Below are 56060 nucleotides of genomic sequence, written 5' to 3' on the forward strand. Positions count from 1 at the left end.
GTCCGGTGCCGAGATCGGCATGGGCGACATTCCCCTGGGCAGTTTCATCTATGCCTGGTTCGAGATGCCCATCGAGCGCACTCCGCAACCCCATCTGCAAGCCTGGTACGCGCGCCTGAAACAGCGCCCGGCCTATCAGAAAGCGGTCATGACCGCGTTGACTTAATACTGACTATCAATACGCGTGACTGTACTTGTGCGACTTCGCCAAGCACCATAACGCTCATGCGCCGCGGTGGTTTTACTCGCCGCGAGCCGCAACGTATTTCTCACTTCCCTTCTTGGTGCGTAAATCCGATATGAGTTCTGCTCTGTCCATCCGGCAGCTAACCAAAACCTACGGCAACGGTTTCCAGGCCCTGAGTGGTATCGATCTGGATGTCGCTGAAGGTGATTTCTTCGCCTTGCTCGGCCCCAACGGGGCTGGCAAATCCACCACCATCGGCATTCTCTCGACCCTGGTCAACAAGACCAGTGGCAGCGTGAATATCTTCGGTCACGACCTGGACCGCAACCCGGCCGCGCTCAAGCGCAGCATCGGCGTGGTGCCCCAGGAGTTCAACTTCAACCAGTTCGAAAAGACCTTCGACATCGTAGTGACCCAAGCGGGCTACTACGGCATTCCCCCCAAGGTTGCCAAGGAGCGGGCCGAACAGTACCTGACCCAGCTTGGCCTGTGGGACAAGCGCGATGTTCCGTCGCGCTCACTGTCCGGCGGCATGAAGCGCCGCTTGATGATCGCCCGCGCGCTGGTGCACGAGCCGCGCCTGCTGATCCTCGACGAGCCTACTGCCGGCGTCGATATCGAACTGCGGCGCTCGATGTGGAGCTTCCTCACCGAGCTGAACCAGAAGGGCATCACCATCATCCTCACCACCCACTACCTGGAAGAGGCCGAGCAGCTGTGCCGCAACATCGGCATCATCGACCACGGCACCATTGTCGAAAACACCAGCATGCGTAACCTGCTCGGTCAGTTGCATGTCGAGACGTTCCTGCTCGACCTCAAGCACGACATGCAGGTGGCGCCGCAGTTGATCGGCTACCCGAGCCGGCGGATCGACAGCCATACCCTGGAAGTCCAGGTGGATAAAGCGGTGGGCATCACGGCGTTGTTCGCTCAATTGGCGACGCAGAACATCGAAGTGTTGAGCCTGCGCAATAAAACCAATCGCCTCGAGGAGTTGTTCGTGTCCCTGGTGGAGAAAAACCTGGCGAAGGTGGCCATATGAGTTCCGAACTGCAACCCAACCTCGTTGCCCTCAACACCATCGTTTACCGTGAAGTGCGCCGGTTTACCCGGATCTGGCCGCAGACCTTGCTGCCGCCGGCGATCACCATGGTTCTGTACTTCGTGATTTTCGGTAATCTGATCGGCCGGCAGATCGGTGACATGGGTGGCTTCACCTACATGGAGTACATCGTGCCGGGCTTGATCATGATGTCGGTGATCACCAACTCCTACGGCAACGTAGTGTCGAGTTTCTTCGGCAGCAAATTCCAGCGCTCCATCGAAGAGCTGATGGTGTCGCCGGTTTCACCGCACACCATTCTGATCGGCTACACCCTGGGCGGTGTGCTGCGCGGCTTGATGGTTGGGGTGATCGTGACCTTGCTGTCGATGTTCTTCACTGACTTGCAGGTGCATCACCTGGGCGTGACTATCCTGGTGGTGGTGCTGACGGCCACTATCTTCTCGTTGTTGGGGTTCATCAATGCGGTGTTTGCGCGTAACTTCGACGATATCTCGATTATCCCGACCTTTGTGCTGACCCCCCTGACTTACCTGGGCGGGGTGTTCTACTCCATCAGCCTGCTGCCGCCGTTCTGGCAGACGGTGTCGCTGGCCAACCCGGTGCTGCACATGGTCAATGCCTTCCGCTACGGCATTCTTGGCGTGTCGGACATCAAGATCAGCATTGCCATCACCTTCATGCTGGTGGCCACCGTGGTGCTGTACGTCGGCTGTGCACGGTTGCTGGTCAGTGGTCGCGGGATGCGCACCTGATACAGGCACCCTGCGACAATAAAAACGGCACCCTGCGAGGTGCCGTTTTTTATTTGGTTCGCCGAGCTTTTTTGCGTCGCGTCCATTGCCGGCCGACCCACCAGCGCCAGTAGGTCATGGTCATGCAGTAAGCCAGGGCACCGAGCACCAGGCCGGCCACCACCGACCCTAGCAGGAACGGTTGCCACAGCGTCGACAGTTCACCGCTGATCCATTCCCAGGTCAGTTCCTCCGGCAGGCTGCGGGCAGGCACATTCATCAGCCAGGCGCCGGTCTGGTAGGTGCAGAAAAACACCACTGGCATGGTAATCGGGTTGGTCAGCCAGACCAGGCTCACCGCGATCGGAATATTGCCGCGCACCGAAATCGCCAGTGCCGCCGCTACCAGCATCTGCATGGGGATCGGCAAAAAGGCGGCAAACAGGCCCACCGCCATGGCCCGGGCTACCGAGTGGCGGTTGAGGTGCCAAAGGTTCGGGTCATGCAGCAGGGTGCCGAGAAAGCGTAAGGACTTGTGTTCCCTGATGCTGCTCGGGTCTGGCATGTAACGTTTGAATAAGCGCCGGGGCATAGGGCTTCTCGGTCAGTTCAGGCGGCAAGTATGCCCGGATTCAAGGAAACGCCCATTCAGACTTTGTGACAATTAATAAATGCGCGGCGCCGTGACTCGGCTAATCCAAGAGAGGGCACTCTCAAGGACGGGCTTATGCGCACAGGGATGTTGGCGCTCGCACTGGGTCTGTTGACCCTGGTTTTTTTGCCGGCCTTACCACCGGTCGGGATGTTGCTGGCGATGGTCTTGCTGGCGCTGATGCTGCTGCCGTTTCGCACCTACCCGCTGGCGTTGTTTCTATTGGGCCTGGTGTGGGCCTGTAGCAGTGCGCAGTGGGCGCTCGATAATCGCCTGGCGCCGGAGCTCGACGGCCAGACCCGCTGGATCGAAGGCCGGGTCGTGGGCTTGCCGCAGTACACACCCGGCGTGGTGCGCTTTGAGTTGGCCGATGCCCAGGCGCGGCGCACCGAGGTGCCGAAGTTGCTCCGGCTGGCCTGGTATGACGGGCCGCGGGTCAACAGCGGCGAACGCTGGCGGCTGGCCGTGAAGCTCAAGCGTCCCGTGGGCCTGCTCAACCCCCATTCCTTTGATTACGAGGCCTGGCTGTTGGCGCAACGCATCGGTGCCACGGCCACCGTCAAGGACGGACAGCGCCTGCAGCCTGCGCAATGGGCCTGGCGCGACGCGGTTCGCCAGCGTTTGCTGGCCGTCGACGCCCAGGGCCGAGAAGGGGCACTGGCGGCGTTGGTGCTGGGCGACAGCTCTGGGTTGAGCCGTGCCGACTGGCAAGTCCTGCAGGACACCGGCACCGTGCACTTGCTGGTGATTTCCGGACAGCACGTGGGTTTGCTGGCGGGGATGGTCTATCTGCTGATTGCGGGTCTCGCCCGGTATGGCCTGTGGCCGCAGCGCCTGGCGTGGTTGCCCTGGGCCTGTGGCCTGGCGTTCGCCGCGGCACTGGGCTATGGGTTGCTGGCGGGATTCGAGGTGCCCGTGCGCAGGGCCTGCGTGATGATTGGCCTGGTGTTGTTATGGCGCCTGCGCTTTCGTCATCTTGGGGCCTGGTGGTCATGGCTGCTGGCGCTCAATGCAGTGCTGCTGTTGGACCCCATGGCCAGTTTGCGCCCGGGGTTCTGGCTGTCGTTTGCTGCGGTGGCGGTGTTGATTTTCACCTTTGGCGGGCGACTGGGGCCGTGGCGCTGGTGGCAAACCTGGACCCGTGCCCAGTGGCTGATTGCGCTGGGCTTATGTCCGGTGCTGTTGATCCTCAACCTGCCCATCAGCCTCACCGGCCCCTTGGTCAATCTGTTGGCCGTGCCCTGGATCAGCTTGCTGGTCCTGCCCCCAGCCTTATTGGGCACGTTATTGCTGCCGGTGCCCTATATCGGGGAGGGCCTGCTGTGGCTGGCTGGCGGTTTGCTCGAGGGGCTGTTCGGCGCGCTGGCCTGGGTGGCGGGGAAACTGCCGGCCTGGGTGGCGCCGGCAGTACCTCTGTGGGTCTGGGCGATCGCCGTGCTGGGCGCGGTATTGCTGTTGCTGCCCAAGGGCTTGCCGCTGCGGTTGCTCGGCTGGCCGATGTTGCTGCTCCTGGTGTTCGCGCCGCTCCGGGAGCTGCCCGAAGGCCGGGCCGAAGTCTGGCAACTGGATGTCGGCCAGGGCCTGGCGATTGTGGTGCGCACCCGGCAGCACACTCTGCTCTATGACACGGGCCCGGGTTTTCGCGACTCTGACCTCGGAGCGCAGGTGGTCCTGCCGGCGTTGCGCAAGTTCGGTGTCCGCCACCTGGACCTGATGCTGATCAGTCACGCCCATGCCGATCATGCCGGGGGCGCTCGCTCGATCTGGCGTGGCCTACCGGTCACGCAGGTGATCAGCGGCGAACCGCCGGACCTGCCGGATGAATTGCGCGCTTTGCCCTGTGTCAGTGGCAAGCAGTGGGAGTGGGACGGAGTGCGGTTTGCCCTGTGGCATTGGCCTGGGGCGACTGACAGCAATCAGAATTCCTGTGTGTTGCAGATTGAGGCCAATGGTGAGCGCCTGCTGCTGACCGGCGATATTGACGCCCGTGCCGAGCGGGTGTTGCTCGATTCGTCGCTGGCGGTCCATAGCCATTGGTTGCAAGCGCCACACCACGGTAGCCGCAGTTCTTCATCCGAGGCTTTTGTCCGCGCGCTGACGCCCCAGGGGGTACTGATTTCCCGGGGGCATGGCAACAGCTTCGGTCATCCCCATCCGCAGGTGGTCGAGCGTTATCAACGCCTGGGAGTGCAGATCTATGACAGTGCCGAGCACGGCGCGGTGCGCCTGCTTCTGGGGGACTTCGCGGCGCCGCAGGCGATGCGTCGTGGAGCACGTTTCTGGCACAGAGCACCGTCCGTCAGCCCCGCACCCTGAGGCGGCGCGGCCTGGTGCCTTTGCCGGGCACGGTCGTCGGCGGGCCCGGCCTCTATGGCCTGTCGGTATGCTAAAGTGGCGCACTTTTTCGAGGGGACTGTCACTGTGTGGGAATTGGTCAAATCCGGCGGCTGGATGATGTTGCCGATCATTTTGAGTTCGATCGCTGCATTGGGCATTGTTGCCGAGCGCCTGTGGACCCTGCGGGCCAGCCGTGTGACCCCGGAGCACTTGCTCGGGCAGGTCTGGGTGTGGATCAAGGACAAGCAACTCAATAAAGAAAAACTCAAGGAATTGCGCGCCAACTCGCCGCTGGGGGAAATCCTCGCCGCGGGCCTGGCCAACTCCAAGCATGGTCGCGAGATCATGAAGGAGTGCATCGAAGAGGCTGCCGCCCGGGTCATTCATGAGCTGGAGCGCTATATCAATGCACTCGGTACCATTGCGGCCATGGCGCCATTACTGGGGCTGCTGGGTACGGTGCTGGGCATGATCGATATTTTCAGTTCGTTCATGGGCTCGGGCATGACCACCAACGCCGCGGTGCTGGCCGGGGGGATTTCCAAGGCCCTGATCACCACGGCCGCGGGCCTGATGGTGGGGATTCCGTCGGTGTTCTTCCACCGGTTCCTGCAACGCCGCATCGATGAACTGGTGGTCGGCATGGAGCAGGAGGCGATCAAGCTGGTTGAAGTGGTGCAGGGCGACCGTGACGTCGACCTGACCGAGGGCAAAGCGTGAAATTCCGCCGTAAGCCACGGGAGAATGTGGACATCAACCTGGCGTCGCTGATCGACGTGGTGTTTATCCTGCTGCTGTTTTTCGTCGTGACCACTACCTTCACCCGGGAAACCCAGCTGCGTGTCGATTTGCCGGAAGCGGTCAGCGGCTCGCCGGCCGAAGATCAGCAGGCCAAGCAACTGGATGTCGCCATCAGCGCCGACGGGACGTTCTCGGTGAACAACCAGGTGCTGCCCAAGAACGACCTGGCCAGCGTGATCGATGCGTTGAAAAAACAGTCCAATGGCGACACCAACCTGCCGCTGTCCATCAGCGCCGATGGCAAGACCCAGCACCAGGCGGTCATCACCGCCATGGACGCCGCCGGCAAGCTGGGATTCACCCATTTGCGCATGACCACTGTCGAGGCGGCTCCGGCACCCTGATGGCCATGTCCGATCGATTGCTCGCCGCGTGGTACGCCGGTCATCCGGCGCTTAAAGTCTTGTGGCCACTGGAGTGGTTGTACCGGCGCGTGGTCACGGCCAAGCGCCGGCGGTTCCTGGCGGGCGAGGGCGAGATCTACCAGCCCCCGGTGCCGTTGATCGTGGTCGGCAACATCACGGTCGGGGGCACCGGCAAGACGCCGTTGATTCTGTGGATGATCGAACACTGCCAGCGCGCCGGCCTGCGGGTCGGGGTGGTCAGTCGTGGCTACGGGGCGACGCCGCCGCAGTTGCCCTGGCGGGTCGAGGCGCAACAGACAGCCGCGATGGCCGGCGATGAGCCGCTGCTGATCGTCCAGCGCACTGGCGTGCCCTTGATGATCGATCCGGACCGCAGTCGCGCCGTCCGTGCGTTGTTGGCCGCCGAGCCGCTGGACCTGATCCTTTCCGACGACGGCATGCAGCATTACCGCCTGGCGCGCGACCTCGAACTGGTGCTGATCGATGCCGCGCGCGGCCTGGGCAATCGTCGTTGCCTGCCGGCTGGGCCGTTGCGCGAGCCGGTGGAGCGCCTGCAAAGCGTTGATGCGGTGCTGTACAACGGCGCCCTGGCTGATGCCGACGATGGTTTTGCATTCCGCTTGCAACCCACGGCTCTGGTCAACCTGTTGACCGGCGAGCGCCGCGGCCTCGAGCATTTTCCAGCGGGGCAGGCGTTGCACGCAGTGGCCGGGATCGGCAATCCGCAACGTTTCTTCACTACCCTTGAAACGCTACACTGGCAGCCTGTGCCACATGCGTTTGCCGACCACGCGCAATACAGCGCGGCGGCCTTGAATTTCACGCCATCGCTACCGCTGGTCATGACGGAAAAGGATGCGGTGAAATGCCGAGCCTTTGCTGCCCCCGACTGGTGGTACCTGGCGGTCGATGCTGCGCCTTCACCGGCTTTCGTGGCCTGGTTCGATACGCAGCTGATGCGGCTGTTGCCCGCACGTCTTTTGCCTTAAACGCTTTTTTCCAGGGAGTTTTTCATGGACACCAAATTGCTCGACATCCTCGCCTGCCCGATCTGCAAAGGTCCACTCAAGCTCAGCGCCGACAAGACCGAACTGATCAGCAAGGGTGCTGGCCTGGCATTTCCGATTCGTGATGGCATTCCGGTCATGCTGGAAACCGAAGCCCGTACCCTGACCACCGAAGAGCGCCTGGACAAATGAGCAACGCGTTCACCGTGGTGATTCCGGCGCGATTTGCCTCCACGCGCCTGCCGGGCAAGCCCCTGCAGATGATTGCCGGCAAGCCGATGGTCCAGCATGTCTGGGAACAGGCGCGTAAAAGTGCCGCCCAACGAGTGGTAATCGCCACCGACGACGCGCGCATTGTCGAGGCCTGCCAGGCCTTTGGTGGCGAAGTGGTGATGACCCGGGTCGACCACAACTCCGGCACTGACCGCCTGGCCGAGGTGGCCACCCAGTTGGGCCTGGCGCCAGATGCCATCGTGGTCAACGTCCAGGGTGACGAGCCGTTGATTCCGCCGAGCGTGATCGACCAGGTCGCCGCCAACCTGGCAGCTCATGCAGAAGCGGGCATGGCGACCCTGGCCGAACCGATCGAAGACCTTGAAACCCTGTTCAACACCAATGTGGTCAAGGTCGTCAGCGACCTCAATGGCCTGGCGTTGACCTTCAGTCGGGCGACCCTGCCGTGGGCGCGCGACCAGTTCGCCAAGAGCCAGACGCAAATGCCTGAAGGCGTGCCGTACCGCCGTCATATCGGGATCTACGCCTACCGTGCCGGCTTCCTGCATGACTTCGTCAGCTGGGGCCCGTGCTGGCTGGAAGACACCGAGTGCCTGGAGCAGCTGCGCGCGCTCTGGCACGGCGTGCGCATTCATGTCGCCGATGCCCTTATTGCCCCGCCAGCGGGGGTCGACACCCTTGAAGACCTCGAGCGCGTCCGTCGCCTGCTGGAGGCCTGATGCGGGTTCTGTTTGTCTGCCTGGGCAATATCTGCCGGTCGCCGACGGCCGAAGGCGTACTGCGGCATAAGCTGCGTGCAGCCGGGCTGACCGGGCAGGTCGACGTGGCTTCTGCCGGCACCGGCGACTGGCATGTCGGCAATCCGCCCGACAAGCGCAGCCAGGCCGCAGCCCTGCGCCGGGGCTACGACCTGTCGGCGCAACGGGCGCAACAGGTAACGCGTGCCGACTTCTCCAGCTACGACCTGATCCTGGCCATGGACCAGAGCAACCTGCGCCACCTCAAGACCCTGCAGCCCACCCAGGGCAAGGCTGAGCTGGACCTGTTCCTGCGTCGATATGAGTCGAGTGTCGATGACGTACCGGATCCTTACTACGACGGTGAACATGGCTTCGAACAGGTGCTGGACCTGATCGAACAGGCCTGCGATTTGCTGGTGATTGAATTGAAGGGACGCTTATGACTTTGCACCTGCAGTCGCAGGTTTCGCTCAAGCCGTTCAACAGCTTTGGCGTGGATGTGCGCGCGCAACTGTTCGCCGAGGCCCGCAGCGATGCCGACGTGCGCCAGGCGCTGGCGTATGCCGACGAGCACGGGCTGCCAATGCTGGTGATCGGCGCGGGCAGCAATCTGCTGCTGACGGCGGATATCCAGGCGCTGGTGCTGCGCATGGCCACTCGCGGGATTCGCCAGTTGAGCGACGATGGCACGCGTGTAGTGATCGAAGCCGAGGCGGGCGAAGCCTGGCACCCCTTTGTGCTGTGGACGCTGGCGCAGGGCTTGTCGGGTCTTGAGAACCTCAGCCTGATTCCCGGCACGGTAGGTGCGGCGCCGATGCAGAACATCGGGGCCTATGGGGTCGAGATCAAGGACGTGTTCGCCGGGTTGACGGCCCTCGATCGCCAGACCGGCGAGCTGCGGGATTTCACCCTGGCCGAATGTAACTTCGCCTACCGCGACAGCTTGTTCAAGCAACAGGTTGGCCGCTGGTTGATCCTGCGGGTACGTTTTGCCCTGGACCGGGTCGAGCATTTGCACCTGGAATACGGTCCGGTGCGCCAGCGCCTGACCGAGCAGGGCATCGAGCGGCCGAGCGCCAGCGATGTCAGCCGGGCGATTTGCAGTATTCGCAGTGAGAAGCTGCCTGACCCGGCCGTGCTCGGCAACGCCGGCAGCTTTTTCAAGAATCCGCTGGTCGGCGCCCAGTTGGCCGCGCAAATCCGCCTCGCGCACCCGGGCCTGGTCGGATATCCACAAGCCGATGGCCAGGTCAAACTGGCGGCCGGCTGGTTGATCGAGCAGGCGGGCTGGAAAGGTTTTCGCGAAGGCGACGCCGGAGTACACCGGCTGCAATCGCTGGTGCTGGTCAACTATGGCGGTGCCACCGGGCTTGAGTTGCTCGCGCTGGCGCAGCGGATCCAGAAAGACATATTCGAGCGTTTTAATGTCGAGCTGGAAATGGAACCGAACCGCTATTGAGCTACGCTTGAACGCTGAACCCAGAGCCCTGCACACCCTAATGGTTGCAGGGCTTTTTTGTTAATGATCAGTTAACGTGAGCTTCTGACGATGTTTTCATTTTGCTCCACCGAAGGCCCGGTGAAGACCCATCTTCACAAGAGAGCCCATTAGCCTGAGTCGATCTGCGTGTTCCGAACCCTCGCTACAGCGCGGCAGATAACTCGGCCCCATAACCTCATGCATATGCGGGCGTGCCCATGATTACCCTGAAGCTCAATGGTCAAGACCATCAACTGGACGTCACCGAGGACATGCCGCTGCTCTGGGCGATCCGCGACGTTGCCGGTTACAGCGGCACCAAGTTTGGCTGTGGCATGGGCCTGTGCGGTGCGTGCACGATCCATATCGACGGTGCCCCGGCGCGCAGTTGCATCACCCCGATCGGTTCGGTGGTCGGCCAGGATATCGGTACTATCGACAACCTGCACCGCGATCCGCTCGGCCAACTGGTCCAGCAAGCCTGGCTTGATACGGCCGTGGCGCAGTGCGGATTCTGCCAGGGTGGCCAGATCATGTCGGCCACAGCATTGCTCAAGACCCATCCCAACCCCAGCGATGAGCAGATCGAGACCGCGATGGTCGGCAATATCTGCCGCTGTGGCACCTATAACCGGATCAAGACTGCAATCCGCCAGGTGGCGACTCATCTGCAGGAGGCCAAGGCATGAGCCGCTTACCCAGTGATTTTGTCCTGAGCAACCTCAGTCGACGCGGCTTTCTCAAGGGGGCAGGCGCCACCGGTGCGCTGGTGCTGGCAGCCAGTTGGGGGTGGCAGGAGGCGTTCGCCGAGGTCAAAAAGTTCGGTGCCGAGGGCATGCCCAACGGCTGGATCGATGACCCCAAGGTGTACGTCAGCATAGCCGCCGATGGCACGGTGACGGTGCTGTGCAACCGCTCGGAAATGGGCCAGGGCGTGCGCACCAGCTTGAGCATGGTGGTGGCCGATGAACTGGACGCCGACTGGGCCATGGTCAAGGTCCGCCAGGCGCCGGGCGATGAAGTACGTTTCGGCAACCAGGACACCGACGGTTCGCGCAGCATGCGCCACTGGTACGAGCCGATGCGCCGGTGTGGGGCCGCGGCGCGGAGCATGCTGGAGCAGGCGGCGGCCAATCAATGGCAAGTGCCGGTCGACGAATGCCGGGCGCAATTGCATACCGTCCGCCATCAGCCCAGTGGTCGTCAATTAGGCTACGGCGCGCTGGCCGAGGCGGCCGCTGCCTTGCCGGTACCGGCGCGAGAAAGCCTGCGGCTGAAGCAGCCGTCGGAGTTTCGTTACATCGGCAAGGAGTCGGTGCGTGCCATTGACGGCGAAGACATCGTCACCGGGCGGGCGGTCTACGGCGCCGATGTGCACTTCGAAGGTATGCTCTTTGCCACCGTAGCGCGGCCGGCGGTGTATGGCGGCACGGTCAAGTCCTTTGATGCCAGTGCGGCGCTGAAGGTGCCGGGGGTGGTCAAGGTGATGCAGATCGACAGTCGGCCGATTCCCTCCGAGTTCCAGCCGCTGGGCGGTGTGGCAGTGATTGCGAGCAATACCTGGGCGGCGATCAAGGGGCGCGAGGCGCTGAAAATTGTCTGGGCCGACGGCGCCAATGCCGCATATGACTCGCTTGCCTACCGCAAGGAGCTGGAGGCTGCTGCGCTCAAGCCGGGCAAGGTAGTGCGCAGCACCGGCAATATCGACGAGGCGCTGAACAGTGCCGACAGCAGCCTGGAAGCGTCCTATTACTTGCCTCACCTGGCACAGTCGCCAATGGAGCCGATGGTTGCCGTAGCGCGCTTCAAGGATGGCCAGTGCGAAGCCTGGGCGCCGAGCCAGGCCCCCCAGGTCACCCGTGAGCGCATCGCCGAACGCCTGGGCATACCGTTCGACAAGGTCAGGGTGAACGTCACCTTGCTCGGTGGTGGTTTCGGGCGCAAGTCCAAGCCGGACTTCATCCTCGAGGCGGCGATCCTGGCCCAGGCGTTTCCCGGCAAGGCGGTACGGGTGCAGTGGACCCGTGAAGACGATATCCACAACTCCTACTTCCATACGGTTTCGGCCGAATACCTCAAGGCCAGTCTCAATCAGGACGGCATGCCATCCGGCTGGCTGCACCGCACCGTGGCGCCGAGCATCACCGCGTTGTTCGCGCCGGGGATGAATCACGAAGCCGCTTTTGAGCTGGGCATGGGCTTCACCAACATGGCCTATGCGATTCCCAACGTGCGCCTGGAAAATCCCGCAGCCGCTGCCCATACCCGGGTCGGCTGGTATCGTTCGGTGTCGAACATTCCCCATGGTTTCGCCATCCAGAGCTTTGTCGACGAGCTGGCGCACAAGGCCGGCCAGGATCCGCTGAAGTACCAGATCAAGCTATTGGGGCCTGATAGGCAGATCGACCCGCGGACCTTGAGCGAGGAGTGGAACTACGGCGAATCCCCCGAACGTTACCCGATCGACACTGCGCGTCTGCGTGCGGTGCTGGAAACCGCCGCCCAGGCTGCCGGCTGGGGTCGCGAGTTGCCCAAGGGCCGTGGCCTGGGGCTGGCAGTGCACTACAGCTTCGTCACCTATGTGGCGGCAGTCATCGAAGTGGAGGTCGGGGATGACGGGACGCTGGTGGTGCACAAGGCGGATATCGCCGTCGATTGTGGTCCGCAGATCAATCCCGAGCGTATTCGCTCGCAGTTCGAGGGGGCCTGCGTGATGGGCCTGGGCAACGCGGTGCTGGGGGAGATCAGCTTCAAGGACGGCAAGGTCCAGCAAGACAACTTCCATATGTACGAGGTGGCACGCATGTCCCTGGCGCCAAAGGTGCTGGCGGTGCATCTGGTCACGCCACCGGGCAACGTGCCATTGGGTGGGGTCGGCGAGCCGGGCGTGCCACCGATTGCACCGGCCCTGTGCAATGCGATCTTTGCCGCGACTGGCAAGCGTATCCGCAGTTTGCCCGTGCGTTATCAGTTGCAAGGCTGGCAGCAGGAAAAGGCCTGATGGCGCGTGTGCAGCGCAATGTCGGCGCGATCATTCTCGCGGCAGGGCAGGGCAGTCGTTTTCGGCAAGTGGCCGGCGCCGACCAGGACAAGCTGCTGGCGCTGTGCAAAGGCCGCGATGGGGTTGTCCGGCCGGTGCTCGAGCATAGCCTGCGCAACTTGCCGGACAGCGTCCAGCCGCGCTGGTTGGTGACCACGCCGGACCGCGCCGAGGTCGCCCGGCTGGCCCGTGTCTACGGCTGCGAAGTGCTGTGGCTGGCATCGGCGGGCATGGGCGACAGCATCGCCGCGGCGGTGGCGGCCTGCCCAGGGCTGGAGGGCTGGCTGGTGGTGCTGGGAGATATGCCGTTTATCTTGCCGGCGAGTATTGATGAGGTGGTTGCCCAAGTGGCGGCCGATACCATCAGTGTGCCGGTGCAGGCGGGCGAGTTCGGCCACCCCGTGGGGTTTGGCGCATCGTTTGGCCCGGCGTTGATGGCCCTGTCCGGTGATCGTGGGGCCAAGCCGTTGTTTGCCACGGCCAAGGTGGTCGAGGTGGTGGTGAAGGATGGGGGTGTTCTGTGGGATGTGGATGTGCCACAGGCGCTGGTTTTTGGTTAGTCAGCCGGGTGATGCCTTTGTGGCTTGCCAGCGATGGACGTACCAACCTGGGAGCGGGCGCCGGTTCCCACGATAAAAAAAGCCCCGCCTGATTGCTCAGGCGGGGCTTTTTAGTGGCGGATGGAATCAGGCGAGGGGTTTAGGCTCGTGCTCTTTTTCCAGGGCCTCTGGGTGTTGCTCTACCACTTCTTCAACGGAACGCAGGTTTTCGTCGATGGCAGGGGCAGCAGGCTCGGCAGCAACTTCAGCGACCGGTGCAGCAGTGGCAGCCAGTTCGGCTTCCTTCTGCAGGCGCTCGGCTTCGCGCTTGCGGCGACGCACTTCACGTGGGTCGTTCGGCGCACGACCGTTTTCGGTCAGGACCGCAGCTGGCGCAGCTTCGACCACCGGGGCGGCAGCTTCAGCCACTACCGGGGCTTCAACTGGCGCTGGTTCGGCAGCCACGGGGGCTGGCTCGGCAACCACTTCGGCAACCGGTGCCACAACCTCGGCAGCCACGGCCTCAACTACTGCTGGCTCAGCTACCCAGTTAAAGGCGGTCTGCTCTTCGCGGGCTTCAGGCGCCTGTTCGGCGACTGGTGCTTCGAAAGCAGGTGCTTCAACCACCACAGGGGCTTCGACAACGGCCTCTACAGCGACAGGTGCTTCAACCACTGTTTCGGCTTCAGCCGCTACTTGCGGTTGTGCTTCAACAGTCTGGGCTTCAACCGCCGGAGCCACTTCTACAGCAGGAGCGGCTGGCGCTTCGACTGGAGTGGTGGCTTCCACGACTGGCGCTTCAACCTGAGCGGTTGGCTGAACAACTTCTTCAGTCACGGCGGCGGTTGCACGTTCAGCTTGCTGATGAGCCTCGGCTTCGGCTGGAGCACTGATCACGGTGCTGGCAACAGCGGCGGTCACGGCCAGGCCGGCAGCCAGTTCTGCGCCCGTAGGCTCTTCGCTGCCTTCGGACTCTTCCGAGCCTTCGATCACATTGCCATTGGCATCACGTTGACGCTCACGACGGTTGCTGCGGCGACGCTGGCCACGGGAGCGGCGGCGTGGACGATCGCCTTCGGCGTTGTCCTGGCCATCTTCCGGCAGTTGCTCTTCGCTAGTAACCAGTTCTTCTTCTTCGGCAACCGGGGCAGCAGCTTGTTCGGCGCGTGGTTGACGCTCTTCACGCGGCGGACGCGGTGCACGCTCTTCGCGCGGCTGGCGAGCCGGGCGCTCTTCAGCGACGGCGCTAGCAGCAACAGCAACGGCGGCAGCGGGTGCGGCATCCAGAGGTTCACGCAGTTCGCGCACTGGGCGGTCTTCACGATCGCCACGTGGCTTGCGCTCTTCACGTGGTGGACGTGGAGCACGCTCTTCGCGTGGGGCGCGAGGTGCGCGTTCTTCGCGAGCGACGGTCGGGGTCTCTTCACGGGCTTCGCGTGGTTGACGCTCTTCGCGTGGCTCACGTGGAGCGCGCTCTTCACGCGGTGCACGTTCTTCGCGTGGCTTGCGTTCTTCATCGCGGCGACCGTTACGGTTGCGGCTCTGCTGACGACCGTTGCGACGCTCTTCGTTGCGGGCTGGACGCTCGGCGGCAGGTTTTTCAACCACGACCGGAGCGGCTGGCTCTTCCTTGGTGGCGAACAGGCTGACCAGCGACTTCACCAGGCCCTTGAACAGGCTTGGCTCTGGTACGGCAGCCGGAGCGACTACCGGGGCAGCAGCGACTTCAATCGGCACCGGTGCGTTGGCACGGGCGGGTGCAGTCTTCACGGCAGCTTCCTGGCGAACCAGGGTGCGGGTGGCGGCGGCCGGTTGCACTTCTTCCACTTCAGCCGCAGCAGCTGCGATTTCGTAGCTGGACTGGTTGGTGTGGGCTTCCGGGCTGTCATCGCGCAGGCGCTGCACTTCGAAGTGCGGCGTCTCGAGGTGATCGTTCGGCAGGATGACGATGCGGGCACGGGTGCGCAGTTCGATCTTGGTGATCGAGTTGCGTTTTTCGTTGAGCAGGAACGCTGCCACCGGGATCGGCACCTGGGCGCGAACTTCGGCGGTACGGTCTTTCAGGGCTTCTTCTTCGATCAGGCGCAGGATCGCCAGCGACAGCGATTCAACGTCACGGATGATGCCGGTACCGTTGCAACGCGGGCAGACGATGCCGCTGCTTTCGCCGAGAGACGGACGCAGGCGCTGACGGGACATTTCCAGCAGGCCGAAGCGCGAGATGCGACCGACTTGTACGCGAGCGCGGTCGGCTTCCAGGCATTCGCGGACTTTCTCTTCCACGGCGCGCTGGTTCTTGGCAGGGGTCATGTCGATGAAGTCGATGACGATCAGGCCGCCGATGTCGCGCAGGCGCAACTGACGGGCGATTTCTTCAGCGGCTTCAAGGTTGGTCTGCAGAGCGGTTTCTTCGATGTCGCTGCCTTTGGTGGCGCGCGCCGAGTTGATGTCGATGGACACCAGGGCTTCGGTCGGATCGATGACGATGGAACCGCCGGAAGGCAGTTCGACAACGCGCTGGAATGCGGTTTCGATCTGGCTTTCGATCTGGAAACGGTTGAACAGCGGCACGCTGTCTTCGTACAGCTTGATCTTGCTGGCGTACTGCGGCATCACCTGGCGGATGAAGGTCAGGGCTTCGTCCTGGGCTTCAACGCTGTCGATCAGCACTTCGCCGATGTCCTGGCGCAGGTAGTCGCGGATCGCGCGGATGATCACGTTGCTTTCCTGGTAGATCAGGAACGGCGCGGAACGGTCCAGCGAAGCTTCTTTGATGGCGGTCCAGAGTTGCAGCAGGTAGTCGAGGTCCCACTGCATTTCTTCGCTGCTGCGGCCAAGGCCGGCAGTGCGCACGATCAGACCCATGTCAGCCGGGGCAACCAGGCCGTTCAGGGCTTCACGCAGTTCGTTGCGCTCTTCACCTTCGATGCGACGGGAGATACCGCCGGCACGTGGGTTGTTCGGCATCAGCACCAGGTAACGACCGGCCAGGCTGATGAAGGTGGTCAGGGCTGCGCCCTTGTTGCCACGTTCTTCTTTTTCGACCTGAACGATGACTTCCTGGCCTTCGCTCAGGACGTCCTTGATATTGACGCGGCCTTCAGGCGCTTTCTTGAAGTATTCGCGGGAGATTTCTTTGAGGGGCAGGAAGCCGTGGCGCTCAGAGCCGAAATCGACAAAGGCAGCCTCAAGGCTTGGTTCGATGCGAGTAATCCGGCCTTTATAGATGTTGGCCTTCTTCTGCTCGCGTGCACCGGATTCGATGTCCAGGTCGTAGAGGCGCTGGCCATCTACCAGTGCAACACGCAACTCTTCGGGTTGAGTTGCGTTAATCAGCATTCTTTTCATGTAGTACCGTCGGTTTCCGGGCTGCCGGAAACGGCGTTCGGCACACACGACTTCTCACGGTCGGTGTCAGGTGCGTCGGGAGTGGTTGGCCATTCCCGTGTCTAGCGAAGTCCGGCCAATGTGGGCCTTCATCGCGACGTACGCGTCCTGCTTGCTGTGGCTACTTAAGCACTCAGTCAGGAGGAGGAATCAACCGGCGACTGTGGACGAGATGAAGCGTCTAAATATAAGCCTAGTGCTACACGGTCCGACGGTTGTGCATCTCCACCCTACACGTATCCCTGATAATTCGGGTGCTGCCGCGCGCAGAATCCGCAGCGGGTTGGCATTTACCGTGTTCTCCAATGGGGAGTCCACGCTCATGGCTACACAAGACTGGGTGAAAGCTGTTTGGCTGGCTCCCAGCTTGTAACAGGCGTTGTTTCCGAAACTCTCGACCCAGGTGTGATTCGGGACTGACTGCACTTTGTGAACTGGCCGTAAATATCGGCGCAACAGACGAGTGGTACTCTGTTTGTTGCACTCGCTTCAGGCCTCATGTCACCTGCGCTTGTTACAATCACGAACCTTCCAGAAGATGCGAAAGCCCCGTAGGACGGCCTCGCGTCCTGATGAATTGCGTTGGTCAGGGCCGGCAACTTGCCGTTTGTCCTCTGTCCAGCCGCTTTTGGCGGCGTTCGCGACTATAGCAGCAATGATTAAGTGCTTCAATTCCATAAAAAATTGTTATCATTCGCGGCATGACGACTACTGCCCCCCCGACCCCAGCCGTACAACTGCTGGAGGTCTCGCCGGAATATGCCGGCCAACGAATTGACAACTTCCTTCTTGCTCGGCTCAAAGGCGTGCCCAAGACCTTGATTTACCGCATTTTGCGTAAAGGCGAAGTGCGCGTGAACAAAGGTCGGATCAAGCCCGAGTACAAGCTGCAGGCGGGCGACATCGTGCGCGTGCCGCCGGTGCGTGTGCCGGAGCGTGACGAGCCAGTGCCCCTGGCCCAGGGGTTGTTGCAACGCCTGGAAGCCTCGATTGTCTTTGAAGACAAGGCGCTGATCGTGATCAACAAGCCTTGCGGCATTGCGGTCCACGGTGGCAGCGGCTTGACCTTTGGGGTGATTGAAGCCTTTCGTCAGTTGCGTCCCGATTGCAAGGAGCTCGAGCTGGTCCACCGTCTCGACCGTGACACCTCTGGCCTGCTAATGATCGCCAAGAAACGCAGCATGTTGCGTCACTTGCACACGGCATTGCGCGGCGATGGCATCGACAAGCGCTACATGGCGCTGGTTCGCGGCAACTGGGCGAGCTCGATCAAGCAAGTCCGGGCGCCGCTCGGCAAGAGCAATCTGCGCTCCGGTGAGCGCATGGTCGAGGTCGACGAGGAGGAGGGCAAGGAGTCCGTGACCGTATTCAAGGTCCTGCGTCGCTTTGGCGACTTTGCCACCCTGATCGAAGCCAAGCCGATTACCGGCCGGACTCACCAGATCCGCGTCCACACCTTGCACGCCGGGCACTGCATTGCTGGCGATACCAAGTACGGCGAGGAAGGTTTCTCCAAGGAGATTCGCGATCTGGGTGGCAAGCGATTGTTCCTCCATGCCTACATGCTGACCGTGCCGCTGCCCGATGGCGGTGAGTTGAAGTTGCAGGCGCCAGTGGACGAAATGTGGGCCAAGACCGTGGAGCGCCTGAGTGCACCCCTCTGATTGCAAGCTACTGATTTTCGATTGGGACGGGACACTGGCCGATTCCATTGGTCGGATCGTCGAGGCGATGCACGTCGCGTCTGAACGCTCGGGTTTTGCGCTGTGCAGCGATCTGGCGGTCAAGGGCATTATCGGGCTGGGTTTGCCAGAGGCGATTCGCACCTTGTATCCGCAAATCGGTGATGCCGAGCTGGTGGCGTTTCGTCAGCATTATGCCGATCACTACATAGCGCTGGAGGCCGAGCCTTCGCCGTTGTTCGAGGGCGTGCTCGAGTCGCTTGAGGCGTTCCGCGCCGAGGGCTATCAGTTGGCCGTAGCCACTGGCAAGGCGCGTCGTGGCCTGGATCGGGTGCTGAAGTCCCATGGCTGGGAAGATTATTTTGATATCACCCGCGCCGCCGACGAAACCGCTAGCAAGCCGCACCCCTTGATGCTCGAGCAGATCCTGGCGCATTGCGCGGTCGGGCCTGGGCAGGCGCTGATGGTGGGGGATTCGTCGTTCGATCTGCAGATGGCTCGCAATGCCGGGATGGCGTCTGTGGCAGTCAGCTATGGCGCGCAATCCATAGAGGCGCTGCGTGCGTACGAGCCTTGCCTGGCCATTGATCATTTTTCGCAATTGCATGCCTGGCTGGGTCAGCGGGCCAATTAAGTTTGGGTTGGGGTAGATGCAATGACTGACGAATGGAAGGCGCCTGTCAAAGCCAGTGCTGAAGACGGCGAAGACAAAAGCTGGAAACTGCTGGAAAAAACCCTGCTGGCCGGGGTGCAGGAGCAGCGTCGCTCGCGGCGTTGGGGGATTTTCTTCAAGTTGTTGACCTTTGTGTACCTGATTGTCGCGTTGATCCTGTTCACGCCGCTGATGGACATTGAAAAGAGCGCGACGCGCGGCTCGGGCTACACCGCATTGATCGAGATCACTGGGGTGATTGCCGATAAAGAGCCGGCCAGTGCCGACAATATCGTCGGCAGCCTGCGTGCGGCGTTCGAGGATGCCAAGGTCAAGGGTGTCGTGCTGCGGATCAACAGCCCTGGCGGCAGTCCGGTGCAGTCCGGCTACGTTTATGACGAAATTGTGCGCTTGCGCGCCTTGCACCCGCAAATCAAGGTTTATGCGGTGATTTCCGACCTGGGCGCCTCGGGTGCCTACTACATTGCCAGCGCTGCGGACCAGATCTATGCCGACAAGGCCAGTCTGGTGGGTTCCATTGGTGTCACAGCGGCCGGCTATGGCTTTGTAGGTACCATGGAGAAGCTGGGTGTCGAGCGGCGTACCTACACCTCGGGTGAGCACAAGTCGTTCCTCGATCCGTTCCAGCCGCAAAAACCGGAAGAAACCAAATTCTGGCAGAGCGTGCTGGATACCACTCATCAGCAGTTCATCGCCAGCGTGAAGAAAGGGCGTGGTGATCGGCTCAAGGACAAAGATCATCCGGAGCTGTTTTCCGGGCTGGTCTGGTCGGGCGAGCAGGCATTGCCGCTGGGCTTGATCGATGGCCTGGGCAGTGCCAGTTCGGTGGCGCGGGACGTGATCGGTGAGAAAGAGCTGGTGGACTTCACCATCCAGGAATCGCCGTTCGATCGCTTCTCGAAAAAGCTCGGCGCCAGTGTGGCCGAACAGTTGGCCATGTGGATGGGCTTTCACGGCCCCGCCTTGCGCTGATTGCTGTGCGAGATAAAAAAACCGGCCTGCGTGGCCGGTTTTTTTATGGTCTGTAGCAGCTGCCGAGCCCGCGAGGCTGCGTTCGAGGACGCAGTCCTCGCCGGGTGCGAGCTGCTACGGGATCTGCACGCCTTCGGCCAGTAGCATGTCTACCAGGCGAATCAGCGGCAGGCCGATCAGGCTGGTGGCGTCCGGGCCTTCGGTGCGTTGGAACAGGATTACCCCCAATCCTTCGGCCTTGAAGCTGCCAGCGCAGTCGTAGGGCTGCTCTGCGCGCAGGTAGCGCTCCACGCTTGCTGGGTCGAGCGTGCGCATGTGGACGGTAAAGGGGATGCAGTCGAGCTGGCAGTGGCCGCTCTGGCTGTTGAGCAGGGCCAGGCCGGTGAGGAAGGTCACGCTGGCACCGCTGGCGGCCAGCAGTTGTTCGCGGGCCTTGTCGAAGGTGTGGGGCTTGCCGATGATCTTGCCGTCGAGTACCGCGACCTGGTCCGAGCCGATGATCAGATGCCCCGGATGGCTGGCGGCCAGTGCCTGGGCCTTGGCTTGTGCCAGGCGCCTGACCAGCTCGGTGGCGGACTCGCCCGCCAGTGGGCTTTCGTCGATATCCGGGGAGCTGCAGGTAAAAGGCAACTGCAGGCGAGCCAGTAATTCGCGGCGATAAACCGAGCTTGAAGCGAGTAATAAAGGCAACATAGGGCTCTCCAGAAGTCAGTCGCAAATTCTAGCGGGGCCTGCAAGTGACGGACAGGACTGAATTTCCTTTGACAAGGGCGGGTGCATCCCTATAATGCTGCGCCTATGTTGAATGACCCGATTCCACCTCACGTTGACCCGCGCAAATTGGCTGATCGTGGCACCACCCTTCAAGGTGAAATGCTGCTGGCCGATTTGGAGAGACTCTGCGACCCGCTTTCCGACAATGTCGGTACGGTGCAGGCTAAATTCGTTTTTGAACGAGATGAACGTAAATCTGTGGTGATCCACAGCTTTATCGACACCGAGGTCAAAATGGTTTGCCAGCGTTGTCTTGAGCTGGTCACCCTGCCGATTCACAGCGAATGCAGTTATGCTGTGGTAAAGGAGGGTGCGAATACCCAGTCGTTGCCGAAAGGTTATGACGTGCTGGAACTGGGCGAAGATCCTTTGGATCTGCAGTCACTGATCGAGGAGGAGCTTTTGCTCGCCTTGCCCATTGTGCCTGCTCATCATCCGGAAGAATGCCAGCAGCCGGCGGGTCTCGATGAGCCCGAACCGAGCGAGGACGAGGTAACGCGGTCCAACCCGTTCAGTGTATTGGCGCAGTTAAAGCGTGACCCAAACGTTTAGGAGTTAATCAATTATGGCTGTTCAGCAGAACAAAAAATCCCGCTCCGCCCGTGACATGCGTCGTTCGCACGACGCTCTCGAGGCAAGCACTCTGTCCGTAGAAAAGACCACTGGTGAAGTTCACCTGCGTCACCACGTATCGCCAGAAGGCGTATACCGTGGCCGTAAAGTGATCGACAAGGGCGCTGACGAGTAATCCTTGTCCGCTCAAGTCATCGCGATTGACGCAATGGGCGGGGACTTCGGTCCCCGCAGCATTGTTCAGGCCAGCCTTGCTTGCCTGTCTGCTACGCCCTCGCTACACCTGACCCTCGTCGGTCAACCCTCCCTTCTTGAAGAACTGATCGCTGGCCAATCGGCTGTGGATCGCGCGCGCCTGTCGATTGCTCCGGCGTCTGAAGTCATCACCATGGACGAAAAGCCTGCCCAGGCCCTGCGTGGCAAGCCCGATTCGTCGATGCGCGTGGCGTTGGAGTTGCTGCGTGAAGGCAAGGCCCAGGCCTGTGTCAGTGCCGGCAACACCGGCGCGCTGATGGCGTTGTCGCGGTTCGTGCTCAAGACGTTGCCGGGTATCGATCGGCCAGCGATGGTCGCGGCGATCCCGACACAAAAGGGTTACTGTCAGTTACTGGACCTGGGGGCTAACGTCGATTGCAGTGCCGAGCACCTGTTCCAGTTCGCGGTGATGGGTTCGGTGGCGGCCGAGACGCTGGGGATCGCCCGGCCCCGGGTGGCGTTGTTGAATATCGGCACCGAGGACATCAAGGGCAATCAGCAGGTCAAGCTTGCGGCGACCCTGTTGCAAGGTGCCCGGGGCCTGAACTACATCGGTTTTGTCGAGGGTGACGGCCTGTATCGGGGTGAGGCGGATGTGGTGGTCTGTGATGGTTTTGTCGGCAACATCCTGCTCAAGTCCAGCGAAGGCCTGGCGACCATGATTGCCGGGCGTATCGAGGCCTTGTTCAAGCAGAATCTTGCATCAAGGATGGTCGGGGCCCTGGCCTTGCCCTTGATGAAGCGTTTGCAGGCTGACCTGGCGCCCGCCCGGCACAACGGCGCGAGCTTCCTCGGGTTGCAGGGGATCGTGGTCAAGAGCCACGGTTCAGCTGGCGTGCAGGGCTTTCAGAGTGCGATCCAGCGAGCCTTGATCGAGATCCAGGAGAATCTGCCGCAGCGACTCCATGGGCGTCTCGAGGATTTGCTGCTTTAGGCATTTTCGTCGGACAATGCTTAAATGTGACCGCTCAGTTCAATTGGCCATCCAACTGTCAGTTTCTTGCGTCCCCACAGCGGGGCGTCAACTCTCCGACGACAAGATCATTAGGGGCTTGTTACATGTCTGCTTCCCTCGCATTCGTCTTTCCAGGACAGGGTTCGCAGTCCCTCGGCATGCTGGCCGAGTTGGGCGCGCAATATCCGCTGATCCTCGAAACATTCAAAGAAGCTTCCGATGCTCTGGGTTACGACCTGTGGGCACTGACCCAGCAAGGGCCGGAAGAGCAGCTCAATCAAACCGACAAGACCCAGCCGGCCATCCTCACTGCCTCGATCGCCCTGTGGCGCCTGTGGCTGGCTGAAGGCGGTGCGCGTCCGGCTTATGTGGCCGGTCACAGCCTGGGCGAATACAGTGCCCTGGTCGCGGCAGGCAGCCTGAGTCTGGGCGACGCCGTGAAGCTGGTCGAACGTCGTGGTCAACTGATGCAGCAAGCCGTTCCGGCCGGGCAGGGTGCCATGGCGGCGATTCTCGGCCTGGACGACGCTGACGTGCTGGCGGCCTGTGCCGAAGCGGCGCAAGGCGAGGTGGTCAGCGCGGTCAACTTCAACTCCCCGGGCCAGGTGGTGATCGCCGGTGCCAAGGCGGCCGTCGAGCGTGCCATCGAAGGCTGCAAGGCGCGGGGTGCCAAGCGCGCCATGCCGTTGCCGGTCAGCGTGCCGTCGCACTGTGAGCTGATGCGTCCTGCGGCCGAGCAGTTTGCCGAGTCCGTCGCTGCGATTGACTGGCAGGCCCCGCAGATTCCAGTGGTGCAGAACGTCAGCGCACAAGTGCCGGCCGATCTGCAAACCCTCAAGCGTGATCTGCTCGAGCAATTGTTCAAGCCAGTACGCTGGGTCGAGTCCGTACAGGCGCTGGCGGCCAAGGGCGCGACCAATCTGGTCGAGTGCGGCCCGGGCAAAGTCCTGGCCGGCCTGAACAAGCGTTGCGCCGAAGGCGTGTCGACATCCAACCTCAATACCCCAGACGCCTTCGCTGCCACCCGTGCAGCGTTGGCCTGAATCAGGAGAAGCTTGCATGAGTCTGCAAGGTAAAGTTGCACTGGTCACCGGTGCGAGCCGTGGCATCGGCCAGGCTATCGCCCTGGAATTGGGTCGTCAGGGCGCCATCGTGGTGGGTACCGCTACTTCCGCCGCAGGTGCCGAGCGCATTGCCGCCACCCTGAAGGAAAATGGTATTCAAGGCACGGGCCTGGAACTCAACGTCACTAGCGACGAGTCCGTGGCCAGTGTTCTTGCGAGCATCCAGGAGCAATTCGGTGCGCCGGCGATCCTGGTCAATAACGCCGGTATCACCCGCGATAACCTGATGATGCGGATGAAAGATGACGAATGGCATGACGTCGTCGATACCAACCTGAACAGTCTGTTCCGCCTGTCCAAGGGCGTTTTGCGCGGCATGACCAAGGCGCGTTGGGGTCGAATTATCAGTATTGGTTCGGTTGTGGGTGCCATGGGCAACGCAGGCCAAGTAAACTATGCAGCCGCCAAGGCAGGTCTGGAAGGTTTCAGTCGCGCTTTGGCCCGTGAAGTGGGCTCGCGCTCGATTACGGTCAACTCGGTGGCTCCTGGGTTCATCGACACCGATATGACCCGCGAACTGCCTGAAGCGCAGCGTGAAGCCCTGCAGACACAAATTCCGCTGGGTCGTCTGGGGCAAGCTCAAGAGATCGCGTCTGTGGTCGCTTTTCTTGCGTCGGACGGTGCGGCTTACGTTACTGGGGCTACAATCCCGGTGAACGGCGGGATGTACATGAGTTAAATGTGACGGATCGCTTCAAAAAAATGTCATACGAGCTGTCTAAAATCCGTTATAAAGCTGCAATCTATTTATAGGCAGCCGGTCGTCAGGGTTTGAGGAGTGAAGCTTTCAGTTGAAAAACTGAAAAGCCTTTCTATACACTTACCCACTGGCCAGCTGCCTGAATTTGTCCATTAGGAGTGAAAACAAGGTATGAGCACCATCGAAGAGCGCGTCAAGAAAATCGTTGCTGAGCAACTGGGCGTTAAAGAAGAAGAAGTGGTGAACACTGCTTCCTTCGTTGAAGACCTGGGTGCCGACTCCCTTGACACCGTTGAGCTGGTGATGGCTCTGGAAGAGGAATTCGAGACCGAAATCCCTGACGAAGAAGCTGAGAAGATCACTACTGTACAAGCTGCCATCGATTACGTTACTAGCCACCAGGCGTAATAGTTTGTAATCGTTGTTAGCTGTCATGGAAAAACCGCACTGCCATCATGGCGTGCGGTTTTTTCTTTAGGTCTGATGCAAAGTCGTCATTTGAAAAAAGGAGAGTGCTGTGTCGCGTAGACGCGTCGTAGTCACCGGTATGGGTATGTTGTCGCCACTGGGCACGGATGTGCCGAGCAGCTGGCAGGGCATTCTGGCTGGCCGCAGTGGCATTGGTCTGATCGAACACACTGACCTTTCTGCCTATTCCACTCGTTTTGGCGGCTCGGTAAAGGGCTTCAATGTCGAGGAGTACCTGTCGGTCAAGGAAGCTCGCAAACTCGACCTGTTCATTCAATACGGTCTGGCGGCCGGATTTCAGGCGGTGCGTAATGCCGGCCTGGAAGTCACCGATGCCAACCGTGAGCGTATCGGCGTGGCTATGGGCTCGGGTATTGGCGGACTGACCAATATCGAAGAGACCAGCCGCACGCTGCATGATTCCGGGCCGCGACGGATTTCGCCGTTTTTCGTGCCGGGCTCGATCATCAATATGATTTCCGGTTTCCTGTCGATCCACCTGGGTATACAGGGACCTAACTACGCCATTGCCACTGCCTGCACCACCGGTACTCACTGTATCGGCATGGCTGCGCGCAACATTGCCTACGGCGAAGCCGATGTGATGATTGCCGGCGGTGCCGAGATGGCCGCCTGTGGCCTGGGCATGGGTGGCTTTGGTGCTGCCCGTGCACTCTCCACGCGTAATGACGAGCCGACCCGCGCCAGCCGTCCATGGGACAAGGGCCGTGATGGTTTTGTACTGTCCGACGGTGCCGGGGCCCTGGTTCTCGAAGAACTGGAGCACGCCAAGGCACGCGGGGCGACCATCTACGCCGAGCTGATTGGCTTTGGTACCAGCGGCGATGCCTATCACATGACCTCGCCTCCGGCGGACGGTGCCGGTGCTGCTCGCTGCATCGCCAACGCCCTGCGCGATGCGCGGATCAATGGCGACCAGGTGCAGTACATCAATGCCCACGGCACCTCGACCTCGGCCGGCGACCTCGCCGAAGCCCAGGCGATCAAGACCGTGTTCGGCGATCACGCCTACAAGCTGGCCATCAGCTCGACCAAATCCATGACCGGCCACCTGCTGGGTGCCGCGGGCGCCGTCGAGGCGATCTTCAGCGTGCTGGCGATCAACGGCCAGGTCGCGCCGCCAACCATCAACCTGGACGAGCCGGACGAAGGCTGCGATCTCGATTTTGTGCCGCACACTGCGCGTAACATGGATATCGACGTAGTGCTGTCCAACTCCTTCGGGTTTGGTGGCACCAACGGCTCCCTGGTGTTCCGTCGGTTCGTCGACTGATGGAAAGCTGGGTCGACGGTCAGCCGGCTGACGCACTGTCGCTAAAAGACCGCGGCCTGGCCTACGGCGATGGCTTGTTCGAGACCATCGCCGTCAGGGGCGGCCAGCCCGTATTGCTGGAACGCCACCTGCAACGCCTGGCCGAGGGCTGCTTGCGCCTGGCGCTGGCGGCGGATCACAGGCTGATTCGCGCCGAACTGGTGGCCTATGCCGCCGAACTCGGCGACGGCGTGCTCAAGCTGATCCTGACCCGCGGCGACAGTCAACGCGGTTATGCCTTCGACCCTGCAGCTGCGCCGCGACGTATCCTGCAAGGCAATCCCCCTGCACATTACCCCAGCGTTCATGCCGAGCACGGCGTGCGCCTGTTCCCCTGTGCCACGCGTTTGGCCAGCCAGCCGCTGCTGGCGGGCCTCAAGCACCTCAATCGTCTTGAGCAAGTCCTTGCCCGCGCCGAGTGGCAGGGGCCTGAATGCGCAGAAGGGTTGATGTTGGACGTAGATGCCCGAGTCATCGAGGGTGTGTTCAGTAATTTGTTCATCGTGCGTGATGGCGTGCTGCTGACCGCCGATTTGCGCCGATGTGGTGTCGCCGGGGTGATGCGGGGCGAATTATTGTTTCAAGCCAAGTCACTGGGGATCCCCACTGAAATCACTGACATCAGCCTCGAACAACTGCAACAGGCCGATGAAGTCTTTGTCTGCAACAGCGTCTACGGCATCTGGCCGGTAAACGCATATGCTGCGCTGAGCTGGCCGGTTGGGCCGCTCACCCGTAAACTGCAGGGAATTGCCCGCGCGCTACTGGATGCTTGATTCGTGAGACGTAAACTCTTGCTGCTGCTGGAAACCGGATTGGTTCTGGCGGGGCTGCTGCTGGGCGCTTCGGCCTGGAAAATCAATTCGGCGCTGGAACAGCCACTCAACATTACTCAGGAAGAGTTACTCGACGTACCCACTGGCTCGACGCCGTCCGGGACCTTCAATCGCCTGGAAGCCGACGGTGTGCTCGAGGACGCTTTCTGGCTGCGCCTGTACTGGCGCTTCAACCTGGCCACCCAACCCCTGCACAGCGGCGAATACCGCATGCTGCCGGGCATGAGCGCACAAGGCCTGATCGGCCTGTGGCAGCGCGGCGAAGTGGTCCAGTACAGCCTGACGCTGGTGGAAGGCTGGAACTTCCGCCAGGTGCGTGCAGCGCTGGCGAAAAACGATAAGCTCGAACAGACCCTGGCCGGCCTCAGCGACAGCGAGCTGATGGAAAAACTCGGGCATGCCGGTGTATTTCCCGAGGGTCGGTTCTTTCCGGACACCTACCGTTTCGTCCGCGGCATGACCGATGCCGAAGTCCTGGAAAAGGCCTACGATCGGCTGGAAGAAGTGCTGGCCAAGGAATGGAGCAAGCGCTCCCCGGATGTGCCGTACAACGAGCCCTACCAGGCGCTGATCATGGCGTCCCTGGTGGAGAAGGAAACCGGGGTGCCACAGGAGCGCGGACAGATTGCCGGAGTGTTTGTACGGCGCATGCAGATCGGCATGATGCTGCAGACCGATCCGACCGTGATCTATGGCATGGGTGAGCGCTACAACGGAAAGCTGACCCGCGCGTCCCTGCGCGAGCCGACGCCCTACAACACCTATGTGATTTTCGGCCTGCCGCCGACCCCGATTGCCATGGTCGGCCGTGAAGCGATTCACGCGGCCCTCAACCCGGTGTCGGGCAGCAGCCTGTACTTCGTCGCTCGCGGCGACGGCAGCCATGTATTTTCCGATGACCTGGATGCCCACAACAACGCCGTGCGCGAGTATCAACTCAAGCGCCGCGCCGACTATCGTTCCAGCCCTGCGCCCGCCAACGGTGCGGTGACGCCCGAGGAGCCGGCGCCGCAGGTGCCCGAGGTGCCAGCAGTACCCGAAGCGCCTGAGGCGGTCCCGCAGGATCTACCACCTGCGCCGCCAACGCCTGACGCCCAGGCACCGCAAAGCTCGCAATGACTCTGATTAAGGACTGCCTGTGACTGGCTTGTTTATTACCCTGGAAGGCCCCGAAGGCGCCGGCAAAAGCACCAATCGCGAATACCTTGCCGAACGCCTGCGTGACGCCGGTATCGAAGTGGTGCTGACACGCGAGCCCGGCGGTACCCCCTTGGCCGAGCGCATCCGCGAAGTGCTGCTGGCGCCGGTCGATGAAGTCATGCATGCCGACACCGAGCTGTTGCTGGTGTTCGCCGCGCGCGCCCAGCACCTGGCCGAGGTCATCCGCCCGGCGCTGGCGCGCGGCGCGGTGGTGCTCTGTGACCGGTTTACCGATTCGACCTACGCCTATCAGGGCGCCGGCCGCGGGTTGTCGCTGGAGCGCATCGCGGCGTTGGAGACCTTCGTCCAGGGCGATTTGCGCCCGGACCTGACCCTGGTGTTCGATTTGCCGATCGAGATCGGCATGGCCCGCGCCAGTGCCCGTGGCCGACTGGATCGGTTCGAGCTGGAAGGCCGGGTGTTCTTCGAGGCCGTGCGCGCGGCATTCCTCCAGCGTGCCGCGGCAGATCCGCAGCGTTACCTGTTGGTCGATGCCGCCCAGCCATTGGCGCAGGTGCAGCAGGCGCTGGACGGCTTGCTGCCACAGTTGCTGGAGCGTCACCGTGGCTGAAGCCTATCCGTGGCAGGACAGCCTCTGGCAGCAACTGGCCGGCCGCGGGCAGCACGCCCACGCCTACCTGCTCCATGGCCCCAAGGGCATTGGCAAGCGCGCCCTGGCCGAGCGTCTGATGGCGCGCCTGCTGTGCCAGCGGCCAGACGGCCTGGATGCTTGTGGGCAATGCAAATCCTGCCTGTTGCTCAAGGCCGGCAGCCATCCGGACAACTACATTCTCGAGCCGGAGGAGGCGGACAAGGCGATCAAGGTCGACCAGGTCCGTGAGTTGGTCAGTTTCGTGGTCCAGACCGCGCAGTTGGGCGGGCGCAAGGTGGTGTTGATCGAGCCGGTGGAGTCGATGAACATCAACGCCGCCAACGCCTTGCTCAAAAGCCTCGAAGAACCGTCTGGTGACACCGTGCTGTTGCTGGTCAGCCACCAGACCAGTCGCCTGTTGCCGACCATCAAGAGTCGCTGTGTACAGCAAGCCTGTCCGCTGCCCAGCGAGGCCATGAGCCTGGCATGGCTGGCCCAGGCCTTGCCCGATTGCACGCAAGAGGAGCGGGTCGAGTTACTGACCCTGGCAGCCGGCTCGCCCCTGGCAGCGGTCACCCTGCAGGCCCAGGGCGTACGCGAACAGCGGGCGCTGGTGGTCGACGGGGTGAAGAAACTACTCAAGCAACAGCAGTCGCCCACCCAACTGGCCGAAGGCTGGAATGCGATCCCGCTGCTGTTGTTGTTCGACTGGTTCTGCGACTGGTCGAGCCTGATCCTGCGTTATCAACTGACCCAGGATGAAGCCGGCCTCGGCCTGGTGGATATGCGCAAGGTGGTGCAGTACCTGGCGCAGAAGTCTTCCCAGGACAAGGTGCTGAACATCCAGGACTGGATCCTGGCCCAGCGGCAGAAGGTCCTGAGCAAGGCTAACCTCAACCGTGTGCTGCTGCTCGAGGCCCTGCTGGTGCAGTGGACAGGGTTGCCGGCTCAACGTTAAACCGCGCTGCCCGGACTGTGTCCGGGCGCCCCACCCATACGATTTAGTTGCAACCTCACTATGCTTGTAGATTCCCATTGCCATCTCGACCGTCTCGACCTCGCCGCCCACGACGGCTCCCTGGACGCTGCCCTTGAGGCGGCGCGCCAGCGCGGGGTCGGGCATTTCCTGTGTATCGGCGTCAGTGTCGACAACGCGGCCGACGTCAAGGCGCTTGCCGAGCGCTACGACGACGTCGACTGCTCGGTGGGCGTGCATCCGCTGGACGTCCAGCCGGGCGCGGCACCGGCGTTGGACTGGCTGTTGCACGAGCTCAATCATCCGCGCGTGGTGGCCATTGGCGAGACGGGCCTTGACTACCATTACGAGCCAGAGGCGGCCGAGCTGCAGCAGCAATCCTTCCGCCTTCACCTGCAAGCCGCCCAGCAAACGGGCAAGCCGGTGATCGTCCACACCCGTGGCGCACGCGCCGATACCCTGGCATTGCTGCGCGAGGCAGCCTTGCCCCAGGCGGGTGTGCTGCATTGCTTCACCGAAGACTGGGACATGGCCAAGGCGGCGCTTGACCTGGGCTTCTACATCTCGTTGTCCGGCATCGTCACCTTCCGCAATGCCGATGCCTTGCGTGATGTCGCGAGCAAGGTGCCGGCCGATCGCCTGCTGGTGGAGACCGATTCCCCCTACCTGGCGCCGATTCCTTACCGCGGCAAACCTAACCTGCCGCAATACGTACGCGAAGTGGCGGAGTTCCTGGCGATGCTCCGCGGTGAGTCCTACGAGCGGTTTGCCGAGCAGACCACCGAAAACTTCAAGCGACTGTTCCCCTTGGCCCACGTTAAATCGGTTTGAGCGACGGCCTGGGGAGGCAAATCGCAGGCAAAAAAAACCCGGGTTCTGGGGGGTGAATCCGGGTTAAGACCATTAGGAGTAAAACAAAGGTACGCGGTCCGTTGGTACCTATATCCACGCGCCACTTGGGGGAGATGACGCGCCGACATTTCAAGTATTGATCAGTATTGCGCCGAGTCCAGTTTGCTCCCCGGGTTTCTTAAACATATTTGGAATACCGGCGCTTCGCTTGAGTTCTCACTGCTTGGCGATGGCTGCGACGATGGCGATAGTTTCGTCGATCACGCGTTTTTCGGTATAGAAGTGCGGGGAAAACCGCACGCCCGGCCCGCGCGGAATACACACCACCTGCTGAGCCTTGAGAGCCTCGTACACGACCTGGTTATCGATGCCGTCGATGCTGAAGGAAAAAATCCCCCCGCGCCGAGCCGGATTGAGCGGGCTGTGCAGGGTGATCCCGGCGATTGCGCCCAAACCGTCCTGCAGCCACTGCACGCGTTCGGCGATGAGTGTGGCCACGGTCGGCATGCCGACTTCTTCCAATAACGACAGGCTGGCCTCCAGGGCCATCGCGCCGAGCATGTTCGGGCTGCCGCACTCAAAACGCCGGGCACTCTTGGCCGGCTCCCAGGTGGTGCGGGTGTAGTCACCCATGTGTTCAAGCATGTGCCAGCCGAATTCGTGCAGCTTGAGTTGTTCGCGCAGTTCGCTGCGCACGTAGAACACCCCCAGGCCTTCCGGGCCCAGCAACCATTTGTGGCCATCGGCCATGGCAAAGTCGCATTGATAGCTCTGGACGTCGAAGGGCAGGGCGCCGAGTTGCTGGATGGCGTCGATGCAAAACAGCACGTTTTGCTGTTTGCAGCCGGCTCCGAGGCGCTGCAGGTCCAGGCGCAGGCCGCTGGCAAATTGTATGGCGCTGACCGACATCAAGCGCGTGCGGGGGCCGCAGGCAGCCAACAGCGCGCCTTCCGGATCGTCGCCCTTGAGGCTGGCCTGGATCACTTCGACGCCTTGCGCGGCCAGGGCTTCCCAGACGATGCGGTTGGATGGGAACTCCTCATCGCTGATGACGATCTGGTCACCGCTCTGCCAGGGCAGTCCGAAGGCGACAAAAGACAGCGCTTCAGAAGTATTTTTGACCAGCGCGATGTCGTCCGTCGACGGTGCGTTTAGCAGGCGCATCAGGCGTTCACGCAGGCGCTGCTCCAGTGACATCCAGTCCGAATAGTCCCGCGCGCCCAGCAAAACGTTCTCTTGGGCGAAGCGCGCCACGGCGCTGGCCGCCCGATTTGGCCAGGGCGCGACGGCTGCATGATTCAAATAGCGAAGGCCTGGAGCCTGTACAAATTCATCAAGAAACGTAGTCATGGTCGGATGATCCGTGCAATTTGGCGCAAGTTAGGCATAATACGCGGCTTCGAATTTTGACCCCTACAGACCTTTTTCTTATGCACAAAGAACCTCGTAAGGTCCGTGAGTTTCGTCGCCGCGAGCAAGAAATTCTCGACACCGCGCTCAAGCTGTTCCTCGAACAAGGTGAAGACAGTGTCACCGTCGAGATGATCGCTGATGCCGTGGGTATCGGCAAAGGCACCATCTATAAGCACTTCAAGTCCAAGGCGGAGATCTATCTGCGCCTGATGCTCGATTACGAGCGTGACCTGAACGAGCTGCTGCACTCTGCCGATGTCGACAAGGATAAGGAAGCCCTGTCCCGGGCCTACTTCGAATTCCGCATGCGCGACCCGCAACGCTACCGGTTGTTCGATCGCCTGGAAGAGAAAGTGGTCAAGGGCAACCAGGTGCCAGAGATGGTCGAGGAGTTGCACAAGATCCGCGCCTCCAACTTCGAGCGCCTGACCCTGTTGATCAAGGGCCGGATCAGCGAAGGCAAGCTGGAAGACGTGCCGCCGTATTTCCACTACTGCGCATCCTGGGCGCTGGTGCACGGCGCGGTGGCGCTGTATCACTCGCCGTTCTGGAGCAATGTGCTGGAAGACCAGGAAGGTTTCTTCCAGTTCCTGATGGATATCGGCGTGCGCATGGGCAACAAGCGCAAGCGCGATACCGACACCCCAGGCAGCTGATTCATTCAGCAGCCTTATTGCGCCATGTTTCCCTGTATGGCGCAGTGCCCCAGGAATATACTCAGGCTTAGGTATTGCTAAAACTTGATTTGTGAGTCAAGTTTTAGCTTTTCCGCACCGACTTCCGCCGGAGTAATCCATGATCGTTGACCGACAAGGCAGGCGCTTCCGCAATTTGCGCGTCAGCCTGACCTCCGCCTGCAACTATGCCTGTACCTACTGCGTGCCTAACGGCAAGCGGCTGGTGGCTGCGCAGGACGAGCTGTCGGCCGAAGCCATGGCGCGCGGGGTTGCGTACCTGATCGAGGCGGCTGGCATCGAGCGGCTGCGCATTACCGGCGGTGAGCCGCTGGTGAGCCCGAAGCTGGAAACCTTCATGCGAGCGGTCGGGCAGATGGGCCTGGATGAGATCAGCCTGACCACCAATGGCCAGTTGCTGGGCAAAAAGCTGCCCTTGCTGGTGGATGCCGGTATTCGGCGGATCAACGTTTCCCTCGATACCCTCGACCCGGCGGCCTTTCGCGGCATCGCTCGCGGTGGCGATCTGCCGACGGTGCTCGATGGCATGCAGCAGGCCCGCGCCGCGGGCATCAAGATCAAGGTCAACATGGTACCGCTGCGCGGGCAGAACCTGGACCAGGTGATGCCCTTGCTCGAATACTGCCTGGAGCGCGGCTATGAACTGCGTTTTATCGAATTGATGCGTATGGGCCACCTGGCCTCTGACTCGAATGCCTTCCTGCAGCAGTTCGTCAGCCTCCAGCAGCTACTCGGCCTGATTGGCGAGCAATACGAATACCTGCAAGCCGATGCGCCGGTGGATGCCACGGCGGTGCGCTATGAAATCCCCGGGCTCGGCCATTTTGGCGTGATCGCCAATGAAAGCGTGCCGTTCTGCCGGACCTGCTCGCGCCTGCGCCTGTCGTCCACGGGCTGGTTGCATGGCTGCCTGTCATCGAGCAATCGGCATTATGTCGGCGACCTGCTGGACAAGCCCCGTCACCAGGCCTTGCCGGCGTTGCAACGGCTGTTGGTGAAGGCCCTGGGGGACAAGCAGGAAGTGGCATTTTCCGGTGGCGCGACCGTGATGAAAATCATCGGCGGCTGAGCTGGCGCGGAAGCTGCATCTTGCCCGGATTCGCCGGTTTTCCGTCACCGGCTTCTGGAGGGTAAGGATGCGTAGCCTGGTTTTGCTGCTGGCGGTTGTCACGCTTGGCGGCTGCATGACTGTCAGCGACATGGGCGAAGGGGTTCGCGATCAGATGAGCGACGCCGGTTTTCTCGATCACAGCGACAGCCGTCGGGTGAACAACCTGCGTATTCAGCCAGACTCGTTCATCTACATTGCCCAGGGCCCGTTTGCCCCGCCTGGCAGTGCCGAGCCGCGCCCCAACGTGGTTGCCGAACAGGCTTTCAACGGCTTTATCGAGTATTTCCCGATGGTCCGTCGCGCCCGCGCGCCCGAGGGCCTGGATGCCGCCATGGGCGAGGCACGGGCTGCAGGCGCCCATTACCTGCTCTACACCCGCTTTGCCAGCGCCGACGACCGCATCGGCAACTCGGATGAATGGCTCGATCAAGAGGCTGTGGATCGCCTGGGTATCGACAAAGGGGTGATTCAACTGATGTTGATCGAGACCAGCACCCAGTATTTGATTGATACTGCACGGATCAAGAGTCGTGGCGGTTTACTGACGTTCCACGACACCAGGCCAGAAGATCTGCTGGGCCCGCCGCTGGCGCAATATGCGCGTAGCCTGCTGGGCCTGGGCGATCAGTAGTTCAACCGGAGAACAACATGAGTGGTGCGCAAAAAGCTAACGATCTGCTGGGGCAAATCCCCAAGTCCAAAGGCTTGCCGCCGGTTCATCTGTGGAACCCCGACTTCTGTGGCGACATCGACATGCGCATCGCCCGCGACGGCACCTGGTACTACCTGGGCACGCCGATCGGGCGCAAGCCGATGGTCAAGCTGTTCTCCACCATCATGCGCCGCGACGGTGACGATTATTTCCTGATCACCCCAGTGGAGAAGGTCGGGATCAAAGTGGATGACGCGCCTTTCGTGGCCGTGACCCTGGAGGTGCAAGGCGAGGGCGAGGCCCAGGTGCTGCGTTTCACCACCAACGTCGAGGAAGTCACCGAAGCCGGGCCAGAGCACCCTCTGCGAGTGGTCATCGACCCGCAGACCCAGGAACCAGCCCCTTATGTGCACGTACGGAGCAACCTCGAAGCCTTGATCCATCGCAACGTGTTCTACCAACTGGTCGAGCTCGCCGTCACCCGCGAACTCGACGGCCAGCGCTGGCTGGGGGTTTACAGCGGTGGCGAGTTTTTCCCCATCGGGCTCGAACCCTGAGCGTGACTGACACGAGCACCCTACGCCTCCTGCAATGCCTTGCTCACGACCAGCCAGCGCCACAACAACCGCCCGACGGTGATCAACCAGTTCAACAGCGCCACGCCCAGCACCACCAGCAGCATCGCCGGCAGCCCTTGCTCGACGATGATCCTGCCCGCCAGCCAGGGAAAGCCGAATACCCCGACAAAATAGCCCAGGCTGAACAGCAGCAGGGCTTGAGGGGTGCTGCCGGGCGGCGCTTCGTTGGCGGCCAGGCCATTGATCACCGAGTAGGTCAGGCCGTAGCCGATGCCCAGCACCACGGCTGCCAGCAGGTAGCTGAAGGCATCGTCGACGACGAAGCCGAACATCAGCACCGACACCACCATCAATCCTGACAGCAGGCAGGATGCCCAGTAAGGGTCGCGCTTGACCACGAAGCTGGCAATCAGCATGCGGCTGGTAATCGCCGCGCTCATGAAACCGAGAAAGAACAGCGAGTAATCCAGCGCACGCGCGGCGGCGTAGCTGGTCTGAAAGCTCGACAGCCCGCCGAAGACACAACCACCCAGGCCCACCATGATGATCGGGAGCAGCGCCCTGGAGGACATCACCCGAACCGTCGCCGCCCAGGAAATACGCGATAGCGCGGCATTGCCCAGCTGATTGGGTCGTTGCGAAAGCACCGCACCCAGGCGCCAGAACAGCAGCGCACCGATCAGGCTGGCGAGGGCGGCGAGGAAAAACGCGCTGCTCAGTGGATAACCCAGGGCGCTGGCGGCGCGCCCCAGCAAGGGCCCGGACCCGATGCCGGTCATCATGCTGCCCGACAGCAGGGCGAAATACCTGGTCCGTTGTGCTGCGGGCACCAGCATGGCCACGATGATCGGCCCCAGGGTGTAGAACACGCCCCAGCCCAGGCCCAGGGTCAGGCCAAAAAACAGCAAGGCGCTGCCAAAGCCCGGCGTCAGGGCAAACCCCAGGCTGGCCAGCACCAGCAGGCCGCCGAACAGGGCAATCGAACGCGCGGCACCGAACAGGTCCGACAAATGCCCGGAAACCAGCACCGCGGCGAAGGTGCTGAGCATCGCCGCAGAAATCACGCTGCCGGCATCGTGCTCGTTACCGCCCCGTGAGCTGATCAGCAGGGACAGTAAAAAGGTCGAGCCGTAGGACAACGACAGCAGGTAGCTGGCGAGGCAGAACAGGCCAAACAGTTTTCCCGCAACGGCGGAGTCCGGAGTAGGGCGACGGGGCATGGCGATATCTCGTGACCGGTAGGTTTGTCGAACCCTTATCTACCACGGCCAGCCCGAGTGTTTGTTCTGTGGTTGGCGGTTTCAGGGTTAGCGAATGGCGGAGTACCCCCTAGGCAGCGCGAGTCCTTTGATCAGCACCAGCGCTGCCTGGAGAAAATTTGACAGTGCCATGTGACGAACGTCGATCGGCGACATAGTATGGCGTTTTCATTCGTTCTCAAGGGACGTCCATGTCGATCGAGATCCGCCCGGCCACACCCAGCGATGCCCCGCAAATTCTCGCCTTCATCACCGAGCTGGCGGATTACGAGCGCGCCCGCCACGAAGTCATCGCCAGTGTCGCCGATATCGAACGCAGCCTGTTCAGTGAAGGTGCCACCGCTCACGGCCTGATCTGTCTGCGCGATGGCCTGCCGATCGGATTTGCGGTGTTTTTCTTCAGCTATTCGACCTGGCTGGGCAGTAACTGCCTGTACCTTGAAGACCTGTACATCACGCCCGAGCAGCGCGGCGGTGGCGCAGGCAAATACTTGCTGCGCCACCTGGCGAAGATTGCTTGCGCCAACGACTGCGGGCGTTTTGAGTGGAGTGTGCTGGAGTGGAACACCCCAGCCATCGAGTTCTACAAATCCCTCGGCGCCCAGCCCCAGGAAGAGTGGGTGCGCTATCGCATGGACGGCAATGTCCTGCGTGATTTCGCCGAGGGGCGCTGAAGCGTTGCTCAGGCCTTGAGGGTCGCCATGTCGATGACAAAGCGATACTTCACATCACCGGCGATCATGCGCGCGTAAGCCTCGTTGATCTGGCGGATATCGAGCATTTCGATGTCACAGGTGATCCCATGTTCAGCGCAGAAATCCAGCACTTCCTGGGTTTCGGCAATGCCGCCAATCAGCGAGCCAGCGAGGACCCGGCGGCTCATCACCAGTTTGCCGGCGTGGACCGGTGGATCGACGGGTTCAATCAAGCCCACCAGGATGTGCACACCGTCAAAGCGCAGGGTGTCGAGGTAGGGGTTGAGGTCGTGCTGCACCGGGATGGTGTCGAGCAGGAAATCGAACTGTCCGGCCGCCGCAGCCATCTGCGCGGCATCGGTGCTGACGATCACGTGGTCGGCCCCCTGGCGACGCCCTTCTTCAGCCTTGCTCGCCGAGCGAGTGAACAGCGTCACTTCGGCGCCCATGGCCTTGGCGAACTTGATCCCCATGTGGCCCAGGCCTCCCATGCCGAGAATGCCGACCTTGTCGCCAGCCTTCACGCCGTAGTGCTTGAGCGGCGAATAGGTGGTGATACCGGCGCAGAGGATCGGTGCGGCGCTGGCTGGGTCCAGTTGCGACGGGATGCGCACCACAAAGTGTTGATTGACCACGATGCTGTCGGAGTAGCCGCCCATGGTGTTGCTGCCGTCGACCCGGTCCGGGGTGGCGTAGGTCATGGTCGGGCCTTCGAGGCAGTACTGCTCCAGGTCAGCCTGGCAGGCTTCGCAGTGGCGGCACGAGTCGACCATGCAGCCGACGCCGACCAGGTCGCCGACTTTATGTTGGCCGACGTCGGCGCCGATGGCTGTGACCCTGCCGACGATCTCGTGGCCCGGCATCAGCGGGTAAACGGCAATCCCCCATTCGTTGCGTGCCTGGTGAATGTCGGAGTGGCAGACGCCGCAGTAGAGGATCTCGATTGCGACGTCGTCAGCTCGTGGGCTACGACGTTGGAATTGCACGGGGGCGAGGGGAGTGGTGGCCGACTGGGCGGCGTAACCGATGGCGGTGTACATGATGAACCTCGCAAAAACAGTGACAGGAGAGGCGGCGCATTCTGGGCGCCAAGGCGGCCAACGGCCATGGCGATTCCTCCGGGTGTCATGCCTAATCCTCCGGCATCGGCCTGCCAAGGCTCGCATTGGCGAGCAGACCTGCGATGATGCTTTCATCCCATTTTTGCGAAGTTTTTCCTATGTTGCTGACCCGTCATCTCGACGCCAATGCCAGCCTGGTGGCGTTGATCGAGCCGCTGGCCACCGGTGATGGCTTCACCCCGACCGCGTTGCCCGGCGTGCAGGTACTGCGCGCCAGTTGCGACGTTGCCCGCGGCCCTCATATCTATGAGCCGAGCCTGATGATCATCGCCCAGGGCAGCAAACTGGCGTACCTGGGGCCGCGGACCATGGAGTATGGGGCCGGGCATTACCTGATCCAGGCATTGCCGGTGCCCTTCGAATGCGAAACCTATGCCTTGCCCAATGCCCCCTTGCTGGGGGTCTCGGTGGCGATTGACCGGGTGCTGCTGGGGGAGTTGGTGCTGGCCATGGGGCTGGCGCCAGGGCGGCCCGGTGCCGCACAGACACCCGAGTCGATGACCTCGGTGGTGCTCGATGACGGCATGCGCGGTTGTGTCGAGCGGTTGTTGTCGTGCCTGCACGATCCGCTGGAAGCTCGGATCATGGGGCCGGCGCGCCTGCGTGAATTGTTGTTCACCGCCCTGCGCGGGCCCCAGGCCGATGTGCTGCGGGCGCTGGTGGAGCAGCAGGGCCAGTTCGCCCGCGTCGCGGCGTCGATCAGCCATCTGCATGCGCACTACAACGAGCCGTTGAACGTCGAGACCCTGGCCAGTTGCGCCAACATGAGCGCCTCGACTTTCCATGAGCACTTCAAGCGCAGTACTTTGTTGTCGCCGGTGCAGTACTTGAAGCGCCTGCGCCTGCTCAAGGCTCAGACTTTGCTGGTGGCCGAGGGCCTGGGCGTGGCGCAGGTGGCGCACCGGGTCGGTTATCAGAGCACGTCGCAGTTCAGTCGCGAGTACAAGCGCTACTTCGAGCGCAACCCGGGGGACGAGCGCGCCGCTTGACCCCGCCGTGCGCTGCTCGGCAGCTGCTACCAGAGCTTTATTGCAGGCAACAAAAAGGCCCCCATTCGGGCAATGCTGTTCAGTTAAGGAGTGCGATGCTTTTGTAGGAGCGAGCTTGCTCGCGAAAAACGTCAACGATAACGCGTGTGTTCAGTATAAACGCGGCGTCTTTGAGTTCTTCGCGAGCAAGCTCGCTCCTACAAAGTGTGACGTTCCCTTAACTGAACAGCATTGCCCCATTCGGGAGCCTTGATGTTCAGGCATACGGCTTACATGTTCGGGTAAGTCGGTCCGCCCGCGCCTTCCGGCGTCACCCAGGTGATGTTCTGCGCAGGGTCCTTGATGTCACAGGTCTTGCAGTGCACGCAGTTCTGGGCGTTGATCTGGAAGCGTTTCTCGCCGTCTTCCTTGGTGATCACTTCATACACACCGGCCGGGCAGTAGCGCTGCGCAGGCTCGTCGTAGAGCGGCAGGTTCTTGCTGATCGGGATGCTCGCGTCGGCCAGCTTGAGGTGGCACGGCTGCTCTTCTTCGTGGTTGGTGCCGGAGATGAACACCGAGCTGAGCTTGTCGAAGCTGAGTTTGCCGTCGGGTTTCGGGTAGTCGATCTTCTTGCAGTCGGCCGCCAGCTTCAGGCACGCGTAGTCTGGCTTGGTGTCGTGCAGGGTGAACGGCAGCTTGCCGCCGAAGATGTTCTGGTCGAGCCAGTTGACCCCACCGCCGACGATCGCGCCGAACTTGTGGATCGCTGGACCGAAGTTGCGGCTGGCGAACAGTTCTTCGTACAGCCAGCTTTTCTTGAAGCTGTCGACATAGGCCGTCAGTTCGTCGCCGCCTTCGGATTCGGCGAGCAGGCGATCAGCCACCGCTTCAGCCGCGAGCATGCCGGACTTCATCGCCGTATGGCTGCCTTTGATCTTGGCGAAGTTCAGGGTGCCCAGGTCGCAACCGATCAGCGCGCCGCCCTTGAAGACCATTTTCGGCAACGAGTTCAGGCCGCCTTTGCAGATTGCCCGGGCGCCGTAGCTGATGCGCTTGCCGCCTTCCAGGTATTGCTTGAGCACCGGGTGATGCTTGAGGCGCTGGAACTCGTCGAATGGCGACAGGTAGGTGTTGCTGTAGGACAGGTCGACGATCAGGCCCACGACCACCTGGTTGTTTTCCAGGTGATAGAGGAACGAGCCGCCGGTGTTCTCGGTGCCCATGATATCCAGCGGCCAGCCGGCGGTGTGGACCACCAGGCCAGGCTGGTGCTTGGCCGGGTCGATTTCCCAGATTTCCTTGAGGCCGATGCCGTAGTGCTGGGCGTCGGCATCGCTGTCCAGGTTGAAGCGCTTGATCAGTTGCTTGCCAATGTGGCCGCGGCAACCTTCGGCGAACAGCGTGTACTTGCCGCGCAGTTCCATGCCGGGGGTGTACAGGCCTTCTTTCGGATTACCTTCGCGATCGACGCCCAGGTCACCGGTGATGATCCCGCGGACCACGCCATTTTCGTCGAACAGGGCTTCCTGTGCGGCGAAGCCAGGGTAGATTTCCACGCCCAGGTTCTCGGCCTGCTGGGCGAGCCAGCGGCACAGGTTGCCCAGGGAGATGATGTAGTTGCCTTCGTTGTGCATGGTCTTGGGCACAAAGAAGTCAGGAACCTTGACGGACGCCTCGGGGTTGCGCAGCACATAGATGTCATCGCGCACGACCGGGGTGTTGAGCGGGGCGCCGAGCTCTTTCCAGTCCGGGAACAATTCGTTCAGGGCTCGAGGTTCGAACACCGCGCCGGACAGGATATGCGCACCGACTTCGGAGCCTTTTTCGACCACGCAGACGCTAATTTCCTTACCGGCTTCGGCGGCCTTCTGCTTCAATCGGCAGGCGGCGGAAAGACCAGCGGGGCCGGCACCGACGATGACCACGTCGAATTCCATGTATTCGCGTTCCACAGGTTATCTCCTACTCAAGGCTCAACAGTTTTTTTTCTAATTGGAGGTTTGGTGTAGCCTCGATCAATTGCTCTGCCCTGTGGGCAGGAGGACAATCGAGGGCCCACCTTTCTCTCTAGGTGGCGCATTATATCTACACCACTCTCAGCGTCCAATACAAACGTTTGTTTGAAATTGCTGGAAGCCAGATAAATCAAAGAAGCGCGGCTTATAACTGACCATTTTGCCGTATTGACCGGAATAGGCGTTCCGGTCAAGATACGGGCGGTTTTGCGCTCGCCGTAGGCTGACTGTTGGTTTCAAGAGCACCTCTAAAGACAGGGCGAAGGCAGTACAAGGTGATGCGCAATGTGGGTTCGCGGCGAAGTCTACACGCTGTGAAAACGAATGACTTGTCAGTCACCGCTGACGAACGGTCATTTGCCTCCTGAGCAGGATTACCCGATACACAGGCCGGCGTTTTTAGAGGTGCCCTTGTGCCCGATGAGCATCAACCGCCAGGTTCGCCTAGGCGACTTTCTTTTCACCGGAGAGTAACGAGGAATCCATGAAGGTTCTTGTAGCTGTCAAACGAGTGGTCGACTATAACGTCAAGGTCCGCGTCAAAGCGGATAACTCCGGCGTCGATCTCGCTAACGTCAAGATGTCGATGAACCCTTTCTGCGAAATCGCAGTGGAAGAAGCCGTACGCCTGAAAGAGAAAGGTGTTGCGACTGAAATCGTCGTCGTCTCCATCGGCCCGTCCACCGCTCAAGAGCAACTGCGCACCGCGCTGGCTCTGGGTGCCGACCGCGCCATCCTCGTCGAATCCGCCGAAGACCTGACTTCCCTGGCCGTTGCCAAGTTGTTGAAAGCTGTTGTCGACAAGGAACAGCCGCAACTGGTGATCCTCGGCAAACAAGCGATCGACAGCGACAACAACCAGACTGGCCAGATGCTCGCTGCATTGAGCGGCTACGGTCAGGGCACCTTCGCTTCGAAAGTCGAAGTGTCTGGCGACAGCGTTGCCGTGACTCGTGAAATCGACGGCGGCGCGCAGACAGTTTCCCTGAAACTGCCAGCCATCGTCACCACCGACCTGCGTTTGAACGAGCCGCGTTATGCGTCCCTGCCAAACATCATGAAAGCCAAGAAGAAGCCGCTTGAAGTGCTGACTCCGGATGCTTTGGGCGTTTCCACCGCCTCCACCAACAAGACCCTGAAAGTCGAAGCGCCGGCTGCACGCAGCGCGGGTATCAAGGTCAAGTCTGTTGCTGAGTTGGTCGAGAAACTGAAAAACGAAGCGAAGGTGCTTTGAGCTTAGGAGCCTAATCATGACTATCTTGGTAATCGCTGAACACGACAACAAGGTTGTGGCCCCGGCCACCCTGAACACCGTGGCTGCCGCTGCGAAAATCGGTGGCGACATCCACGTCCTGGTCGCTGGCCAGAACGTTGGCGCGGTGGCTGAAGCCGCTGCAAAAATCGCTGGCGTGAGCAAAGTTCTGGTAGCCGACAACGCGGCCTACGCTCACCAACTGCCGGAAAACGTTGCGCCACTGGTTGCCGAGCTGGGCGCTGGCTACAGCCACATCCTGGCTGCCGCCACTTCCAACGGCAAAAACATCCTGCCGCGCGTTGCCGCGCAGTTGGACGTTGACCAGATCTCCGAGATCATCTCGGTAGAAAGCGCTGACACCTTCAAGCGCCCGATCTACGCCGGTAACGCGATCGCCACCGTGCAATCGAACGCCGCCGTAAAAGTGATCACCGTACGTGCCACCGGTTTCGACCCGGTTGCAGCTGAAGGTGGTTCGGCTGCTGTTGAAGCGGTTGCTGCTGCTCACGATGCTGGCACCTCCAGCTTCGTTGGCGAAGAGCTGGCCAAATCCGATCGTCCGGAACTGACCGCTGCCAAGATCGTCGTTTCTGGCGGTCGCGGCATGCAGAACGGCGACAACTTCAAACACCTGTACGCCCTGGCCGATAAGCTGGGCGCTGCTGTCGGCGCTTCCCGTGCCGCGGTTGACGCAGGTTTTGTACCCAACGACATGCAGGTCGGCCAGACCGGCAAGATCGTTGCTCCACAGCTGTACATCGCCGTCGGTATTTCCGGCGCGATCCAGCACTTGGCCGGCATGAAAGACTCCAAAGTGATCGTTGCGATCAACAAGGACGAAGAAGCGCCGATCTTCCAGGTGGCTGATTACGGCCTGGTGGCGGACTTGTTCGAAGCCATCCCTGAGCTGGAGAAGCTGGTCTAATCCAGCGGCTTCACTTATAAAGAGCCCGGCCTTTTGGCTGGGCTTTTTTTTGTCCGCGAGTTGAGAGTGGAGACATACGCCATGGATTTGCGTCGCTTGAGCGGTTGGTCGATGTTCCTCGGCCTGACCCTATTGCCCCTTGTATCGAACGCTGCCGGCAAATGCGAACGCCTGGTGGTGACCGGCAGCCCCGATGCGCCGCCCTATCTGTGGCAAGACCCGCAGGACCCTGTGCACCTGATCGGCGCCAATGCCGACTTGCTGCAGCAGGTGGCGGCGGAGTTGGGGCTCAAGGTCGAGTTGCGTTTTGCCGGCAAGCGCTCCCAGGCGCTGGAGGAGGTGCGCAGCGGGCGCATCGACCTGCTGGCGGACGCTCCGCTGGCGACCGGGCAACTGGAGGCGCTGGACTACATACACCCGGCACTGGCCAGCAATGACTACCTGGTATGGACCCGCAATGGTTCGACGCTGGACTACAGCGAGGCCAAGGATTTGAGTGGGCATCTAGGCGCAGTGTCGCAGCAGGCACGGCTGACCCAGGATTTCGCAGCGTTCGCGCAATCGCAACTGACCCTGGTCAGTACGCCGAACCTGACCCAGGCGTTTCAGAAATTGCTGCTGGGCGAAGTGGAGTTTGTGTTGGCGGGGCGGTACGCCGGGATGGCCATGACACAGACCCTGAGTATCGCCAACGACGTGCAGGCTTACGCCCAACCGGTGGATAAACCCGGGCTGTTTCTGGCTATTTCCCACAACTCGGCGTGCAACGATCCATGGTTGCGCGGACAGTTAGCCAAAAAGATGACAGAATTGCCCGCGTCCGGTCTGACTGAGGCCGTGCTACAGCGCAATCTGGAGCGCTGGAAAGCACAATTGAAACAGCCCGTCAGCACCCCAAAACAGTAGGGATTTTTAGTGACTATTCGACCTCTTTTCGCTGCCCTGGCCGTCACGGCTCTGGCGGGTTGTGCAGCCGATCCGGCGCCGAATGAACAAATGCGTTTGACCGGGCAGGCCCTGGAACAGGCGACCGCGGTGGGGGCCACCGCCGAGGAAGTGCCGGAGCTGAAGCTGGCAGAAGGCAAGTACACCCAGGCCAAGGCCGATATGGCCGACCAGTCATTCAAGGATGCCCGTGTGCAGGCCGAGCAGGCCGAACTGGATGCACGCTTGGCCGAGGCCAAGGTCCTGACGCTTAAAAGCCAGGAGCAACTGAACGTTCTCAATACCCGCATCGCGCGCTTGCGCAAGCAGTTGGGAGACGCCCAATGAAGCTTGCGAATGGCGTCCTCGGCGGCCTGCTGCTGGCCAGCCTGTACGGGTGTGCGGGCCAGCACAGCGATGTGGCATTGCAACAAGCCTATAACGACTTCCAGAAGGTCAAGGAAGACTCCAACGTATTGCGCATCGCGCCCAAGGACGTGATCCGGGCCGGTGAATCCCTGGCCCGGGCCGATCGCCTGTCCAGCTATTGGGGCAGCGGTGCCGATGTGCAGCACTATTCCTACCTGAGCCAGCGTTACAGTGAGATTGCCCGGCAACATAGCGAGAAAGTGCTCAACGAAGAGCGCGCAGCCAAGCTCGAGCTGGAGCGCCAACGCCTGCAACTGGCATTGCGCGAGGCCAAGTTGCTCAGCGTGCAGCAGCAGGGCAAATGGCTGGAAGAGCAGATCATCAGCCTGGCAACTACCCAGACCGATCGCGGGCTGGTGATGACCCTTGGCGATGTGCTGTTCGACACTGGTGAGGCGGAGCTCAAGAGTTCGGCCAATCGCACGGTGCTGAAAATTGTCCAGTTCCTGCAGCTCAACCCCAAGCGTGTCGTGCGCATCGAGGGTTACACCGACAGCACGGGCGGCAAACAGGAAAACCGCAAACTGTCCCGGGACCGCGCCCAGGCGGTGGCCGACATGCTGATGGACCTGGGTGTTGACGATAAACGTATTCAAGTCGAAGGTTATGGCGATGAATACCCGGTAGAGGCCAACGCTTCCGAGCGGGGCCGGGCGCAGAATCGCCGGGTGGAAATTGTGTTCTCCGACGAAAAAGGCCAGCTCGGCGCTGCCCGCTAAGGTCAGCGTTACTGGAAAGCCCGGCACCTGTAGAGGTGCCGGGTTTTTTTTGGCCTGCCAATCGGCGCACAAAACAGTACAGTTTTTACTGACACTGGGCTGTACGGTCGACTATTGTGGCAACTGTCCCCGTACACTTCTAAACTGTGCCGGTATAGTTCTCTACAAAAATAAAATGCCCGTGAAATCGAGTGCTGCGTCATGACCAATCTTTTGCTCTATCAACGTATCGCTCAGCAGCTGGCTGAGGATATCCGGCGCGGCGTGTATCAGCCTGGCGAGCGTGTGCCTTCGGTACGCAAGATGAGCTCGCAGCTCAATGTCAGCCATGCGACGGTGCTCCAGGCTTATGCCAACCTGGAAGACCAGGGCCTGATTCGCGCACGTCCGCAGTCGGGTTACTACGTTCACCAGACCCCGGCCCTGACCGCGCCGACCCCGGATATCGCCCGGGTCGAGCGCCCGGGCCTCGTGACCCGCAGCAGCATCATCCAGCAAGTACTGGTGGAGTCACGCCGCGAAGGGGTGTTCCCACTGGGCGCTGCCGTGCCCAGTGTCGACTATCTGCCGGTGCGGGCGCTGCATCAGCAACTGGCCAAGGTCACGCGCTTTCACAGTCCGCGGGCGTTCAGCTACATGTTCAGTCCCGGTTTCGAGCCCTTGCGCCGCCAGGTGGCGATTCGCATGCGCGACGCCGGGGTGGTGGTCGACCCATCCGAAGTAGTGATCACCCACGGTTGTGTCGACGCCCTGCAGATGTCCTTGCGCGTGCTGACCCGCCCCGGTGACCTGATTGCCGCAGAGTCGCCGACCTATTACGGCCTGTTGCAACTGGCCGATCTGCTCGGCCTCAAAGTCATCGAGATTCCCAGTGATCCGTCCACCGGCATGAGCCTGGAAGCCCTGCAACTGGCCGCCAACCAGTGGTCGATCAAGGCCCTGGTGCTGACCACCCGCCTGAGCAACCCCTTGGGTGGCACCATGCCGGAAGAGCGGCAGAAACAACTGCTGCGCCTGGCCTCGGACTTTGATATCCAGGTGGTCGAAGACGATATCTACGGCGAATTGATGTTCGAACAGGGGCGCACCAAGTCCCTCAAGGCCTATGACCGCCTGGATCGGGTGATCTACTGCTCGAGCTTTTCCAAGACTCTGTCCCCCGGGGTGCGCATCGGCTGGATGATCGCCGGCAAGTACCAGCAGGAAATCCAGCGGCTGCAGACCTTCAGTACCCATTCGGCCTGCAGCGTCACGCAGATGGGCATCGCGGCCTACCTGGAGAACGGCGGTTACGATCGACACCTGCGCTACATTCGCCAGGAATATCGCAAGAACCTCAGTGCGTTCCAGCTGGCAGTGCAGCAGTATTTCCCCGAAGGCACCCAGATGACCCGACCCACTGGCGGTTTCATCCTGTGGGTCAGTTTGCCGGGACGGGTCAATACCCAGGAACTGCACGTGCGGGCTTTGCAGCAGGGGATCAGCATCGCCCCGGGACTGATTTTCAGTAACACCGAGCAGTTCAACCACTGCATTCGCTTGAACTGCGGCATCCCCTGGAACCGTGAAGCCGAGCGAGCCTTGATGACACTGGGCATGCTCGCGACCCAGCTGTGCCAGGAAACCGCCAGCGGTTTTTGAGGCATCGCCGGGGCTGATCGAGATGGGCGCTTGTCAGCGCCCTTGCAACAGGCGAGCATATGGCCCTCTGCCGTTAGTGCTGTAGGGGTTATGAAAGCGATTTTTCCTGTTGGTCTGGTGTTGGTCTGCTTGCTGAGTGTGTTCAATTGGGGGAGCGCGATGGCGGCGGCGACCCCGGATAAAGCGGTTTCCAGTACGTCAACGACTAAGGTGGCACCCACCACGCCGGTCAAAAAAGTCGCGCCCGTGAAAAAAGCGGACGCTGCGAACAAACCCGTTGCGCACAAGCCACGCCCGCCGATTGCCTCGAAATCCAAGGCCGCCAGCGAAGTGGTGCGCACCACTGAGTTACCGTCCACCAATATCGACCTGAGCCTGCCTCCGGAAATGGTCCGCCAGTTGCAACCCATTGGCACCGTCCCGATCGTCAAGCGCGCACCCTTGCTGCCGCCACTGTTCGAGGAAAAGCCCAAGGAAGAAAGCAAGTTCCAGCTCAACGGCCGGCTGATTTCCAACGAAATGCAATTGCAGTTGCGCAACGAAGAGCGCCGGGAAATCGAAGGCGCGGCCCTGGAATTCCAGTTCAATCAGTAAAACCCGACGGCAGGTGTGACCTGGCGAGCCGACGCTTTGTCGCAAGACTGATCAGTCACGCGTATTTGCGCGAAAAACCCCTGGGCGGCCAATTTCAAACGGCTGTTTAAGCGGGTACTCTAGTCCCCGTCATTCCACACTCCCGAGGAGCTTGTCGTCATGAAATGCCGAGAAGGCTGTGGCGCCTGCTGCATTGCCCCTTCCATCAGTACACCGATTCCCGGCATGCCCCATGGCAAGCCCGCGGGCGAACGTTGTGTGCAACTGTCTGTCGATAATCTGTGCAGAATCTTCGGCCAGCCCGAGCGTCCTGCCGTCTGTGGCGCGTTCCAGGCGGATATCGAGGTCTGCGGCAGCAGCCAGGAACAAGCCATCACACTGATCGGCTGGTGGGAGCAAATGACCGCGGCGTAGTGTGTTCAACGAACGGAACTTCAACAATAAGGAACAAGACTATGGGTTCGCTGCATCGTATCGCTGTGCTGTGTGGGTTGAGCGCTGTTCTGGCCTCCACCGTGGTTCAGGCCGAAGACTGGAAAGTTGCCAAGAACGAAGACGGGATCAAGATCTCCCTGAGTGAAGTGCCGGGCTCCGACTACAAGTCCTATCAGGGCGTTACCCTGATGAAGACCACTGTTGCCAAGCTGCGGGCGCTGCAGGAAGACGTGGCCGGGGCCTGTGCCTGGATCCACGAGTGCAAGAGCCAGAAACTGCTCAAGCACGAAGGTGACCAGAGCTGGACCTACACCCAGTTCAATACCCCTTGGCCGGTGACTGCGCGGGACTCGGTGCTGCATATCACCACCGTCGATGGCGCCGATGGCAGCCTGACCCGCAACCTGGAAGGCGTGCCGAAATACATTCCGGAGGAAAAGGGTTTTGTCCGGGTAACCGAGGTCAAGGGCTTCTGGAAGTTCGTGCCCAAGGGCGATCAGGTCGAAGTGACCTATCAAGTGCACACAGAGCCAGGTGGTAGCGTGCCGGCGATGGTCGCCAACAAGTTTGTGGTCGATGCACCTTTCGAGACCCTCAAGGCCCTCAAGGAACGTGCCGAGAAGTAAGCACGCCTATTCCAGGCCATCGGAACAACAGGGTTGGTGATAGCAACCCTGTTGCCAGGGCAATTCTTCGAGGGGCAGGGAACGAATGCCCGGCGACCCGGGTCGAGATGGAAGTAAGCCCATCTACGGGTTTTATCGAGGAGGCACCGATGCAAAAGTGGGAAATCACCTTTGTGGATGATCATGGTGTGCAAAGCGTCGAACGCTTCGACTGCGAGCACCAACCTGACATGGAAAAGGCCGCGCAACTGATTCGCGCCAAACTTCTCCCGGTCCCGGCCGAGCTGGATCTCAATGACCTGGAAGGTCGCACCGACGACCCGACGCTCAAGAGCCTCAAAGATCAGAACAGCATTCAAATCCTCAGCATCTCCCCGATTCCATAATCCCTTCTGTAACCAGGCCTTGGCACGCGCTCCGAGTTGGAGCTACTCTGCAAGCGAGATCAGCGAATGGATCGCTAAGGTCTGGTCTTGTCAGCTACATGCTTGTGTCCCGGCGGCAATCTGATTGCCGTAGCGCCTGCACCATTCGGTTGCCGGCGCGTGGAGTACGGAAAGTCTATCCATTGGAAGTAGGAGGACGTTTCATGAGCACAGCCTATCAAGAAGACATCAGCAGCAGCGTGCTGCGCCGCATGAAAGAAGGCGGTTTTGATTTTTCACGGTTCCATCCCATCGAGTTCTACGCCATTTTCCCCGACGAGGAGGGGGCACGCAGGGCGGCAGGACAATTTCGCGGTGAATCCTTGAATGCACAGATCAGTGTGCGCGACGACGGTGCCTGGTACCTGGAACTGAGCAAGGTGATGTACGCCACCTACGGCGGCATTGGCGATTTTGAACAGGACTTTGAGGCGGTGGTCGAGCCTTTGGGGGGAATTATCGAAGGTTGGGGCGTCAAGCAGGAGGTACGAGGGCAACTCGCATAACACTATGAATAGCGACATCACTCAGCGACGGCTGACCCTTTGGGTCGGCCGTTTTCATTTGGGCTGGGGCAAACGCCAGGCAAAAAAAAGCCACCTGAGCAGGTGGCCAAAAGGGAAGAGGGGTAGCCAGCAAGCGAGCGGTGCCGCTTGCTGCGTGATGGGCCAATTATCCGCGTGCCTAGGCGGGCAGTGAAATGAACTATGGCTATGCTGCTAATAGCCATAAGCATTGCTTCGCAATGAAGCGCGGGCGATCAGGTGGGGGCGTTTGCTGCACGGGATTGGTGCGAAGCCTTCGGGGTGAAAATCCAACTGGTTGATACTAAAGGGTTTATGCCGCTGGCACGGGCCTTGCGATGCCAAGGTGTCCGGGTGACAAGGAGTACGGCATGATCCGCACCTATTTTGATGAGATGTACGATGCCAGCGGCCAGGTCCGCGCGCATTATCGAGAATTCGCCCGTTGGTTGGCCCAAACGCCTGACGAGCTGCTGGCTCAACGCCGACGCGAGGCCGATCTGTTGTTTCATCGCGCCGGGATTACCTTCACTCTCTATGGCGACGAGCAGGGCACCGAGCGCCTGATTCCCTTCGACACCATTCCGCGCAGCATCCCCGCCAGCGAGTGGCGGATTGTCGAGCGTGGCTGCATCCAGCGGGTCAAGGCGCTGAACATGTTCCTCGCCGACCTCTATCACGAACAACGCATTATCAAGGCAGGCATCATCCCGGCCGAGCAGGTGCTGGCCAACGAACAGTACCAACTGGCCATGCAGGGCCTGGACCTGCACCGCGACATCTACTCGCACATCTCCGGGGTCGACCTGGTGCGCGATGGCGACGGCAGCTACTACGTGCTGGAAGACAACCTGCGCACTCCCAGCGGCGTGAGCTACATGCTCGAAGACCGCAAGATGATGATGCGCCTGTTCCCTGAGCTGTTCGCGGCCCAGCGTATTGCGCCCATCGACCACTACCCGAACCTGCTGCTCGACACCCTGAAAAGCTCCAGCCCCATCGATAATCCGAGCGTGGTGGTACTGACCCCGGGACGCTTCAACAGTGCGTTTTTCGAGCACGCCTTCCTGGCCCGGGAAATGGGCGTGGAACTGGTGGAAGGCGCGGACCTGTTCGTGCGTGACGACAAAGTCTTCATGCGCACCACCGATGGCCCCAAGGCCGTCGATGTGATCTACCGGCGGCTCGACGACGCCTTCCTCGATCCGCTGGCATTCAACCCGGACTCGATGCTCGGGGTTCCCGGCCTGCTGGCGTCCTATCGCAGCGGCAATGTGGTGTTGGCCAACGCCATCGGCACGGGTGTGGCGGATGACAAGTCGGTGTATCCGTTCGTCACCGAGATGATCCGTTTCTACCTCGACGAGGAGCCGATCCTGAAAAACGTGCCGACCTGGCAGTGTCGCAACCCGGCGGAACTGTCCCACGTGCTGGCCAACCTGCCCGAGCTGGTGGTCAAGGAAACCCAGGGCTCCGGCGGCTACGGCATGTTGGTCGGACCGGCAGCGACGGCGGCCGAGATCGAACAGTTCCGCGCACGGATCAAGGCCAAGCCCCATGCCTATATCGCCCAGCCGACGTTGTCCCTGTCGACCTGTCCGACCTTCGTCGAGAACGGCATCGCCCCGCGGCATATCGATCTGCGCCCGTTCGTCTTGTCGGGCCGTGAAACCCGGGTGGTGCCTGGGGGCCTGACCCGCGTCGCCCTGCGCGAGGGCTCTTTGGTGGTCAACTCCTCCCAGGGTGGCGGTACCAAGGACACCTGGGTTGTCGAGGATTAAAGGAAGCTTGCCATGTTGAGTAGAACTGCCTCGGATCTGTACTGGATGTCGCGCTACCTGGAGCGGGCGGAAAACCTCGCGCGGATGCTCGACATCAGTTATTCGCTGTCGTTGATGCCGCAGGACGGCCGCGGCGATGGCTTGCATGAACTGGCGATGCCCTTGTTGATCACCGGCACGCTGGACGACTACCTGGAGCGCCATGGCGCGTTGCACGCCGAGCGTTTGCTGCACTTCTTCGCCCTGGACGCCGCCAACCCGGCCAGCATCTATAGCTGTCTCGGGGCCGCGCGGGCTAGCGCCCATGCGGTGCGTGGGCGGATCACCGCCGACATGTGGGAAAACATCAACGCCACCTGGCTGGAAATTCGCGGGATAGCCGAACAGGGCCTTGGGCGTTATGGCATGAGCCGGTTCTGCGAGTGGATCAAGGAACGTTCCCACCTGTTCCGCGGGGCTTCCTACGGCACCATCATGCGCAATGATGCGTTTCGCTTCATTCGCCTGGGCACCTTCATCGAGCGGGCCGACAACACCCTGCGCCTGCTGGATGCGCGCTACGAAATGGCCGGCGATCAGGGCGAGGCGGTCAGCGATGGCACCGCCCACGCCTACTACCAGTGGAGTGCGTTGCTGCGGGCCTTGTCGTCATTCGAGGCCTACACCGAAATCTATCGTGACGCGCCCGGCGCCCAGCAGGTCGCCGAGTTGTTGTTGCTGCGAGCCGATGTCCCCCGTTCGTTGCGTGCCTGCACCGAGGAAATCGACCAGATCCTTGCCCAGTTACCAGGCGCCAACGGCCGTCCAGCCCAGCGCCTGGCGGCGGAAATGGACGCGCGCCTGCGCTACACCGGCATCCAGGAAATCCTCGACGAAGGCCTGCATGCCTGGTTGACCGAGTTCATCCCGCTGGTACGCCAGTTGGGCAATGCCATACACAGTTCCTACCTGGAGGCTGCATGAGACTTTCCATTAGCCACGAGACCACCTATCACTACGAGGACCAGGTGCGGGCGAGCATCCAGTATGTGCGGTTGACCCCCCACGACAGCGAGCGCCAGCACGTACTCAGCTGGCAGTTGGAGTTACCGCGGCCGGTGCGTGCGCAGCTCGACCCGTTCGGCAACATCCTGCATGTGCTGACCCTGGACGAGCCCCACGAAGCCATCATCATCGGGGCGCGCGGGCAGGTGGACATCGATGAGTTGCGCGAGGCCGAACACGAGAGCCAATCGGCCCTGCCATTCCTGCGCTTCACCCGCCTGACCGAGGCCGACGAGGCCCTGCAGGCCTTTGCGACACAACAGTGTCGGCAACGCCGCGACCGCAGCGCGTTGATTGACCTGATGCATGGCCTGAACCAGTACATCACCTACACCCCAGGCGCCACCGAAGTGCAAACCAGCGCCGCGCAAGCCTTCGCCGGCCGTGCCGGGGTCTGTCAGGACCATGCCCACACCTTCATCGCCTGTGCCCGCAGCCTGGGGATCCCGGCGCGTTATGTGTCGGGCTACCTGTACAGCGAAAGCAGCGAACACCTGGCCAGCCATGCCTGGGCCGAAGCCTGGCTGGACGACGCCTGGTACAGCTTTGACGTGACCAACCAACTGGCCCGTCCCGAGCGCCACCTGAAGCTGGCAGTGGGCCTGGACTACCTCGACGCCTGCCCGGTACGCGGCATGCGCCGCGGTGGCGGTTTTGAACAGATGCACGCCAAGGTCTTCGTCTCGCCGCTGCCGGCGCCGGTGATGTCGGTGCAACAGCAGTAGGCGGCGTGCCTGCATCGCGAGCAGGCTCGCTCCCACAGTGGCTCTTGCGGTGATCAACAGGCCTTGTGGGAGACATCCGCGCGCGCTCCGCTTGCTCGCGATGGGGCCACCCGTCAGGGTTTCACCTTGCGCCCCGCCATATGCCGCAAGTACGCCACCAACTGCGCCAACTCTTCATCCTTCAACACCGCCTGGGAGAACCCCGGCATCTTCGCCTGGGGCCATTGGCGCAGGCTTTGCGGGTCGCGGATGTAGCGTTCGAGAAACTGCGCGCCAAAATATTCGGTAGGGCTGAAGGGGATGTTCAGGTCTGGCCCGAACTGCGCGTCACCCCCGCCGTTGAGGCGATGACAGGCCAGGCAGTTTTTCTGGAACAGGGCAAAGCCCAGGTTGATCGGGTCACGGGTGGGGAGGGCAGGGTCCGGCAGCAGGGCCGGGAAACGCTCGGCGACGGCGGCCAGGCGCTTGATGCTGGCGACCTGGAACGGCCATTGCTCCGGGCTGATCCCCGCGGCCTGGGGGTGAGTCCAGACCAGGTAGAACGGACCCGCGCTGGGTTTGCCAGGCGCCAGTGCCGGCCACGGATGCGCCGGGTCTTCAATGGCCAGCCAGGCCTGGGCGCCCTGTGTCGCGAGCAAGGGGGCCGCCGCCAGCTCTGCGGCGAAACCATCCAGGGCCACGGCCTGCAGGTGATGGTCGGCCTTGACGCCCGTCAGCAGCGCTGCCAGGGGCACCGCTCGGTAGTCCATGTCGCGCTTATAGGAAACGTCGTCAGCAACACGGATGGTCTGTGCCAACGGATGGTGCAGCAGCTCCTCGGTCTGCCAGGTGCGGCTGTCGGCACCCAGGTCGAGCACCAGTTGTGCGGCATGCAAGGGCGTGCCGAGGAGCAAGGCTGCAAGCAGAATCAAAGCTTTCACGTAATAGCCATCCGGTCGTGGTCATGCCGCCAAGGTTGGCACAAGCACACGAGGGCGAACAGTAAGGTGTCGCAACACTTGGCGTTGGATCAGCCAATCACCTTGGTCAGGTTCGGCAGAATCAACAGCAGGGTGGTGGCGAAGAGAATGAGCCCGGCTTGACGCACTTTCGATTGTTTGAACATGGCTGACCGCCTTTTTTGTTATTTCCTGAGCGTCGAATGCTTGCCTGCAAATCTCCATCGGCAAAGCGCTGTAGGGTCCAGCTACCGGGTGCCTCGGCAAAACCCGACGACAACCTCGTAAGCTTTACCTTAGGGGCCACGCGGGCTGTGGCTTAGATCCATTTCATATCAGCTAAGCGCAAAAGGCAGCTAAAAAAGCATGAGGCCTATTGCCATCTGCGTGGTCGGCCTTTTGCTAGACAGTTCGCTGACCTGAAACGGTTAACCCAAATGCTGACGACCGTTCGTCTGAGCATGAGCGTCAAGGCCATTGAGCGTATCGGTCATTGAATCCCTCACCCGTCGGCCTAAGGTGGACACTCATTGATCTTTTACCTGCCCGCCAGTACGAGGATGTCATGACCCAAGCTTTGATTTTCGATGCGATACGCACGCCCCGTGGTCGTGGCAAGGCCGATGGTGCCTTGCACAGCGTCAAGCCGGTGAACCTGCTGGCGGGCCTGCTGGGGGCGCTGCAACAACGTAGCCAGCTCGATACCAGCCAGGTTGATGACATCGTGCTCGGGTGTGTGACGCCGGTCGGCGACCAGGGCGCCGACATCGCCAAGACGGCCGCCCTGGTAGCCGATTGGGATGTCAGCGTCGCTGGCGTGCAGATCAATCGCTTCTGCGCCTCGGGTCTGGAGGCGGTGAACCTGGGGGCCATGAAAGTGCGCTCCGGGTTCGAGGACCTGGTGGTGGTCGGTGGTGTCGAGTCGATGTCGCGCGTGCCGATGGGCAGCGATGGCGGCGCCTGGGCGCTGGACCCGCAAACCAACCTGCACACTCACTTCACGCCACAGGGCGTGGGCGCCGACCTGATTGCCACGCTCGAAGGCTTCAGTCGCGAGGATGTCGACACGTTCGCCTTGCAGTCACAACTCAAGGCCGCCCGGGCGCGCGCAGCGGGGGCGTTCAACAAGTCGCTGATACCGGTGCAGGACCAGAATGGCATCGTGCTGCTCGAGCAGGATGAATTCATCCGCGCCGACACCACCCTTGAAGGCCTGGGCAAACTCAAGCCGAGCTTCGAGATGATCGGGCAGATGGGCTTCGACGCGACTGCGTTGCGGGTCTACAGCCATGTCGAGCGGATCCGTCACGTGCACACCCCGGGCAACAGTTCCGGAATCGTCGACGGGGCGGCGCTGATGCTGATCGGCTCCGAAGCCAAGGGCAAGGCGCTGGGCCTGCAGCCACGGGCGCGGATCGTCGCCACCGCAGTCACCAGCACCGACCCGACCATCATGCTCACCGGCCCCGCACCGGCGACCCGCAAGGCCCTGGCCAAGGCCGGGTTGCGGGTCGAAGACATCGACCTGTTCGAGGTCAACGAAGCGTTTGCCTCGGTGGTGCTCAAGTTCATCAAGGACATGGCCATCGATCCGGGCAGGGTCAACGTCAATGGCGGCTCGATTGCCATGGGGCATCCGCTGGGCGCTACCGGCTGCGCGATTCTCGGCACCTTGCTTGATGAGCTGGAAGCGCGCCAGCAGCGTTTTGGCCTGGCCACGCTCTGTGTCGGTGGCGGCATGGGTATCGCCACCATCATCGAACGCCTCTGAGCCCCCTGACTTCAAGGAAACATGTTCATGACTGATGCCATTCGTTACGAAAAAGGTCAGGACCAGATCGTGGTCCTGACCATCGATATGCCGGGCCAGAGCGCCAACACCATGAATGCGCTGTACCGCGAGGCCATGGCTGGCTGTGTCGCGCGGCTGCTCGCCGAGCAGGACAGCATCGCCGGGGTAATCATCACCTCGGCCAAGAAGACCTTTTTTGCCGGCGGCGACCTCAATGAATTGATCAAGGTCGGCAAACC

Annotated in this window: 59 protein-coding genes (2 of these 59 running past the window's edge); 51 read left to right on the top strand and 8 right to left on the bottom strand. The window is 61.4% G+C overall.

The genetic code is table 11. The annotated features are described in order from the left end of the window. The 3 genes from PspS04_RS07985 to PspS04_RS07995 form a co-directional block, all read left to right on the top strand. Positions 1-166, top strand: the 3' end of a protein-coding gene (locus PspS04_RS07985; protein ID WP_159994488.1) for a glutathione S-transferase family protein. Its footprint begins 458 nt before the window's first position; the window shows 166 of its 624 coding nt (coding positions 459-624); the start codon falls outside the window, past its left edge; it ends in the stop codon at positions 164-166. A gap of 133 nt (positions 167-299) precedes the next feature. Then, positions 300-1232, top strand: coding sequence for an ABC transporter ATP-binding protein (locus PspS04_RS07990; RefSeq protein WP_095167609.1), 933 nt, complete (start codon positions 300-302; stop codon positions 1230-1232). Next, positions 1229-2008 (top strand): ABC transporter permease, encoded by a 780-nt coding sequence (locus tag PspS04_RS07995; RefSeq protein ID WP_095167610.1) that lies wholly within the window; start codon positions 1229-1231, stop codon positions 2006-2008. The genes PspS04_RS07990 and PspS04_RS07995 overlap by 4 nt, the downstream gene beginning before the upstream one ends. 49 nt (positions 2009-2057) lie before the next feature. Here the strand turns inward: PspS04_RS07995 and PspS04_RS08000 are convergent, their stop codons facing one another. Continuing rightward, positions 2058-2579 carry a DUF2062 domain-containing protein gene (locus tag PspS04_RS08000; RefSeq protein ID WP_095167612.1) on the bottom strand — a complete coding sequence of 174 codons (522 nt, stop codon included), beginning with the start codon at positions 2577-2579 and terminating at the stop codon, positions 2058-2060. A gap of 135 nt (positions 2580-2714) precedes the next feature. On the opposite strand from PspS04_RS08000, the gene PspS04_RS08005 reads away from it, so the two are divergent. The 11 genes from PspS04_RS08005 (at position 2715) to PspS04_RS08055 (ending at position 13203) form a co-directional block, all read left to right on the top strand. Continuing rightward, positions 2715-4955, top strand: coding sequence for a DNA internalization-related competence protein ComEC/Rec2 (locus PspS04_RS08005; RefSeq protein WP_159994490.1), 2241 nt, complete (start codon positions 2715-2717; stop codon positions 4953-4955). A gap of 105 nt (positions 4956-5060) precedes the next feature. Next, positions 5061-5696 (top strand): MotA/TolQ/ExbB proton channel family protein, encoded by a 636-nt coding sequence (locus PspS04_RS08010; protein ID WP_162530197.1) that lies wholly within the window; start codon positions 5061-5063, stop codon positions 5694-5696. Further along, entirely contained in the window at positions 5693-6121 is a 429-nt protein-coding gene (locus PspS04_RS08015; protein ID WP_095167615.1) for an ExbD/TolR family protein, read from the top strand. The genes PspS04_RS08010 and PspS04_RS08015 overlap by 4 nt, the downstream gene beginning before the upstream one ends. After that, positions 6121-7131 carry a tetraacyldisaccharide 4'-kinase gene (lpxK, locus tag PspS04_RS08020; RefSeq protein ID WP_095167617.1) on the top strand — a complete coding sequence of 337 codons (1011 nt, stop codon included), beginning with the start codon at positions 6121-6123 and terminating at the stop codon, positions 7129-7131. The genes PspS04_RS08015 and lpxK overlap by 1 nt, the downstream gene beginning before the upstream one ends. 24 nt (positions 7132-7155) lie before the next feature. Continuing rightward, positions 7156-7341 (top strand): Trm112 family protein, encoded by a 186-nt coding sequence (locus PspS04_RS08025; RefSeq protein ID WP_095167619.1) that lies wholly within the window; start codon positions 7156-7158, stop codon positions 7339-7341. After that, positions 7338-8102 (top strand): 3-deoxy-manno-octulosonate cytidylyltransferase, encoded by a 765-nt coding sequence (gene kdsB / locus PspS04_RS08030; protein WP_095167621.1) that lies wholly within the window; start codon positions 7338-7340, stop codon positions 8100-8102. Before PspS04_RS08025 ends, kdsB begins: the two co-directional genes overlap by 4 nt. After that, complete coding sequence (locus PspS04_RS08035; protein WP_159994492.1) at positions 8102-8566, top strand: low molecular weight protein-tyrosine-phosphatase; 465 nt, start codon at positions 8102-8104, stop codon at positions 8564-8566. Before kdsB ends, PspS04_RS08035 begins: the two co-directional genes overlap by 1 nt. Then, positions 8563-9582: a UDP-N-acetylmuramate dehydrogenase gene (murB, locus tag PspS04_RS08040; RefSeq protein ID WP_159994494.1), complete on the top strand. Its 1020-nt coding sequence runs from the start codon at positions 8563-8565 to the stop codon at positions 9580-9582. The genes PspS04_RS08035 and murB overlap by 4 nt, the downstream gene beginning before the upstream one ends. A 239-nt stretch (positions 9583-9821) precedes the next feature. Then, positions 9822-10292 carry a (2Fe-2S)-binding protein gene (locus tag PspS04_RS08045; protein ID WP_095167626.1) on the top strand — a complete coding sequence of 157 codons (471 nt, stop codon included), beginning with the start codon at positions 9822-9824 and terminating at the stop codon, positions 10290-10292. Then, positions 10289-12604 (top strand): xanthine dehydrogenase family protein molybdopterin-binding subunit, encoded by a 2316-nt coding sequence (locus PspS04_RS08050; protein WP_159994496.1) that lies wholly within the window; start codon positions 10289-10291, stop codon positions 12602-12604. Before PspS04_RS08045 ends, PspS04_RS08050 begins: the two co-directional genes overlap by 4 nt. Beyond that, complete coding sequence (locus tag PspS04_RS08055; protein WP_371917582.1) at positions 12604-13203, top strand: nucleotidyltransferase family protein; 600 nt, start codon at positions 12604-12606, stop codon at positions 13201-13203. The genes PspS04_RS08050 and PspS04_RS08055 overlap by 1 nt, the downstream gene beginning before the upstream one ends. A 126-nt stretch (positions 13204-13329) precedes the next feature. On the opposite strand, the gene rne is transcribed toward PspS04_RS08055, so the two are convergent. Continuing rightward, positions 13330-16530: a ribonuclease E gene (gene rne, locus PspS04_RS08060; RefSeq protein ID WP_442966623.1), complete on the bottom strand. Its 3201-nt coding sequence runs from the start codon at positions 16528-16530 to the stop codon at positions 13330-13332. 740 nt (positions 16531-17270) lie between these two features. On the opposite strand from rne, the gene rluC reads away from it, so the two are divergent. The 3 genes from rluC to sppA are packed head-to-tail and all read left to right on the top strand — an operon-like array spanning position 17271 to position 19896. Beyond that, positions 17271-18233: a 23S rRNA pseudouridine(955/2504/2580) synthase RluC gene (gene rluC / locus PspS04_RS08065; protein WP_159994500.1), complete on the top strand. Its 963-nt coding sequence runs from the start codon at positions 17271-17273 to the stop codon at positions 18231-18233. Further along, entirely contained in the window at positions 18220-18885 is a 666-nt protein-coding gene (locus tag PspS04_RS08070; RefSeq protein WP_159994502.1) for an HAD-IA family hydrolase, read from the top strand. The genes rluC and PspS04_RS08070 overlap by 14 nt, the downstream gene beginning before the upstream one ends. 21 nt (positions 18886-18906) lie before the next feature. Next, on the top strand, positions 18907-19896 hold the full coding sequence (sppA, locus tag PspS04_RS08075; protein ID WP_095167635.1) for a signal peptide peptidase SppA: 990 nt from the start codon (positions 18907-18909) through the stop codon (positions 19894-19896). 114 nt (positions 19897-20010) lie between these two features. On the opposite strand, the gene PspS04_RS08080 is transcribed toward sppA, so the two are convergent. Continuing rightward, positions 20011-20589 (bottom strand): Maf family protein, encoded by a 579-nt coding sequence (locus PspS04_RS08080; RefSeq protein WP_159994504.1) that lies wholly within the window; start codon positions 20587-20589, stop codon positions 20011-20013. Positions 20590-20694: 105 nt separating this feature from the next. Between PspS04_RS08080 and PspS04_RS08085 the strand changes: the two genes are divergently transcribed. The 12 genes from PspS04_RS08085 (at position 20695) to PspS04_RS08140 (ending at position 30513) form a co-directional block, all read left to right on the top strand. Continuing rightward, positions 20695-21222, top strand: a complete 528-nt coding sequence (locus PspS04_RS08085; protein WP_008050439.1) for a YceD family protein — start codon at positions 20695-20697, stop codon at positions 21220-21222. A 13-nt stretch (positions 21223-21235) separates the two neighbouring features. After that, positions 21236-21418: a 50S ribosomal protein L32 gene (gene rpmF, locus PspS04_RS08090; RefSeq protein ID WP_003179396.1), complete on the top strand. Its 183-nt coding sequence runs from the start codon at positions 21236-21238 to the stop codon at positions 21416-21418. A gap of 3 nt (positions 21419-21421) precedes the next feature. Then, complete coding sequence (plsX, locus tag PspS04_RS08095; RefSeq protein WP_159994506.1) at positions 21422-22432, top strand: phosphate acyltransferase PlsX; 1011 nt, start codon at positions 21422-21424, stop codon at positions 22430-22432. A 125-nt stretch (positions 22433-22557) separates the two neighbouring features. Further along, entirely contained in the window at positions 22558-23496 is a 939-nt protein-coding gene (fabD, locus tag PspS04_RS08100; RefSeq protein WP_095167640.1) for an ACP S-malonyltransferase, read from the top strand. A 16-nt stretch (positions 23497-23512) separates the two neighbouring features. Then, positions 23513-24256, top strand: coding sequence for a 3-oxoacyl-ACP reductase FabG (gene fabG, locus PspS04_RS08105; RefSeq protein WP_095167642.1), 744 nt, complete (start codon positions 23513-23515; stop codon positions 24254-24256). Between the two features lie 192 nt (positions 24257-24448). Beyond that, on the top strand, positions 24449-24685 hold the full coding sequence (gene acpP, locus PspS04_RS08110) for an acyl carrier protein (protein WP_003175607.1): 237 nt from the start codon (positions 24449-24451) through the stop codon (positions 24683-24685). Between the two features lie 109 nt (positions 24686-24794). Further along, positions 24795-26039 carry a beta-ketoacyl-ACP synthase II gene (gene fabF, locus PspS04_RS08115; RefSeq protein ID WP_095167644.1) on the top strand — a complete coding sequence of 415 codons (1245 nt, stop codon included), beginning with the start codon at positions 24795-24797 and terminating at the stop codon, positions 26037-26039. Next, positions 26039-26854, top strand: coding sequence for an aminodeoxychorismate lyase (pabC, locus tag PspS04_RS08120; RefSeq protein WP_095167647.1), 816 nt, complete (start codon positions 26039-26041; stop codon positions 26852-26854). The genes fabF and pabC overlap by 1 nt, the downstream gene beginning before the upstream one ends. A gap of 3 nt (positions 26855-26857) precedes the next feature. Further along, the gene (gene mltG, locus PspS04_RS08125; protein ID WP_159994508.1) at positions 26858-28033 is read left to right on the top strand and encodes an endolytic transglycosylase MltG; all 1176 of its coding nucleotides are present in this window, start codon (positions 26858-26860) and stop codon (positions 28031-28033) included. Positions 28034-28052: 19 nt separating this feature from the next. Beyond that, positions 28053-28685, top strand: a complete 633-nt coding sequence (gene tmk, locus PspS04_RS08130) for a dTMP kinase (protein WP_095167651.1) — start codon at positions 28053-28055, stop codon at positions 28683-28685. Next, the gene (locus tag PspS04_RS08135) at positions 28678-29664 is read left to right on the top strand and encodes a DNA polymerase III subunit delta' (RefSeq protein WP_095167653.1); all 987 of its coding nucleotides are present in this window, start codon (positions 28678-28680) and stop codon (positions 29662-29664) included. The genes tmk and PspS04_RS08135 overlap by 8 nt, the downstream gene beginning before the upstream one ends. A 60-nt stretch (positions 29665-29724) precedes the next feature. Then, entirely contained in the window at positions 29725-30513 is a 789-nt protein-coding gene (locus tag PspS04_RS08140) for a TatD family hydrolase (protein WP_095167655.1), read from the top strand. Between the two features lie 237 nt (positions 30514-30750). Here PspS04_RS08140 and PspS04_RS08145 read toward each other — a convergent pair whose 3' ends face one another. Further along, positions 30751-31884 carry an aminotransferase class V-fold PLP-dependent enzyme gene (locus PspS04_RS08145; protein ID WP_159994510.1) on the bottom strand — a complete coding sequence of 378 codons (1134 nt, stop codon included), beginning with the start codon at positions 31882-31884 and terminating at the stop codon, positions 30751-30753. Positions 31885-31964: 80 nt separating this feature from the next. Here PspS04_RS08145 and PspS04_RS08150 point away from each other — a divergent pair, with 80 nt between their 5' ends. From PspS04_RS08150 to PspS04_RS08165, 4 genes are all read left to right on the top strand, one after another. Next, the gene (locus tag PspS04_RS08150) at positions 31965-32603 is read left to right on the top strand and encodes a TetR/AcrR family transcriptional regulator (RefSeq protein ID WP_095167659.1); all 639 of its coding nucleotides are present in this window, start codon (positions 31965-31967) and stop codon (positions 32601-32603) included. 139 nt (positions 32604-32742) lie between these two features. Beyond that, entirely contained in the window at positions 32743-33711 is a 969-nt protein-coding gene (locus tag PspS04_RS08155) for a GTP 3',8-cyclase MoaA (protein ID WP_159994512.1), read from the top strand. Between the two features lie 67 nt (positions 33712-33778). Continuing rightward, positions 33779-34384, top strand: a complete 606-nt coding sequence (locus PspS04_RS08160; RefSeq protein ID WP_095167662.1) for a DUF4823 domain-containing protein — start codon at positions 33779-33781, stop codon at positions 34382-34384. A 17-nt stretch (positions 34385-34401) separates the two neighbouring features. Further along, complete coding sequence (locus PspS04_RS08165; protein ID WP_095167663.1) at positions 34402-34962, top strand: DUF1285 domain-containing protein; 561 nt, start codon at positions 34402-34404, stop codon at positions 34960-34962. Positions 34963-34982: 20 nt separating this feature from the next. Here PspS04_RS08165 and PspS04_RS08170 read toward each other — a convergent pair whose 3' ends face one another. After that, on the bottom strand, positions 34983-36203 hold the full coding sequence (locus PspS04_RS08170) for an MFS transporter (RefSeq protein WP_159994514.1): 1221 nt from the start codon (positions 36201-36203) through the stop codon (positions 34983-34985). 230 nt (positions 36204-36433) lie between these two features. Between PspS04_RS08170 and PspS04_RS08175 the strand changes: the two genes are divergently transcribed. Then, on the top strand, positions 36434-36916 hold the full coding sequence (locus PspS04_RS08175; protein ID WP_095167667.1) for a GNAT family N-acetyltransferase: 483 nt from the start codon (positions 36434-36436) through the stop codon (positions 36914-36916). Positions 36917-36924: 8 nt separating this feature from the next. Here PspS04_RS08175 and PspS04_RS08180 read toward each other — a convergent pair whose 3' ends face one another. Beyond that, positions 36925-37977, bottom strand: a complete 1053-nt coding sequence (locus tag PspS04_RS08180; RefSeq protein ID WP_159994516.1) for an NAD(P)-dependent alcohol dehydrogenase — start codon at positions 37975-37977, stop codon at positions 36925-36927. A 179-nt stretch (positions 37978-38156) separates the two neighbouring features. On the opposite strand from PspS04_RS08180, the gene PspS04_RS08185 reads away from it, so the two are divergent. Then, positions 38157-39047 (top strand): AraC family transcriptional regulator, encoded by an 891-nt coding sequence (locus PspS04_RS08185; protein WP_095167670.1) that lies wholly within the window; start codon positions 38157-38159, stop codon positions 39045-39047. 269 nt (positions 39048-39316) lie between these two features. Here the strand turns inward: PspS04_RS08185 and PspS04_RS08190 are convergent, their stop codons facing one another. Continuing rightward, positions 39317-40981: an electron transfer flavoprotein-ubiquinone oxidoreductase gene (locus PspS04_RS08190; protein WP_159994518.1), complete on the bottom strand. Its 1665-nt coding sequence runs from the start codon at positions 40979-40981 to the stop codon at positions 39317-39319. A gap of 547 nt (positions 40982-41528) precedes the next feature. Between PspS04_RS08190 and PspS04_RS08195 the strand changes: the two genes are divergently transcribed. From PspS04_RS08195 to PspS04_RS08260, 14 genes are all read left to right on the top strand, one after another. Then, complete coding sequence (locus PspS04_RS08195; protein ID WP_159994520.1) at positions 41529-42278, top strand: electron transfer flavoprotein subunit beta/FixA family protein; 750 nt, start codon at positions 41529-41531, stop codon at positions 42276-42278. Positions 42279-42294: 16 nt separating this feature from the next. Next, complete coding sequence (locus PspS04_RS08200) at positions 42295-43224, top strand: electron transfer flavoprotein subunit alpha/FixB family protein (protein ID WP_159994522.1); 930 nt, start codon at positions 42295-42297, stop codon at positions 43222-43224. Between the two features lie 81 nt (positions 43225-43305). Then, positions 43306-44130 (top strand): substrate-binding periplasmic protein, encoded by an 825-nt coding sequence (locus PspS04_RS08205; protein ID WP_159994524.1) that lies wholly within the window; start codon positions 43306-43308, stop codon positions 44128-44130. A gap of 9 nt (positions 44131-44139) precedes the next feature. After that, positions 44140-44496 carry a DUF4398 domain-containing protein gene (locus tag PspS04_RS08210; protein WP_095167678.1) on the top strand — a complete coding sequence of 119 codons (357 nt, stop codon included), beginning with the start codon at positions 44140-44142 and terminating at the stop codon, positions 44494-44496. Beyond that, on the top strand, positions 44493-45296 hold the full coding sequence (locus PspS04_RS08215; protein WP_095167679.1) for an OmpA family protein: 804 nt from the start codon (positions 44493-44495) through the stop codon (positions 45294-45296). Before PspS04_RS08210 ends, PspS04_RS08215 begins: the two co-directional genes overlap by 4 nt. A gap of 201 nt (positions 45297-45497) precedes the next feature. After that, the gene (locus PspS04_RS08220; RefSeq protein ID WP_095167681.1) at positions 45498-46937 is read left to right on the top strand and encodes an aminotransferase-like domain-containing protein; all 1440 of its coding nucleotides are present in this window, start codon (positions 45498-45500) and stop codon (positions 46935-46937) included. A 90-nt stretch (positions 46938-47027) separates the two neighbouring features. After that, on the top strand, positions 47028-47531 hold the full coding sequence (locus PspS04_RS08225) for a translation initiation factor 2 (protein WP_159994526.1): 504 nt from the start codon (positions 47028-47030) through the stop codon (positions 47529-47531). Positions 47532-47690: 159 nt separating this feature from the next. After that, positions 47691-47945, top strand: coding sequence for a YkgJ family cysteine cluster protein (locus tag PspS04_RS08230; protein WP_159994527.1), 255 nt, complete (start codon positions 47691-47693; stop codon positions 47943-47945). 41 nt (positions 47946-47986) lie between these two features. Further along, entirely contained in the window at positions 47987-48592 is a 606-nt protein-coding gene (locus PspS04_RS08235) for an START domain-containing protein (RefSeq protein ID WP_159994529.1), read from the top strand. A 149-nt stretch (positions 48593-48741) separates the two neighbouring features. After that, a complete protein-coding gene (locus PspS04_RS08240; RefSeq protein ID WP_095167695.1) occupies positions 48742-48978 on the top strand; it encodes a hypothetical protein in 237 nt (78 codons plus the stop codon). Between the two features lie 203 nt (positions 48979-49181). Then, complete coding sequence (locus PspS04_RS08245; RefSeq protein WP_095167696.1) at positions 49182-49523, top strand: ribonuclease E inhibitor RraB; 342 nt, start codon at positions 49182-49184, stop codon at positions 49521-49523. 389 nt (positions 49524-49912) lie between these two features. After that, positions 49913-51322 carry a circularly permuted type 2 ATP-grasp protein gene (locus PspS04_RS08250; RefSeq protein ID WP_095167698.1) on the top strand — a complete coding sequence of 470 codons (1410 nt, stop codon included), beginning with the start codon at positions 49913-49915 and terminating at the stop codon, positions 51320-51322. A gap of 12 nt (positions 51323-51334) precedes the next feature. Next, positions 51335-52285, top strand: coding sequence for an alpha-E domain-containing protein (locus PspS04_RS08255; RefSeq protein WP_095167700.1), 951 nt, complete (start codon positions 51335-51337; stop codon positions 52283-52285). Next, entirely contained in the window at positions 52282-53091 is an 810-nt protein-coding gene (locus tag PspS04_RS08260) for a transglutaminase family protein (RefSeq protein WP_095167702.1), read from the top strand. Before PspS04_RS08255 ends, PspS04_RS08260 begins: the two co-directional genes overlap by 4 nt. Before the next feature lie 113 nt (positions 53092-53204). On the opposite strand, the gene PspS04_RS08265 is transcribed toward PspS04_RS08260, so the two are convergent. Next, on the bottom strand, positions 53205-54011 hold the full coding sequence (locus tag PspS04_RS08265) for a c-type cytochrome (protein ID WP_159994531.1): 807 nt from the start codon (positions 54009-54011) through the stop codon (positions 53205-53207). 583 nt (positions 54012-54594) lie between these two features. Between PspS04_RS08265 and PspS04_RS08270 the strand changes: the two genes are divergently transcribed. Together PspS04_RS08270 and PspS04_RS08275 are read left to right on the top strand one after the other, a co-directional pair. Further along, positions 54595-55800 carry an acetyl-CoA C-acetyltransferase gene (locus tag PspS04_RS08270; protein ID WP_159994533.1) on the top strand — a complete coding sequence of 402 codons (1206 nt, stop codon included), beginning with the start codon at positions 54595-54597 and terminating at the stop codon, positions 55798-55800. A gap of 27 nt (positions 55801-55827) precedes the next feature. Beyond that, a protein-coding gene (locus PspS04_RS08275; RefSeq protein ID WP_095167707.1) for a 3-hydroxyacyl-CoA dehydrogenase NAD-binding domain-containing protein crosses the window boundary here: on the top strand, positions 55828-56060 show its beginning. 1912 nt of this gene lie beyond the right edge of the window; 233 of the gene's 2145 nt are visible here — the first part of the coding sequence; its start codon is at positions 55828-55830; its stop codon lies beyond the right edge, outside the window.

Source organism: Pseudomonas sp. S04 (genome assembly GCF_009834545.1).
GTDB lineage: Bacteria > Pseudomonadota > Gammaproteobacteria > Pseudomonadales > Pseudomonadaceae > Aquipseudomonas.

What these genes read in the sequence shown, in the direction of transcription:
- PspS04_RS08165 (WP_095167663.1), top strand. Translation starts at nt 34,402, where the DNA reads ATGAGTGGTGCGCAAAAAGCTAACGATCTGCTGGGGCAAATCCCCAAG.
- PspS04_RS08035 (WP_159994492.1), top strand. Translation starts at nt 8,102, where the DNA reads ATGCGGGTTCTGTTTGTCTGCCTGGGCAATATCTGCCGGTCGCCGACG.
- PspS04_RS08180 (WP_159994516.1), bottom strand. Translation starts at nt 37,977, where the DNA reads ATGTACACCGCCATCGGTTACGCCGCCCAGTCGGCCACCACTCCCCTC.
- PspS04_RS08005 (WP_159994490.1), top strand. Translation starts at nt 2,715, where the DNA reads ATGCGCACAGGGATGTTGGCGCTCGCACTGGGTCTGTTGACCCTGGTT.
- rpmF (WP_003179396.1), top strand. Translation starts at nt 21,236, where the DNA reads ATGGCTGTTCAGCAGAACAAAAAATCCCGCTCCGCCCGTGACATGCGT.
- lpxK (WP_095167617.1), top strand. Translation starts at nt 6,121, where the DNA reads ATGGCCATGTCCGATCGATTGCTCGCCGCGTGGTACGCCGGTCATCCG.
- PspS04_RS08270 (WP_159994533.1), top strand. Translation starts at nt 54,595, where the DNA reads ATGACCCAAGCTTTGATTTTCGATGCGATACGCACGCCCCGTGGTCGT.
- PspS04_RS07990 (WP_095167609.1), top strand. Translation starts at nt 300, where the DNA reads ATGAGTTCTGCTCTGTCCATCCGGCAGCTAACCAAAACCTACGGCAAC.
- PspS04_RS08230 (WP_159994527.1), top strand. Translation starts at nt 47,691, where the DNA reads ATGAAATGCCGAGAAGGCTGTGGCGCCTGCTGCATTGCCCCTTCCATC.
- PspS04_RS08255 (WP_095167700.1), top strand. Translation starts at nt 51,335, where the DNA reads ATGTTGAGTAGAACTGCCTCGGATCTGTACTGGATGTCGCGCTACCTG.
- sppA (WP_095167635.1), top strand. Translation starts at nt 18,907, where the DNA reads ATGACTGACGAATGGAAGGCGCCTGTCAAAGCCAGTGCTGAAGACGGC.
- PspS04_RS08170 (WP_159994514.1), bottom strand. Translation starts at nt 36,203, where the DNA reads ATGCCCCGTCGCCCTACTCCGGACTCCGCCGTTGCGGGAAAACTGTTT.
- PspS04_RS08205 (WP_159994524.1), top strand. Translation starts at nt 43,306, where the DNA reads ATGGATTTGCGTCGCTTGAGCGGTTGGTCGATGTTCCTCGGCCTGACC.
- PspS04_RS08225 (WP_159994526.1), top strand. Translation starts at nt 47,028, where the DNA reads ATGAAAGCGATTTTTCCTGTTGGTCTGGTGTTGGTCTGCTTGCTGAGT.
- PspS04_RS08045 (WP_095167626.1), top strand. Translation starts at nt 9,822, where the DNA reads ATGATTACCCTGAAGCTCAATGGTCAAGACCATCAACTGGACGTCACC.
- PspS04_RS08175 (WP_095167667.1), top strand. Translation starts at nt 36,434, where the DNA reads ATGTCGATCGAGATCCGCCCGGCCACACCCAGCGATGCCCCGCAAATT.
- murB (WP_159994494.1), top strand. Translation starts at nt 8,563, where the DNA reads ATGACTTTGCACCTGCAGTCGCAGGTTTCGCTCAAGCCGTTCAACAGC.
- rluC (WP_159994500.1), top strand. Translation starts at nt 17,271, where the DNA reads ATGACGACTACTGCCCCCCCGACCCCAGCCGTACAACTGCTGGAGGTC.
- rne (WP_442966623.1), bottom strand. Translation starts at nt 16,530, where the DNA reads ATGAAAAGAATGCTGATTAACGCAACTCAACCCGAAGAGTTGCGTGTT.
- PspS04_RS08150 (WP_095167659.1), top strand. Translation starts at nt 31,965, where the DNA reads ATGCACAAAGAACCTCGTAAGGTCCGTGAGTTTCGTCGCCGCGAGCAA.
- fabG (WP_095167642.1), top strand. Translation starts at nt 23,513, where the DNA reads ATGAGTCTGCAAGGTAAAGTTGCACTGGTCACCGGTGCGAGCCGTGGC.
- fabD (WP_095167640.1), top strand. Translation starts at nt 22,558, where the DNA reads ATGTCTGCTTCCCTCGCATTCGTCTTTCCAGGACAGGGTTCGCAGTCC.
- PspS04_RS08145 (WP_159994510.1), bottom strand. Translation starts at nt 31,884, where the DNA reads ATGACTACGTTTCTTGATGAATTTGTACAGGCTCCAGGCCTTCGCTAT.
- PspS04_RS08140 (WP_095167655.1), top strand. Translation starts at nt 29,725, where the DNA reads ATGCTTGTAGATTCCCATTGCCATCTCGACCGTCTCGACCTCGCCGCC.
- PspS04_RS08220 (WP_095167681.1), top strand. Translation starts at nt 45,498, where the DNA reads ATGACCAATCTTTTGCTCTATCAACGTATCGCTCAGCAGCTGGCTGAG.
- PspS04_RS08050 (WP_159994496.1), top strand. Translation starts at nt 10,289, where the DNA reads ATGAGCCGCTTACCCAGTGATTTTGTCCTGAGCAACCTCAGTCGACGC.
- kdsB (WP_095167621.1), top strand. Translation starts at nt 7,338, where the DNA reads ATGAGCAACGCGTTCACCGTGGTGATTCCGGCGCGATTTGCCTCCACG.
- PspS04_RS08085 (WP_008050439.1), top strand. Translation starts at nt 20,695, where the DNA reads ATGTTGAATGACCCGATTCCACCTCACGTTGACCCGCGCAAATTGGCT.
- PspS04_RS08195 (WP_159994520.1), top strand. Translation starts at nt 41,529, where the DNA reads ATGAAGGTTCTTGTAGCTGTCAAACGAGTGGTCGACTATAACGTCAAG.
- PspS04_RS08080 (WP_159994504.1), bottom strand. Translation starts at nt 20,589, where the DNA reads ATGTTGCCTTTATTACTCGCTTCAAGCTCGGTTTATCGCCGCGAATTA.
- PspS04_RS08240 (WP_095167695.1), top strand. Translation starts at nt 48,742, where the DNA reads ATGCAAAAGTGGGAAATCACCTTTGTGGATGATCATGGTGTGCAAAGC.
- pabC (WP_095167647.1), top strand. Translation starts at nt 26,039, where the DNA reads ATGGAAAGCTGGGTCGACGGTCAGCCGGCTGACGCACTGTCGCTAAAA.
- PspS04_RS07995 (WP_095167610.1), top strand. Translation starts at nt 1,229, where the DNA reads ATGAGTTCCGAACTGCAACCCAACCTCGTTGCCCTCAACACCATCGTT.
- PspS04_RS08235 (WP_159994529.1), top strand. Translation starts at nt 47,987, where the DNA reads ATGGGTTCGCTGCATCGTATCGCTGTGCTGTGTGGGTTGAGCGCTGTT.
- PspS04_RS08000 (WP_095167612.1), bottom strand. Translation starts at nt 2,579, where the DNA reads ATGCCCCGGCGCTTATTCAAACGTTACATGCCAGACCCGAGCAGCATC.
- PspS04_RS08160 (WP_095167662.1), top strand. Translation starts at nt 33,779, where the DNA reads ATGCGTAGCCTGGTTTTGCTGCTGGCGGTTGTCACGCTTGGCGGCTGC.
- PspS04_RS08260 (WP_095167702.1), top strand. Translation starts at nt 52,282, where the DNA reads ATGAGACTTTCCATTAGCCACGAGACCACCTATCACTACGAGGACCAG.
- PspS04_RS08025 (WP_095167619.1), top strand. Translation starts at nt 7,156, where the DNA reads ATGGACACCAAATTGCTCGACATCCTCGCCTGCCCGATCTGCAAAGGT.
- PspS04_RS08245 (WP_095167696.1), top strand. Translation starts at nt 49,182, where the DNA reads ATGAGCACAGCCTATCAAGAAGACATCAGCAGCAGCGTGCTGCGCCGC.
- acpP (WP_003175607.1), top strand. Translation starts at nt 24,449, where the DNA reads ATGAGCACCATCGAAGAGCGCGTCAAGAAAATCGTTGCTGAGCAACTG.
- PspS04_RS08215 (WP_095167679.1), top strand. Translation starts at nt 44,493, where the DNA reads ATGAAGCTTGCGAATGGCGTCCTCGGCGGCCTGCTGCTGGCCAGCCTG.
- PspS04_RS08200 (WP_159994522.1), top strand. Translation starts at nt 42,295, where the DNA reads ATGACTATCTTGGTAATCGCTGAACACGACAACAAGGTTGTGGCCCCG.
- PspS04_RS08250 (WP_095167698.1), top strand. Translation starts at nt 49,913, where the DNA reads ATGATCCGCACCTATTTTGATGAGATGTACGATGCCAGCGGCCAGGTC.
- PspS04_RS08155 (WP_159994512.1), top strand. Translation starts at nt 32,743, where the DNA reads ATGATCGTTGACCGACAAGGCAGGCGCTTCCGCAATTTGCGCGTCAGC.
- PspS04_RS08055 (WP_371917582.1), top strand. Translation starts at nt 12,604, where the DNA reads ATGGCGCGTGTGCAGCGCAATGTCGGCGCGATCATTCTCGCGGCAGGG.
- PspS04_RS08185 (WP_095167670.1), top strand. Translation starts at nt 38,157, where the DNA reads ATGTTGCTGACCCGTCATCTCGACGCCAATGCCAGCCTGGTGGCGTTG.